General features: G+C 58.0%; 46 protein-coding genes, 2 tRNA genes and 1 other RNA gene (2 of these 49 running past the window's edge). 20 read left to right on the top strand and 29 right to left on the bottom strand.

All coding sequences use genetic code 11. From position 1 onward, the window contains the following. From GNF76_RS16775 to GNF76_RS16730, 10 genes are all read left to right on the top strand, one after another. Positions 1–1,425, top strand: the 3' portion of a protein-coding gene (locus GNF76_RS16775) for a sigma-54-dependent transcriptional regulator (protein WP_155584243.1). It extends 12 nt beyond the left edge of the window; only the last 1,425 of its 1,437 coding nucleotides appear in the window; its start codon lies off the left edge, out of view; it ends in the stop codon at positions 1,423–1,425. 722 nt (positions 1,426–2,147) lie between these two features. After that, positions 2,148–3,554 (top strand): polynucleotide adenylyltransferase PcnB, encoded by a 1,407-nt coding sequence (locus GNF76_RS16770; protein ID WP_155584242.1) that lies wholly within the window; start codon positions 2,148–2,150, stop codon positions 3,552–3,554. A gap of 5 nt (positions 3,555–3,559) precedes the next feature. Further along, the gene (gene folK / locus GNF76_RS16765; protein ID WP_178123372.1) at positions 3,560–4,045 is read left to right on the top strand and encodes a 2-amino-4-hydroxy-6-hydroxymethyldihydropteridine diphosphokinase; all 486 of its coding nucleotides are present in this window, start codon (positions 3,560–3,562) and stop codon (positions 4,043–4,045) included. A 366-nt stretch (positions 4,046–4,411) separates the two neighbouring features. Then, positions 4,412–5,212, top strand: coding sequence for a 3-methyl-2-oxobutanoate hydroxymethyltransferase (gene panB / locus GNF76_RS16760; RefSeq protein ID WP_155584241.1), 801 nt, complete (start codon positions 4,412–4,414; stop codon positions 5,210–5,212). Next, positions 5,209–6,063: a pantoate--beta-alanine ligase gene (gene panC / locus GNF76_RS16755; protein WP_155584240.1), complete on the top strand. Its 855-nt coding sequence runs from the start codon at positions 5,209–5,211 to the stop codon at positions 6,061–6,063. Before panB ends, panC begins: the two co-directional genes overlap by 4 nt. A 238-nt stretch (positions 6,064–6,301) precedes the next feature. Continuing rightward, positions 6,302–7,966: a glucose-6-phosphate isomerase gene (gene pgi / locus GNF76_RS16750; RefSeq protein ID WP_155584239.1), complete on the top strand. Its 1,665-nt coding sequence runs from the start codon at positions 6,302–6,304 to the stop codon at positions 7,964–7,966. A 104-nt stretch (positions 7,967–8,070) separates the two neighbouring features. After that, positions 8,071–10,008: an acetate--CoA ligase gene (acs, locus tag GNF76_RS16745; protein ID WP_155584238.1), complete on the top strand. Its 1,938-nt coding sequence runs from the start codon at positions 8,071–8,073 to the stop codon at positions 10,006–10,008. Positions 10,009–10,024: 16 nt separating this feature from the next. Then, positions 10,025–10,894 (top strand): oxygenase MpaB family protein, encoded by an 870-nt coding sequence (locus GNF76_RS16740; protein ID WP_155584237.1) that lies wholly within the window; start codon positions 10,025–10,027, stop codon positions 10,892–10,894. Between the two features lie 49 nt (positions 10,895–10,943). Then, positions 10,944–11,960: a class I SAM-dependent rRNA methyltransferase gene (locus tag GNF76_RS16735; protein ID WP_155584236.1), complete on the top strand. Its 1,017-nt coding sequence runs from the start codon at positions 10,944–10,946 to the stop codon at positions 11,958–11,960. Between the two features lie 108 nt (positions 11,961–12,068). Next, positions 12,069–14,999, top strand: a complete 2,931-nt coding sequence (locus GNF76_RS16730) for a DUF748 domain-containing protein (protein ID WP_155584235.1) — start codon at positions 12,069–12,071, stop codon at positions 14,997–14,999. Positions 15,000–15,212: 213 nt separating this feature from the next. Here GNF76_RS16730 and GNF76_RS16725 read toward each other — a convergent pair whose 3' ends face one another. The 16 genes from GNF76_RS16725 to rlmE all read right to left on the bottom strand — a co-directional run bounded on the left by GNF76_RS16725 (position 15,213) and on the right by rlmE (position 31,311). After that, positions 15,213–15,560: a BON domain-containing protein gene (locus GNF76_RS16725; protein WP_155584234.1), complete on the bottom strand. Its 348-nt coding sequence runs from the start codon at positions 15,558–15,560 to the stop codon at positions 15,213–15,215. 294 nt (positions 15,561–15,854) lie between these two features. After that, positions 15,855–17,960, bottom strand: coding sequence for a polyribonucleotide nucleotidyltransferase (gene pnp, locus GNF76_RS16720; protein WP_178123371.1), 2,106 nt, complete (start codon positions 17,958–17,960; stop codon positions 15,855–15,857). A gap of 194 nt (positions 17,961–18,154) precedes the next feature. Next, a complete protein-coding gene (gene rpsO / locus GNF76_RS16715; RefSeq protein WP_003177875.1) occupies positions 18,155–18,424 on the bottom strand; it encodes a 30S ribosomal protein S15 in 270 nt (89 codons plus the stop codon). Positions 18,425–18,684: 260 nt separating this feature from the next. Beyond that, positions 18,685–19,602, bottom strand: coding sequence for a tRNA pseudouridine(55) synthase TruB (gene truB / locus GNF76_RS16710; protein ID WP_003176136.1), 918 nt, complete (start codon positions 19,600–19,602; stop codon positions 18,685–18,687). Between the two features lie 3 nt (positions 19,603–19,605). Next, positions 19,606–20,007: a 30S ribosome-binding factor RbfA gene (gene rbfA / locus GNF76_RS16705; RefSeq protein WP_155584233.1), complete on the bottom strand. Its 402-nt coding sequence runs from the start codon at positions 20,005–20,007 to the stop codon at positions 19,606–19,608. Between the two features lie 159 nt (positions 20,008–20,166). Continuing rightward, positions 20,167–22,689, bottom strand: a complete 2,523-nt coding sequence (infB, locus tag GNF76_RS16700) for a translation initiation factor IF-2 (RefSeq protein ID WP_155584232.1) — start codon at positions 22,687–22,689, stop codon at positions 20,167–20,169. A 27-nt stretch (positions 22,690–22,716) separates the two neighbouring features. Beyond that, positions 22,717–24,198, bottom strand: a complete 1,482-nt coding sequence (gene nusA / locus GNF76_RS16695) for a transcription termination factor NusA (RefSeq protein WP_003212187.1) — start codon at positions 24,196–24,198, stop codon at positions 22,717–22,719. A gap of 47 nt (positions 24,199–24,245) precedes the next feature. Then, entirely contained in the window at positions 24,246–24,704 is a 459-nt protein-coding gene (rimP, locus tag GNF76_RS16690; RefSeq protein WP_169352877.1) for a ribosome maturation factor RimP, read from the bottom strand. A gap of 140 nt (positions 24,705–24,844) precedes the next feature. Beyond that, a tRNA-Met gene (locus GNF76_RS16685) sits at positions 24,845–24,921 on the bottom strand. A gap of 96 nt (positions 24,922–25,017) precedes the next feature. Beyond that, a tRNA-Leu gene (locus GNF76_RS16680) sits at positions 25,018–25,103 on the bottom strand. A gap of 22 nt (positions 25,104–25,125) precedes the next feature. Further along, entirely contained in the window at positions 25,126–25,509 is a 384-nt protein-coding gene (secG, locus tag GNF76_RS16675) for a preprotein translocase subunit SecG (RefSeq protein WP_026078118.1), read from the bottom strand. A 4-nt stretch (positions 25,510–25,513) separates the two neighbouring features. Beyond that, positions 25,514–26,269, bottom strand: coding sequence for a triose-phosphate isomerase (gene tpiA, locus GNF76_RS16670; protein ID WP_155584230.1), 756 nt, complete (start codon positions 26,267–26,269; stop codon positions 25,514–25,516). 66 nt (positions 26,270–26,335) lie between these two features. Beyond that, complete coding sequence (gene glmM, locus GNF76_RS16665; RefSeq protein WP_155584229.1) at positions 26,336–27,673, bottom strand: phosphoglucosamine mutase; 1,338 nt, start codon at positions 27,671–27,673, stop codon at positions 26,336–26,338. 16 nt (positions 27,674–27,689) lie between these two features. Next, a complete protein-coding gene (gene folP, locus GNF76_RS16660) occupies positions 27,690–28,541 on the bottom strand; it encodes a dihydropteroate synthase (RefSeq protein ID WP_155584228.1) in 852 nt (283 codons plus the stop codon). Between the two features lie 8 nt (positions 28,542–28,549). Continuing rightward, complete coding sequence (gene ftsH / locus GNF76_RS16655; protein WP_155584227.1) at positions 28,550–30,460, bottom strand: ATP-dependent zinc metalloprotease FtsH; 1,911 nt, start codon at positions 30,458–30,460, stop codon at positions 28,550–28,552. 200 nt (positions 30,461–30,660) lie between these two features. Next, entirely contained in the window at positions 30,661–31,311 is a 651-nt protein-coding gene (gene rlmE / locus GNF76_RS16650; protein WP_178123370.1) for a 23S rRNA (uridine(2552)-2'-O)-methyltransferase RlmE, read from the bottom strand. Between the two features lie 105 nt (positions 31,312–31,416). Here rlmE and GNF76_RS16645 point away from each other — a divergent pair, with 105 nt between their 5' ends. Next, entirely contained in the window at positions 31,417–31,725 is a 309-nt protein-coding gene (locus GNF76_RS16645) for a YhbY family RNA-binding protein (protein ID WP_154742957.1), read from the top strand. Positions 31,726–31,734: 9 nt separating this feature from the next. On the opposite strand, the gene GNF76_RS16640 is transcribed toward GNF76_RS16645, so the two are convergent. The 8 genes from GNF76_RS16640 to grpE all read right to left on the bottom strand — a co-directional run bounded on the left by GNF76_RS16640 (position 31,735) and on the right by grpE (position 42,209). Continuing rightward, positions 31,735–32,139, bottom strand: a complete 405-nt coding sequence (locus tag GNF76_RS16640; protein ID WP_155584226.1) for an MFS transporter — start codon at positions 32,137–32,139, stop codon at positions 31,735–31,737. Positions 32,140–32,167: 28 nt separating this feature from the next. Continuing rightward, positions 32,168–32,644, bottom strand: coding sequence for a transcription elongation factor GreA (gene greA, locus GNF76_RS16635; RefSeq protein ID WP_076013757.1), 477 nt, complete (start codon positions 32,642–32,644; stop codon positions 32,168–32,170). Beyond that, positions 32,641–35,862 (bottom strand): carbamoyl-phosphate synthase large subunit, encoded by a 3,222-nt coding sequence (carB, locus tag GNF76_RS16630; protein WP_155584225.1) that lies wholly within the window; start codon positions 35,860–35,862, stop codon positions 32,641–32,643. The genes greA and carB overlap by 4 nt, the downstream gene beginning before the upstream one ends. A gap of 105 nt (positions 35,863–35,967) precedes the next feature. Continuing rightward, a complete protein-coding gene (gene carA, locus GNF76_RS16625; RefSeq protein ID WP_155584224.1) occupies positions 35,968–37,104 on the bottom strand; it encodes a glutamine-hydrolyzing carbamoyl-phosphate synthase small subunit in 1,137 nt (378 codons plus the stop codon). A gap of 259 nt (positions 37,105–37,363) precedes the next feature. Then, entirely contained in the window at positions 37,364–38,170 is an 807-nt protein-coding gene (gene dapB, locus GNF76_RS16620; protein ID WP_155584223.1) for a 4-hydroxy-tetrahydrodipicolinate reductase, read from the bottom strand. A gap of 10 nt (positions 38,171–38,180) precedes the next feature. Then, positions 38,181–39,305, bottom strand: coding sequence for a molecular chaperone DnaJ (gene dnaJ, locus GNF76_RS16615; RefSeq protein WP_010174305.1), 1,125 nt, complete (start codon positions 39,303–39,305; stop codon positions 38,181–38,183). Positions 39,306–39,621: 316 nt separating this feature from the next. Further along, entirely contained in the window at positions 39,622–41,538 is a 1,917-nt protein-coding gene (gene dnaK / locus GNF76_RS16610; protein ID WP_155584222.1) for a molecular chaperone DnaK, read from the bottom strand. A gap of 101 nt (positions 41,539–41,639) precedes the next feature. Beyond that, positions 41,640–42,209, bottom strand: a complete 570-nt coding sequence (gene grpE, locus GNF76_RS16605; protein WP_155584221.1) for a nucleotide exchange factor GrpE — start codon at positions 42,207–42,209, stop codon at positions 41,640–41,642. 253 nt (positions 42,210–42,462) lie between these two features. Here grpE and recN point away from each other — a divergent pair, with 253 nt between their 5' ends. Beyond that, positions 42,463–44,136, top strand: a complete 1,674-nt coding sequence (gene recN, locus GNF76_RS16600) for a DNA repair protein RecN (RefSeq protein WP_155584220.1) — start codon at positions 42,463–42,465, stop codon at positions 44,134–44,136. A gap of 96 nt (positions 44,137–44,232) precedes the next feature. Here recN and fur read toward each other — a convergent pair whose 3' ends face one another. Next, positions 44,233–44,637 carry a ferric iron uptake transcriptional regulator gene (fur, locus tag GNF76_RS16595; protein WP_010174299.1) on the bottom strand — a complete coding sequence of 135 codons (405 nt, stop codon included), beginning with the start codon at positions 44,635–44,637 and terminating at the stop codon, positions 44,233–44,235. 98 nt (positions 44,638–44,735) lie between these two features. On the opposite strand from fur, the gene GNF76_RS16590 reads away from it, so the two are divergent. Beyond that, positions 44,736–45,263, top strand: a complete 528-nt coding sequence (locus tag GNF76_RS16590; RefSeq protein WP_155584219.1) for an outer membrane protein assembly factor BamE — start codon at positions 44,736–44,738, stop codon at positions 45,261–45,263. Positions 45,264–45,327: 64 nt separating this feature from the next. On the opposite strand, the gene GNF76_RS16585 is transcribed toward GNF76_RS16590, so the two are convergent. From GNF76_RS16585 to GNF76_RS16575, 3 genes are read right to left on the bottom strand one after another with little or no spacing between them, the layout of a single operon-like run. Beyond that, positions 45,328–45,642, bottom strand: a complete 315-nt coding sequence (locus GNF76_RS16585) for an RnfH family protein (RefSeq protein ID WP_155584218.1) — start codon at positions 45,640–45,642, stop codon at positions 45,328–45,330. Further along, on the bottom strand, positions 45,635–46,069 hold the full coding sequence (locus GNF76_RS16580; protein ID WP_155584217.1) for a type II toxin-antitoxin system RatA family toxin: 435 nt from the start codon (positions 46,067–46,069) through the stop codon (positions 45,635–45,637). Before GNF76_RS16580 ends, GNF76_RS16585 begins: the two co-directional genes overlap by 8 nt. Positions 46,070–46,076: 7 nt before the next feature. Beyond that, positions 46,077–47,480: a sodium-dependent transporter gene (locus GNF76_RS16575; RefSeq protein ID WP_155584216.1), complete on the bottom strand. Its 1,404-nt coding sequence runs from the start codon at positions 47,478–47,480 to the stop codon at positions 46,077–46,079. A gap of 118 nt (positions 47,481–47,598) precedes the next feature. On the opposite strand from GNF76_RS16575, the gene smpB reads away from it, so the two are divergent. After that, entirely contained in the window at positions 47,599–48,081 is a 483-nt protein-coding gene (gene smpB / locus GNF76_RS16570) for an SsrA-binding protein SmpB (RefSeq protein ID WP_003235073.1), read from the top strand. A 42-nt stretch (positions 48,082–48,123) separates the two neighbouring features. On the opposite strand, the gene GNF76_RS16565 is transcribed toward smpB, so the two are convergent. Further along, on the bottom strand, positions 48,124–48,891 hold the full coding sequence (locus GNF76_RS16565; RefSeq protein ID WP_155584215.1) for an FCD domain-containing protein: 768 nt from the start codon (positions 48,889–48,891) through the stop codon (positions 48,124–48,126). Positions 48,892–49,151: 260 nt separating this feature from the next. On the opposite strand from GNF76_RS16565, the gene GNF76_RS16560 reads away from it, so the two are divergent. The 6 genes from GNF76_RS16560 to GNF76_RS16535 all read left to right on the top strand — a co-directional run. Next, positions 49,152–50,846, top strand: coding sequence for a lactate permease LctP family transporter (locus GNF76_RS16560; RefSeq protein ID WP_155584214.1), 1,695 nt, complete (start codon positions 49,152–49,154; stop codon positions 50,844–50,846). A gap of 70 nt (positions 50,847–50,916) precedes the next feature. After that, on the top strand, positions 50,917–53,727 hold the full coding sequence (locus GNF76_RS16555; RefSeq protein ID WP_155584213.1) for an FAD-binding and (Fe-S)-binding domain-containing protein: 2,811 nt from the start codon (positions 50,917–50,919) through the stop codon (positions 53,725–53,727). A gap of 136 nt (positions 53,728–53,863) precedes the next feature. Then, positions 53,864–54,148, top strand: coding sequence for a hypothetical protein (locus GNF76_RS16550; protein ID WP_155584212.1), 285 nt, complete (start codon positions 53,864–53,866; stop codon positions 54,146–54,148). A gap of 102 nt (positions 54,149–54,250) precedes the next feature. Further along, positions 54,251–54,648, top strand: a transfer-messenger RNA (tmRNA) gene (ssrA, locus tag GNF76_RS16545). 185 nt (positions 54,649–54,833) lie between these two features. Then, positions 54,834–56,090, top strand: a complete 1,257-nt coding sequence (locus tag GNF76_RS16540) for an integrase domain-containing protein (RefSeq protein ID WP_155584211.1) — start codon at positions 54,834–54,836, stop codon at positions 56,088–56,090. 241 nt (positions 56,091–56,331) lie between these two features. Beyond that, positions 56,332–57,671, top strand: the beginning of a protein-coding gene (locus tag GNF76_RS16535) for an RNA-directed DNA polymerase (RefSeq protein WP_155584210.1). The gene runs 1,675 nt beyond the window's last position; 1,340 of the gene's 3,015 nt are visible here — the first part of the coding sequence; it begins with the start codon at positions 56,332–56,334; the stop codon falls past the right edge of the window.

Raw genomic sequence — 57,671 nt, 5'->3', positions numbered from 1 at the left:
TTGATCGTCGAAGACGAAACCATTATCCGCTCTGCCTTGCGTCGCCTGCTTGAACGTAATCAGTACCAGGTCAGCGAAGCCGGCTCGGTGCAGGAAGCCCAAGAGCGTTTCAGTATTCCCACGTTCGACCTGATCGTCAGTGACCTGCGCCTTCCGGGCGCGCCTGGCACCGAGCTGATCAAGCTCGGCCAAGGCACGCCGGTGCTGATCATGACCAGCTACGCCAGCCTGCGTTCGGCGGTGGACTCGATGAAGATGGGCGCGGTGGACTACATCGCCAAGCCTTTCGACCACGACGAAATGCTCCAGGCCGTGGCCCGCATCCTGCGCGACCGACAGTCGGGCAGCCATGCATCGGCCGAACGCCCTGCCGGCAAAGCGGCCAACGGCGCTGAAAAACCAGGCATCGACAACAGCAACGGCGAAATCGGCATTATTGGTTCCTGCCCACCGATGCAGGACCTGTACAGCAAGATCCGCAAAGTGGCGCCCACGGACTCCAATGTATTGATTCAGGGCGAGTCGGGCACCGGCAAAGAGCTGGTGGCCCGCGCCCTGCACAACCTGTCCAAGCGCGCCAAGGCACCGATGATTTCGGTGAACTGCGCGGCGATCCCCGAATCCCTGATCGAGTCCGAGCTGTTCGGCCACGAAAAGGGCGCCTTTACCGGTGCCAGCGCTGGGCGTGCCGGCCTGGTCGAAGCTGCCGATGGCGGTACCCTGTTTCTGGATGAAATCGGTGAGTTGCCACTGGAAGCCCAGGCACGACTGCTGCGGGTACTGCAAGAAGGCGAGATTCGTCGCGTAGGCTCGGTGCAATCGCAGAAGGTCGATGTACGACTGATCGCGGCCACTCACCGGGACCTGAAAAGCCTGGCGAAGATCGGTCAGTTCCGTGAAGACCTTTATTACCGCCTGCACGTAATCGCTCTCAAACTGCCAGCCCTGCGTGAGCGTGGCGCCGACGTCAACGAGATCGCCAACGCGTTCCTGGTGCGCCAGAGTGCTCGCGTCAACCGGACCGACCTGAAGTTCGCCACCGACGCCGAGCAGGCGATTCGGCATTACTCCTGGCCGGGTAACGTACGGGAACTGGAGAACGCGGTAGAACGCGCGGTGATTCTGTCAGAGAGCCCGGAAATCTCTGCCGAGCTACTGGGCATCGATATCGAACTCAGTGACCTGGACGATGACGACTTCATCGGCTTGGCCCCACAACAGGGCGGCGGCAGTAACACCAGCCACGAACCTACCGAAGATTTGTCACTGGAAGATTACTTCCAGCACTTCGTCCTGGAGCACCAGGATCATATGACCGAGACCGAATTGGCTCGCAAGTTGGGCGTCAGCCGCAAATGCCTGTGGGAACGGCGCCAGCGCCTGGGCATTCCACGGCGCAAGACCGGGGTAGCCAGCGAAAGCTGAAAGGGGTTCCCCCACAGGTAACACCCTCAGATGTGAAAAAACTGTTACCGCAGACAATTCACGTAACAAAAGCCGGGGCTTACGGTAACGAAGCCCCGGCTTTTTTTGGCCCTCAAAAACCCGAAAATGCGTTTGACCCCTTATTTTGTTGGGCCTCACAAAAGTTGGCACGCACCCTGCTATATGCTTAGTACAAAAACAATAACAAGCAAATGTACAAGACAATAAAAATAAGACGTATCGACTCACGCATAACAAAAACAACACGGCGGAGGCGCAGCTAACTGATTCTTTTGGAGAGGCGTTGCATTTGGGGCTTGCCCCGCAACCAGGCCGAGAACAACAAAAACTGCCCTAAGGCAGAGCCTGAACTGGTTGGATCGTAGATCAGCAACACAGCGACCAAAGCAATCCGTTTGCTCTTGGCTCCCGATTGGGAGGGTCATGAAGGTGAAGCTTCATGGCAAGGGCGATCAACAAAAACAAGAAGCCCGAAATCAATAATAAAAATAGAGCACGCAACTACTTCTGGGGGAGCTTCGGCTCCCCTTGTAGTTTCTACAATTTGGCTTCTGGAATTCGACCGTTTCCCCTATCTTTAAGCTTCTGGCTCAAGGCTTGCAGCTAGTTCCTACACCATCCCCTGACTAAATGCTAGAATCCCGGCCCATCATGCGGTCATTCTTCGTTATGGCCGAACATTCCTTCAAACAGTGCATCCCATGCTGAAGAAGTTGTTCCAGTCATTCCGTTCGCCTTTGCGTCGTACGCAACACAAACGCAGCACGCCTGAAGTGCTCAACAGCAGCCAACATTCGCTGCAACGCGCCCAGTTCAGCCGTTATGCGGTGAACATCGTCGAACGCCTGCAGAATGCCGGCTACCAGGCTTACCTGGTCGGGGGTTGCGTGCGCGACATGCTGCTCAATATCACGCCCAAGGATTTCGACGTCGCCACCAGCGCCACGCCGGAACAAGTGCGGGCCGAATTTCGCAATGCGCGAATCATCGGCCGGCGCTTCAAGTTGGTGCATATCCACTTCGGTCGCGAAATCATCGAAGTAGCGACCTTCCGCGCCAATCACCCGCAAAACGATGAAGAGGAAGACAGCAATCAGTCTTCCCGCAACGAAAGCGGGCGCATCCTGCGGGACAACGTCTACGGCACCCTGGAAGAAGACGCGCAGCGCCGCGACTTCACCATCAATGCCCTGTACTACGACCCGGTCAGCGAGCGCATCCTCGATTACGCCAATGGCGTACATGACATCCGCAACAACCTGCTGCGCCTGATCGGCGACCCGACGCAACGCTACCAGGAAGACCCGGTGCGGATGCTGCGGGCCGTGCGTTTTGCCGCAAAGCTGAACTTCGGTATCGAGAAACACACCGCCGCGCCGATTCGCGAACTGGCACCGATGCTGCGGGAAATCCCCTCGGCACGTCTGTTCGAAGAGGTGCTCAAGCTGTTCCTCTCCGGCTACGCCGCCGATACCTTCGAAATGCTCGTGGACCTGCAGTTGTTCGATCCATTGTTCCCGGCCAGCGCCGAAGCACTGGAGCACAACCCGACGTACACCCACACCCTGATCAGCGAGGCGCTGGTCAACACCGACCTGCGCATCAAGCAGAACAAGCCGGTAACCCCGGCCTTCCTGTTTGCCGCCCTGCTGTGGCCTGCGCTGCCAGCACGGGTATTGCGCTTGCAGAATCGTGGCATGCCGCCGATTCCGGCCATGCAGGAGGCGGCTCACGAACTGATCGCCGAACAGTGCCAACGCATTGCTATCCCTAAGCGTTTCACCCTGCCGATCCGCGAGATCTGGGACATGCAGGAGCGCCTGCCACGACGTAGCGGTAAACGCGCCGACATGTTGCTGGACAACCCGCGCTTCCGCGCCGGCTACGACTTCCTGCTGTTGCGTGAAAGCGCCGGCGAGCAGACCGATGGCCTGGGAGAATGGTGGACGGATTATCAGGACGCCAACGACAGCGAACGTCGCGAGATGATTCGTGACCTGAGCGGCAAGGGCGATGGCACCGGCGATGCGCCGAAAAAACGTCGACGCAGCAGCGGCAGCAAACGCAAACGCAGCGCTGCCGATATACCGAGCGCGTCTGGCGAGTAAACACGGTGGAACGCATCTATATCGGCATGGGCAGCAACTTGTCTGCCCCGGAACAACAATTGCGTAACGCCATCGAGGCCTTGGCGCAATTGCCGAACACCACGCTGGCGGGCGTCTCCGCCTTCTATCAAAGTGATTCCTTGTCCCCTGGTCAGCCGCGTTACACCAACGCGGTTGCGGCCCTGGACAGCAACCTCGCGCCGCTGGCGTTGCTGGATGCGCTGCAAACCATCGAGCACGATCAGGGCCGTGAACGCCTTGAGCGTTGGGGCCCACGCACGCTGGACCTGGACATCCTGCTGTTCGGTGATCGACTGATTGATGAGCCTCGGCTCAAGGTACCGCACTACCAGATCCATCTACGGGCATTCGTGCTCTACCCCCTCGCAGAACTGGCCCCAGCCAGCCTGCAATTGGCCGATGGCCGCTTGCTAAGCGACTTGCTGGATGCCTGCCCGTTTGTCGGCCTGGAACGCCTGCCTGCGGCCTGACGCAATCATGTGGGAGCTGGCTTGCCTGCGATGCGGGCGGCCCGGCGCAGCAGGTGTGTCGCGGTGATGCAATCGCAGGCAAGCCAGCTCCCACAGTTGATCTGCGACCCCCTTGAATACACCGTCCTACCTGCTGAATCGCATCAGTAACCGGGGGTAACACCTCAACCGTAACAATGCGGTAACACATCCAATTGACTTCCAGAGTTCTCCTCACGACTATAGGCGTCCCGCTGCCGCCAACCCGGCGCTAAAGGGCGCAATCCAGGCCTTATAAGCACTGATTCTTAAGAAAGTGCGCCTGTATAAACGAAGACTCACGCGCGTTACTCGCTGTTTCCAAGCGCCTGAACGAGGACCCTTTTCATGCCAAACATTACCCTGACCACCTTGCAGAGCCTCAAACTCAAAGGTGAAAAAATCACCATGCTGACCTGCTATGACGCCACCTTCGCCCAGGCTTGCTGCCAGGCCGGAGTTGAAGTGTTACTGGTGGGCGACTCCCTGGGCATGGTTCTACAAGGGAATGACAGCACCCTGCCCGTCACCACCGATGAGCTCGCCTACCACACCGCCAGCGTCAAGCGCGGCAACGATGGGGCATTTATCATCGCCGACCTGCCGTTCATGGGTTACGCCACCGTCGAACAGACCCTGCACAACGCCGGCAAACTGATGCAAGCCGGTGCGCACATGATCAAGGTGGAAGGCGCCGCCTGGCTCGCCGAATCGATTCGCCTGCTGGCTGAGCGTGGCGTTCCGGTGTGCGTACACATGGGCCTGACGCCACAGTCGGTGAACATCCTCGGCGGTTACAAGGTACAAGGCCGCAATGAAGCCCAGGCACGCCAGATGCGCGCCGATGCCATCGCCCTGGAGCAAGCGGGCGCGGCCATGATTCTGTTGGAGTGCGTGCCCAGCGAACTGGCGGCGGAAATCACCCAGGCCGTCAAGGTACCGGTGATCGGCATTGGCGCAGGCTCCGCCACCGACGGCCAGGTCTTGGTGTTACACGACATGCTGGGGCTCTCCATCACCGGCCACGTTCCGAAGTTCGTGAAGAACTTCATGGCCGGCCAGGACAGCATTCATGCCGCTCTGAGCGCCTACGTCACCGAAGTCAAAGCCGTTACCTTCCCAGGCATCGAACACGGATTCTCTGCATGAACACCGTTAAAACCGTACGCGAACTGCGGGCCGCCGTCGCCCGCGCGCGCAGCGAGGGCAAACGCATTGGCTTTGTGCCGACCATGGGCAACCTGCACAGTGGTCACGCGGCACTGGTGAGCAAGGCTGCCCAGCGGGTGGACTTCGTGGTGGCGAGCATTTTCGTCAACCCGCTGCAATTTGGCGCAGGCGAAGATCTGGACAAATACCCGCGCACTCTCGCAGCGGATCAGGAAAAACTGCTCCAGGCCGGCTGCAACTTGCTGTTCACGCCCACCGTTGAAGAAATGTACCCCGACGGTATGGCCGGCCAAACCCGCGTCAGCGTCCCACACCTGTCCGAAGGCCTGTGCGGCGCCAGCCGCCCGGGGCATTTCGAAGGCGTGGCGACCGTGGTCAGCAAACTGTTCAACATGGTTCAACCGGATCTGGCGGTGTTTGGCCAGAAGGACTACCAGCAACTGGCGGTCATTCGTGCCATGGCCCATGACCTGAACATGCCGATCCAGATTATCGGCGAGCCCACCGTGCGCGCGGATGACGGGCTCGCCCTGTCGTCCCGCAACGGTTACCTCTCCCAAGAGCAGCGAGCGATTGCGCCGGTGCTCTACCGCAGCCTGAGCCAGATCGCGACCGCAATCGAAGCCGGAGACCGGGATTTTGCCAAGCTGCGCGCTGAGCAGATCCGACATATCGAAGCCGCCGGCTTGCGCATGGATTACCTGGAGGTTCGCCAGGGCCAACACTTGCGCCCGGCCACCGCCGAGGATCGCGACGTGGTGATCCTGGTAGCGGCCTATCTGGGCGCTACCCGGTTGATCGACAATCTTCATCTGAATTTAAACCCGTAAGCCCCCCGCCTGTTGCACTGCCTGATGTGCCGGTATAAAAAAGTACCGGCCACAGCGCAGACAAAGCCAAGACAGATCGACACGCTAGGTTTAATGTAATTGCCCTACGCTATTTGTTGGCGTTGACACTGCTGGCCAGAACCTGTCTTTTCATCGTTCTCGTCATAGAAAAACCGGACGTTCCGGGCTTTCAAGTGTCCTAAAGGCAGTCCCCGTAATAAAAAGGAAACCCGCAGCGATGGCGTATTACCGCACCCCTCATGACGTTACCGCGCTGCCCGCCTGGCAAGCGCTCAATCAACACCGCCAAGCCATGCAGGATTTCAGCATGCGCGAAGCCTTTAATGCCGATCCCCAGCGTTTTAACCAGTTCACCCTGAGCAGCTGCGGACTGTTCCTGGATTACTCGAAAAACCTGATCACCCGCGAAACCCGCGACCTGCTGGTAGGCCTGGCCAACGAAGTCGACCTCCAAGGTGCAATCAAGGCGCTGTTCAGCGGCGAGCCGGTCAATTCTTCCGAAGGCCGCCCGGCGCTGCACACCGCCCTGCGTCGCCCGGTGGGCGACAAGTTGTCGGTCAATGGTGTGAACATCATGCCCGACGTGCACAAGGTGCTGAACCAAATCACCGACCTGGTAGGCCGCATCCACGACGGCCTGTGGCGCGGTTACACGGAGAAGCCGATCACCGACGTGGTGAACATTGGTATCGGTGGCTCGTTCCTCGGCCCCGAGCTGGTGTCCGAAGCGCTGCTGTCCTACGCCCATAAAGGTGTGCGCTGCCATTACCTGGCGAACATTGACGGCAGCGAATTCCACGAACTGACCATGAAGCTGCGCGCCGAAACCACGCTGTTCATCGTTTCGTCGAAATCCTTCAACACCCTCGAAACCCTGAAAAACGCCCAGGCCGCCCGCGCCTGGTATCTGGCCCAGGGCGGCTCGGAAGCCGAGCTGTATCGCCACTTTATCGCCGTTTCGAGCAACAATGCGGCAGCCGTGGCTTTCGGGATCCGCGAAGAAAACATCTTCCCGATGTGGGACTGGGTCGGCGGCCGTTACTCGCTGTGGTCGGCCATCGGCTTGCCTATTGCCCTGGCTATCGGCATGTCCAACTTCAAGGAACTGCTGTCCGGTGCCTACACCATGGACCAGCATTTCCAGAACGCGCCGTTCGAACAGAACATGCCTGTGCTGCTGGCCTTGCTGGGCGTGTGGTACGGTAATTTCTGGGGTGCGCAAAGCCACGCGATCCTGCCGTACGACCACTACCTGCGTAACATCACCAAGCACTTGCAACAGTTGGACATGGAATCCAACGGCAAAAGCGTGCGCCAGGACGGTACCCCGGTTTCCACCGACACCGGCCCGGTTATCTGGGGTGGCGTAGGTTGCAACGGCCAGCACGCTTACCACCAGTTGCTGCACCAGGGCACCCAACTGATCCCGGCCGACTTTATCGTGCCAATCGTCAGCTTCAATCCGGTGTCCGACCACCATCAGTGGCTGTACGCCAACTGCCTGTCCCAGAGCCAGGCACTGATGTTGGGCAAGACCCTTGGCGAAGCCGAAGCCGAGCTGCGTGAAAAGGGCCTGCCAGAGGCTGAGGTAGAGAAGCTGGCACCGCACAAGGTGATCCCGGGCAACCGTCCGAGCAACACCATTGTGGTGGAGCGCATCAGCCCCCGTCGCTTGGGCGCACTGGTGGCCATGTATGAACACAAAGTGTTCGTGCAGAGCGTCATCTGGGGCATCAACGCCTTCGACCAATGGGGCGTGGAACTGGGCAAGGAACTGGGCAAGGGCGTCTACAACCGCCTGACCGGCACTGAAGAAGAGCCGGCCGACGATGCCTCGACCCAGGGTTTGATCAACTACTTCCGTGGTCGTCACCGCGGCTGATCTGATCCGTGGAGGCCAACGTCCGTTTGGACGTTGGCCTTGAACCCACCCGCCACTGGGTGCATCTTTATCGCTTGTCGCAAAAACAAGAATAAGGATCCCCCATGTTCGATATCAGCACGTTTCCCACCGCCGATGCCGTCCGCCGGGCTGCGCAACTCAGTCAAGAGGACTACCAACGCCTCTACCGCCAATCCATCGAGCAACCCGACACGTTCTGGGCCGAACAGGCCAAGCACTTTCTCGACTGGATCACGCCCTGGCACAGCGTCCAGCAATCGGACATCAAGAGCGGTGCCGCCCAATGGTTTGCCGGCGCTCAACTGAACGTCAGCTACAACTGCATCGACCGTCACCTGGCCAAGCGCGCCGAACAACCGGCCTTCATCTGGGAAGGCGATGATCCGACAAAATCATCCAAAATAACCTACCGCCAACTGCATCAAAACGTCTGCCGCCTGGCCAATGTGCTGAAAAGCCGTGGTGTTAAAAAGGGCGACCGCGTATGCATCTACATGCCAATGATCCCCGAAGCGGCTTACGCGATGCTGGCCTGTACGCGTATTGGCGCGGTGCATTCGGTGGTATTTGGTGGTTTTTCCCCGGATGCCCTGCGCGATCGGATTCTCGACGCTGACTGTCGCACGGTGATTACCGCCGATGAAGGCGTGCGAGGTGGCAAAGCCGTGGCCTTGAAAAAGAACGTCGACAAGGCCCTGGCCAGTTGCCCGGATGTCAGCACCGTGCTGGTAGTGCAACGCACTGGGGCGACAGTCGACTGGGTTGAAGGGCGCGACCTGAAATATCAACAGGCGCTGGATACGGTAAGCGATAACTGCCCTCCCGAGGCCATGGGCGCCGAAGACCCGATGTTTATCCTCTATACCTCCGGCAGCACCGGCAAACCCAAAGGCGTGCTGCACACGACTGGCGGTTACCTGCTGCAAGCAGCGATGACCTTCAAGTACGTGCTCGACTACCGTGAAGGCGAAATATTCTGGTGCACCGCCGATGTCGGCTGGGTCACAGGCCACAGCTATATCGTCTACGGGCCGCTGGCCAATGGTGCCAGCTCACTGATGTTTGAAGGCGTGCCGAGCTACCCGGACAGTTCACGATTCTGGCAGGTGATCGACAAACATCAGGTCAATATCTTCTACACCGCACCGACCGCCTTGCGCGCCTTGATGCGTGAGGGGCCTGGCCCGCTGGCCGGCACTTCCCGCGCCAGCCTGCGGCTACTGGGCAGTGTCGGTGAACCGATCAACCCGGAAGCCTGGGATTGGTACTTCAATGCCGTGGGCGAGCAACGCTGCCCGATTGTCGACACCTGGTGGCAGACTGAAACCGGCGGCATCATGCTCAGCCCGCTGGTCAGCGCCCGGCGGATCAAACCTGGCTGCGCGACCCAACCGATGTTTGGCGTGCAGCCGGTGCTGCTCGATGAACAAGGCAAGGAAATCAGCGGCGCCGGCAGTGGCGTACTCGCGATCAAATCCAGCTGGCCAGGTCAGATCCGTAGCGTGTATGGCGACCCGCAGCGGATGATCGACACCTACTTTAAACCCTATCCCGGCTATTACTTCACCGGCGACGGTGCACGACGGGACGAGGACGGCGACTACTGGATCACCGGGCGCATCGATGATGTGATCAACGTCTCCGGCCATCGTATCGGCACCGCAGAGGTAGAGAGCGCCCTGGTGCTGCACGACAGCGTGGCAGAGGCCGCCGTGGTCGGTTACCCCCATGATGTCAAAGGCCAGGGCATCTACGCCTTCGTTACCCCGATGAACGGCGTGGAGCCGAGCGACGACTTGAAAAAACACCTGCTGGCACTGGTGAGCAAAGAAATCGGCAGCTTCGCCAAGCCGGAGCTGATCCAATGGGCGCCAGCCTTGCCGAAAACCCGCTCAGGCAAGATCATGCGGCGCATTCTGCGCAAGATTGCCTGCAACGAGCTGGACAGCTTGGGTGATACCTCGACCCTGGCGGATCCCAGCGTAGTCGAAGGCTTGATCGACAAGCGCCTGAACCGATAGGAACCCCTGAGTCCCCATGGAATTTATTCGCAGCCGCATCGAAACCCAGCTCATGAGCCTGACCGGAGTGTCCCTGGGCCAGTTCGACCTGGAAAACCCCAAGGGTGATCCAGGCCTGTTCGGACCGGACTCGGTGAGCTGGAAGGTCCATGGTGACTTCAGCAGCATGTTGATCGGCGGCATCAGCGCCTTGATGTTGCAGGCCCTGCACCCGCTGGCACTCGCGGGTGTCTGGGACCATTCGAACTTTCGCGAGGACATGCTCGGGCGCTTGCGGCGCACCTCGCAGTTCATCTCCGGCACCACCTTCGGCTGCCGCCGCGATGCCGAATGGCTGATTGAAAAAGTGCGCACCATTCACCTGCAAGTGGTCGGCCACGCCCCCGACGGCCGTCCCTACGCCGCCAGCGACCCGGAATTGCTGACCTGGGTGCATGTAGCGGAGGTCAGCAACTTCCTCGCCGCCCACCTGCGTTATTGCAATCCGGATTTATCCCCAAGGGATCAGGACCGGTACTACACCGAAATCGCCTTGGTGGCCGAACAGCTTGGCGCCCGCCATGTGCCGCGCTCACGCCAGGAAATCGCCGACTACCTTGAGCGTATTCGCCCGCAGTTGCTGTGTGACAACCGTAGCCACGAGGTGTTGCGCCTGCTGCTCAATGCGCCCTCCCCCAGCACCCTGGCCAAACCTTTCGGTTCGCTGATGATGCAGGCGGGTATCGACCTGCTGCCGGACTGGGCCAGCGACATGCTTGGGCAAAGACAGAGCCCATTGCAACGTCAATTGATCCGGGTCGGCGTCAGGCGCAGTGCACCGATGCTGCGCTGGGCAATGCGCAACGGTTCGGTGCAGCGGGCCCACAGGCGAATGGGCCTGCTGTAGCCATAACTGTTAAACTCCCGCGCCCCAATCACCCAGCAAGGCGCGCTCCATGTCTTCCCTGAATCAGGCGCTGCGCGCCGCCCTCGATCATCGCCAAGACCTGCTTGCCGAGCTGCATCAGCAAGGCACCGACTGCTATCGGTTATTCCATGGCAGCCAGGAAGGCGCCGGCGGCCTGGCGGTCGACCGTTATGGCCCGCAATTGCTGGTGCAAAGCTTCCACCAATCGCTGGACAGCGAGGCCTTGCTGGAACTGCATCAAATCATCAATCAGTACCTGGGCCTGGAATTGTTGCTGGTCTACAACGACCGCTCCCGAGGCAACTCGCGTATCGACCGGGAAGACACGGTCTACCGTGCCGAACCTGCGGCTCTGGAAGACCTGATCGGCCACGAATGGGGCCTCAATTACCGCGTGCGCGGCCGCCATGCCGGGCAAGACCCGCTGCTGTTCCTCGACCTGCGCAACACCCGAGGCTGGGTCAAGGATCATAGCGCCGGCAAAAGCGTACTGAACTTGTTCGCCTATACCTGCGGCGTGGGTTTGAGTGCCGCCGCCGGCGGTGCCCGTGAAGTGTGCAACCTGGACTTTGCCGAAGGCAATCTGGCGGTTGGCCGGGAAAATGGCCTGCTCAACCCACAGTTGCCGGCAATGGCGTTTGTGCAATCCGACTACTTTCCGGCAATTCGCCAGTTGGCCGGTTTGCCGATCACCCAGCGTCGCGGACAGAAACTGCCGAGTTACCCGCGCCTGGAACAGCGCCAATACGACCTGGTACTGCTTGATCCTCCGGCCTGGGCCAAAAGCGCCTTCGGTACGGTTGACCTGCTGCGCGACTACCAAAGCCTGCTCAAGCCGGCACTGCTGGCCACCGCCGATAACGGCGTGCTGATCTGCTGCAACAATCTGGCAAAGGTCAGTATGGATGACTGGCGCGATCAAGTGCTGCGCTGCGCTGAAAAGGCCGGGCGGCCGGTCCGCGACTGGAAAATCATGACGCCTGGTGCAGACTTTCCGTCCCGGGACCTGCAGCCACCACTGAAGACGCTGATACTGCAACTGTAAGACTTGTCCTGAAAGAGTCGACTGGCAGGAATAAAGGCACTGTTCTTCGGAACCGTAAACCCGTGCCATACTCCAAGGCACTTCTGATCGACAAAGATGGCGCCTCACATGCCCAAAGGATTGATACGCGCCGCTGGCGCCTTGCTGACCGCTCTTGCACTGTATAGCTTGCTGGGCTTCCTGATTCTGCCCGGCATTGCCCTTCGCGTGGCCAACCAACAGTTGGCCAATTACGCTACCGTTCCGGCTCACATCGAGCGTATCGAACTCAACCCGTTCAGCCTTGAACTGACCGTATGGGGCCTGAAAATCGGCGAACCCGGCAAGGAACAAGTGGGTTTTGAACGTCTCTACGCCAACCTGCAGATCGACAGTCTCTGGACGCGCGCCCTGCACCTGGCCGACGTGCAACTGGACAAGCCCAAGACCGAGATCCTGTTCGACAAGTCCGGCACACTCAATCTGGCGCAACTGTTCAAGCTGCCTCCCAGTGAGCCGACACCGGTTGATCCCAACAGTAAACCGTTCCCGCTACGCATCGAAAGCATCAAGCTGGCTGGCGGATATGTGCATTTTGAAGACTTGCGCCCCAGCGAACCGATTGAGTTTCTCTACGACAAACTCGACTTCGAGCTGAAAAACCTCAGCACCCTGCCCGAAGACAATGCCGACATGACCTTGGTCGCTGCCGGCCCAGAAGGCGGCCAGATCGACTGGACAGGCAACTTCAGCCTGGTGCCGATTGCGTCCGAAGGTAAATTGAAGGTCACCGACGGCAAGATGAAAGTCTGGTGGCCGTATGTACGTGACGCTCTGCCGCTGGTTCTGGAAGACGGCATCCTCAACTTCAGCACCGATTACAAGCTGAACCTGGCCAAAGAAACCGAACTGAACCTGACCAACGTCTCCGCGAGCATCGCGCCGTTTGCCATCAAGGCGCCAGATGGCCGGCCACTGGCCCGCCTGGAGCGCCTGGACGTCAGCGAAACCACCGTAGACCTGGCCAAGCAGCAAGTCATCGTCGGCAAGATTCGTAGCAACAAGCTCGAAACCTGGGCCGCCCGTGAAGCCGACGGCCAACTGGACTGGCAGAAACTGTTCGCCAGCCAGCCGAGCAAGCCTGCCGCAGCGCCTAAGCCCGCTACCGCGCCGGCCACCGCCGACTCACCAAAACCTGCACCGGCAGCGCCCAGCAAACCCTGGCAAGTTCTGCTCAAGGACGTCCAGTTGCGCAACTACCAGGTGCATCTGGCTGACCGCCAGGTAAAACCTGCGGTAGCCCTGGAGTTGGGCCCGCTGAATCTCGACCTGCAGAATTTCGACAGCCTCAACCAGAGCCCCTTCACCCTCAAGCTCGACACCGGCCTGGGTAAACAGGGCAAGATCCAGGCAACCGGCGAGGTCAACCTGAACCCGGTGAGTGCCAAGCTGAAAGTCGATACCAAGGACATCGACCTGCGGGTCGCCCAGTCCTACATCAGCCCGTTCATCCGCCTGGAACTGCGCAGCGGCATGCTCGGCAGCAACCTGGACGTGAATCTCAAGAGCACCGAGCCCCTGGCCTTCCAGGTCACCGGCCGCGCCCAGGTGGACCAGTTGCATACCCTGGACACCCTCAAGACCCGTGACTTCCTGAAATGGCAGCGCCTGGTGCTGGAAGGGTTGAATTATCAACACGGCAACAGCCTGTCCATCGACAAGGTCAACCTGTTGCAGCCTTACGCGCGCTTCATGATCAATGATGACCGCACCACCAACATCGACGACCTGCTGATTCCCCAGCCTGCCAGCAGCGGCGCCAAGACGGCGGCCAAGCCTGCTGCCAGTAAGGAAAAGCCACTGGGTATCCATATTGGTCAAATTGCGATCAATGATGGCTCGGCCAACTTTGCCGACTTCAGCCTGACCCCGAACTTCGCCACGGCCATCCAACAACTCAACGGCCAGATCGGCACCATTGACAGTCGTGCGGCCAAACCGGCCAGCGTCGACATCAAGGGCAAGGTCGACCGCTACGCGCCAGTGACCATCAAAGGCAGCGTGAATCCGTTTGATCCGATGGCCGCGCTGGACATCGCCACCAGCTTCAAACGTGTGGAACTGACGACATTGACGCCGTACTCCGGCAAATTCGCCGGGTTCCGCATCCGCAAGGGCCGACTCAACCTGGATCTGCACTACGTCATCACCAAGGGCCAGCTGAAAGCCGAGAACAAAGTGGTGGTCGAACAACTGCAACTGGGTGAGAAGGTCGACAGCGCTGACGCCGTGGACCTGCCGATTCGCCTGGCAATTGCCCTGCTCAAGGACTCTGACGGCAAAATCTCGATTGAACTGCCGGTGACCGGCGACTTGAACAACCCGCAATTCAGCGTAATGCCGATTGTCTGGCAGACCCTGCGCAACCTGGTGGTGCGTGCGGCCACGGCGCCCTTCAAGTTTATTGGTGGGCTGATTAGTGGCGGGCCGGAAGACCTGGGCAGCGTGTCATTTGCGGCAGGCTCCAGCGAGTTAAGCAAGGATGCCGAATCGGCACTGAACAGCCTCTCCAAGGCGCTCAAGGAGCGCCCTGCCCTGCGCCTGGAGATTGAGGGTACCGCTGCAGCCAGCAGTGACGGCCCGCTCCTGGCCGCACAGCGACTGGAGCGTGAATACCAGTACAACTACTACAAGATGCTCCAACGCCGAGGCGACAAGGTTCCGGCCCAGGCTTCGCTATTGGACGTACCGGAAAGCGCAAAGGGCCCGCTACTCGAAGGCATCTACCGAACCCGACTGAAACAGCAGCCTCCGGCTGAATGGAAGGACCTGAGCACCGCAGACCGCACAGCGAAGCTACGCGAGGGTGTGATTACCTTCTGGAGCGCCAGCGACGTGCTGCTACGGCAACTGGGTCAGGACCGCGCCAGTGCCATCAAGGACTATCTGGTGGACAAGGGGCAGTTGGAGGATGAGCGGGTTTACTTCATTGATGCCAACCTGGGCCAAGCGGAGAAAGATGGCCGGGTGGTGACTCCCATGCATCTGGAAGCCGAGTAACTCCAGGACCTGCCCAATACCTGTGGCGAGGCGCAAGCCCCCTCGCCACAAGAACTACTTTTCTTACCCACAACAGAACAGGCCCCGACACAAGTGCCGGGGCCTGCAATGACCACATCCGTATGGTCGGTCGCATGAACCTGTCAGGTGCATTGAGTGGATATCTAGCTCACTCGGTGCCACCTTCGCCCAGTTCAGGCGATTCGTTGAGCGTTACTCTGCTTTCAGGCCATCGGCTGATACAGCTTTAACGCCTTTGATTTTCTTGGTGATGGCTACAGCTGTAGTTTTTTGTGCTTCGGTGATTGCAACAGTCGAAGACAGGGAAACGACGCCCTTGTTAGTTTCGACTTTGATGTCGGTGCCAGGAATGCCTTTCTCGGTCACCAGGTCACTTTTCACTTTGGTGGTGATCCAGGTGTCGGAGGTCGCTTCTTTGGCTTTGGTCACTTCACCGGCAGCTACAACCATTGGCGCCTGGGAAGTTTGTGCAAAGGCCACGTTGGCCATGGTCAGGGTCAGAGCGGTGGCAGTTGCAGCAGCGATAGCGAACTTCTTCATACGAGTAACTCCTGTTTTATCGAAAGTCTGCAGCGTGTAAACGTTGATGCTGCAGGGTTACCAGTACTGTTGCAGACGTTGTGCCAAGTTCTCCATCCAACGAAAATCCTTTTAAATCAATAAATTAACTAAATTTCAAATTTCCGAAATCGTGCAACTTGCATGAAGCTGATCGTGCCTGCATGCAAGTTGCGGCTTTTGTACCCGGCCAAACAACTGATTTCACGGCACTTTCCCGCGCCCATAAAAAAAGGACTCCGAAGAGTCCTTTTTCAGCTTGAAGCGCCGGGGTAATTAAACGCCCGAAGCCTTGGCTGCTGCTACGTCCTTGATGGACAGCTTGATACGGCCGCGGTTGTCCACGTCCAGTACCAGCACTTCCACTTCCTGACCTTCTTTCAGAATGTCGGTCACTTTCTCAACGCGAGCGTCGCTCAGCATGGAGATGTGAACCAGACCGTCTTTGCCCGGCAGGATGTTGACGAATGCGCCGAAGTCGACGATGCGCTCAACCTTGCCGACGTAGATCTTGCCGATCTCGGCTTCAGCGGTGATGCCCAGAACGCGCTGACGCGCCGCTTCTGCAGCTTCCTTGGTTTCGCCGAAGATCTTGATCGAGCCGTCATCTTCGATATCGATCGAAGCCTTGGTCTCTTCACAGATCGCACGAATGGTCGCGCCACCTTTACCGATAACATCACGGATTTTGTCGGTGTCGATTTTCATCGCGATCATGGTCGGAGCATTTTCCGACAGTTCGGTGCGAGACTGGCCAATGATCTGGTTCATCTGGCCGAGGATGTTCAGGCGCGCTTCCAGGGCTTGGCCCAGAGCGATTTCCATGATTTCTTCGGTGATGCCCTTGATCTTGATGTCCATCTGCAGCGCGGTAACACCTTTAGCGGTACCGGCTACTTTGAAGTCCATGTCGCCCAGGTGGTCTTCGTCACCCAGGATGTCGGTCAGGATGGCGAACTTCTCGCCTTCTTTAACCAGGCCCATGGCGATACCGGCAACCGGCGCCTTCATCGGCACACCGGCGTCCATCAGAGCCAGGGAAGCACCGCAGACCGAAGCCATGGAGCTGGAACCGTTGGACTCGGTGATTTCCGACACAACACGAATGGTGTACGGGAACACGTCAGCGGCAGGCAGCATGGCCGAAATCGAACGACGGGCCAGACGGCCGTGACCGATTTCGCGACGACCAGCACCACCCATGCGACCACACTCACCTACCGAGAACGGAGGGAAGTTGTAGTGCAGCATGAACGGATCTTTTTTCTCGCCTTCCAGGGTGTCCAGCAGCTGTGCGTCACGGGCAGTACCCAGCGTCGCGACTACCAGGGCCTGGGTTTCGCCACGGGTGAACAGGGCCGAGCCGTGGGTTTTTGGCAGAACGCCGACTTCGATGTTCAGCGGGCGAACGGTGCGGGTGTCGCGACCGTCGATACGTGGCTTGCCGTTAACGATGTTTTCGCGAACGGTGCGGTATTCGATTTCGCCGAAAGCCGCTTTGACTTCGCTGGAAGAAGGCTGGCCTTCTTCACCGGACAGCTTGGCAACAACCTGGTCCTTCAACTCACCCAGGCGAGCGTAACGGTCGGCCTTGATGGTAATGGTGTAGGCGTCGGAGATCGCAGCGCCGAACTCGGAGCGGATAGCGCCCAGCAGTTCAGTGGCTTCAGGCGCGGCAGCCCAGGTCCAGGTTGGCTTGGCAGCTTCAGCGGCCAGTTCTTTAACAGCGTTGATCACAACCTGGAACTCGTCGTGAGCAAACAGTACAGCGCCCAGCATCTGGTCTTCGGTCAGCTCTTTAGCTTCCGATTCAACCATCAACACGGCTTCCGAAGTACCGGCAACGACCATGTCCAGGCTCGAAGCTTTCTGTTGTTCGTAAGTCGGGTTCAGCAGGTAGCCAGTGCTTTCGTGGAACGCAACACGGGCAGCGCCGATCGGGCCATCGAAAGGAATACCGGAGATGGCCAGGGCAGCCGAGGTACCGATCATCGCAGCGATGTCCGGATCGGTCTTTTTGCTGGTGGAAACGACGGTGCAGACAACCTGCACTTCGTTCATGAAGCCTTCTGGAAACAGCGGACGGATCGGACGGTCGATCAGTCGGGAGGTCAGGGTTTCTTTCTCGGAAGGACGGCCTTCGCGCTTGAAGAAACCGCCAGGAATTTTACCGGCAGCGTAGGTCTTTTCCTGATAGTGAACAGAAAGAGGGAAGAAGCCTTTGCTTGAGTCGGCGTGCTTGGCGCCTACAACGGTCACCAATACGGTGACGTCGTCGTCAACGGTAACCAGCACTGCGCCGGAGGCTTGACGGGCGATACGGCCTGTCTCGAGGGTAACGGTCGACTGACCGAACTGGAATTTTTTGATAACCGGGTTCACGGTGTCCTACCTTCTTTGTGGCTCTTGGGGAACTTGTCTTCTTGCGAAATTCTTGGGCAATGTCGGGAATCGGCCCAACGCCTGTCCAGGGTAAAACGTGTATCCAGATAAAACTTGAGGCTGGAAGCCTGCCATGGGCCAGCGGGAAACCCACTGGCACACGACAGCCAACCAACCTCTAGCGCAATCGCTGATTAGCGACGCAGACCCAGGCGACCGATCAGAGTCTGATAACGACCCAGATCCTTGCCTTTCAGGTAGTCCAGCAGCTTACGGCGCTGGTTTACCATGCGGATCAGACCACGACGGGAGTGGTGATCTTTACCGTTGGCCTTGAAGTGACCTTGCAGCTTGTTGATGTTGTGGGTCAGCAGTGCAACTTGCACTTCTGGCGAACCAGTGTCACCAACAGCTTGCTGATAGTCAGCAACGATTTGTGCTTTTTCTTGAACGTCGAGAGCCATGAGGCAATCCTTTTTTCAGGAAACCACCCAAAGGGCAGTTTCAACAGGCCAGGGACAAATCCCTGTATCTAAAAATGAGTAGTGACCATGCCTGCTAACAGCCACCCTCGTTCCAGTTTGCGTAAAAGCTACTGCGCTCGGTAATCCTGCGTCAAAAACAGGCTCGGAATGCTCATTAACAGCAGTTAACTCCGCTTCCTCGCCTGTTTTTTCCTTGTCTTACCTTCGCTCGCTACGCTTTTACCACAAACTGGTTCCGGTCATTCTGACCGAATCAGTCGACGCGGCGCGATGCGCCCGTCTTCGCTCACTTCACCGATACCGATAAAGCGACCGTTATGATCCTGTACTCGCACCATGCCAAACTTCGGGGCATCCGGGGCACGTACCGGCTGGCCGTTAAGCCAGTAGAACGCGCTGTGCTCCGAGAAGTGCAGCAATGGCCAATCCAGCAAACCGCTGTCCGATGGCATCAGGAAGCGATCAACCGCTTCGTTGCCGCCTTCGGCATGCACCGCTTCCAGCTCTTCCAGCGTGACCGTCTGGGCCAGGGTGAAAGGTCCGGCCTGGGTGCGTCGCAGTTCTGCAACGTATGCGCCACAGCCTAGTTGCTCACCAATATCTTCCACCAGGGTACGGATATAGGTGCCTTTGCTGCAGTCCACCGCCAACCGGGCGGTATCACCTTCACAGGCGAGCAATTCCAAGCGCGCAATAGTAACAGAACGCGGTTCGCGCTCCACTACTTCGCCCGCACGTGCCAGCTTGTAAAGAGGCTGACCATCACGCTTGAGAGCCGAGTACATCGGCGGTATCTGACTGATTTGCCCACGAAAAGCGGGTAAAGCAGCTTCGATATCAGCACGACCAACGGTCACGTCCCGAACCTGCAAAACATCACCTTCGGCGTCTGCCGTGGTGGTGGTCTTGCCCAGTTGCATCAGGGTTTCGTAACCCTTGTCGGAATCCAGCAGGTATTGCGAGAACTTGGTGGCCTCACCAAAGCACAGCGGCAAGACACCGGTGGCCAAGGGATCAAGGCTGCCGGTGTGCCCGGCCTTCTCGGCATTGAGCAGCCAGCGGACCTTCTGCAGCGCCGCATTGGAGGTAAAGCCAATGGGCTTGTCGAGCAGAATAATACCGCTGACGTTACGACGGATACGTTTGACCTGAGCCACCGATTACTCCTTGGCGTCTTCAGGCGTGGCGGATTCCGGGTGCTGATTGTCTTCAGCCACGGCCCGCTCGATCAGTGCCGACAGGTGCGCGCCACGCACGACGCTTTCGTCGTAGTGGAAGTGCAACTGAGGAACGCTGCGCAGCTTCATTTCACGGGCCAGCTGCATGCGCAGAAAGCCTGCGGCAGAGTTGAGCACCTTGATGCTTTGCGCGATTTCTTCGGCGCTGTCCTGGCCCATCACGGTAATGAAGATCTTGGCGTGACCCACGTCACGGCTGACCTCAACGGCGGTGATGGTGACCAGGCCAACACGTGGATCTTTTACTTCACGACGGATCAACTGTGCCAGCTCGCGCTGCATCTGATCGCCGATACGTTGGGTACGGCTGTATTCTTTTGCCATGTCTTGTTACCTGTTACTGCCACACGGTGAAACCCGTGGGGTCTGAAAGCGGCAAACGCCCGGCCTGACAAAAGCCAGACCGGGCGTTGCGTTTAGAGTCCGGACGCTGCGCCAGGCATCTGCATGCCCGGGCGCCGCGTGGCCCTTGAAGTGCGCGAGTTAGAGGCTGCGAGCAACCTGAACCTTCTCGTAGACTTCGATCTTGTCACCCGCTTTGACGTCGTTGTAGCTCTTGACGCCGATACCGCATTCCATGCCGGCACGTACTTCAGAAGCGTCATCCTTGAAGCGGCGCAGGGATTCCAGCTCGCCTTCGAAGATAACGATGTCTTCACGCAGTACACGGATTGGACGGTTACGGTGCACAACACCTTCGATAACCATGCAACCGGCGATCGCGCCGAATTTCGGCGAGCGGAACACGTCACGCACCTCGGCCACACCCAGGATGTTCTCCCGGACGTCGCTGCCAAGCATGCCGGTAAGGGCTTTCTTGACGTCTTCGATGATGTCGTAGATGACGTTGTAGTAACGCATGTCCAGGCCTTCCTGCTCGACGATCTTCCGTGCGCCAGCATCGGCACGCACGTTGAAGCCGAACAGTACTGCGTTGGAAGCCAGTGCCAGGTTGGCGTCGGATTCGGTGATACCACCGACACCGCCACCGACAACACGCACTTGCACTTCGTCGTTACCCAGGCCGTTCAAGGCGCCGTTCAACGCTTCGAGGGAACCACGAACGTCAGATTTGAGGACGATGTTGAGCGTCTTCTTCTCTGCCTGGCCCATGTTCTCGAAGATGTTTTCCAGCTTGCCGGCGTGAGCACGGGCCAGTTTGACCTCACGGAACTTGCCTTGACGGAACAAAGCCACTTCACGGGCTTTCTTCTCGTCCGACAGCACGCTCATCTCGTCGCCAGCGTCCGGAGTACCGTCCAGGCCGAGGATCTCGACAGGGATGGAAGGACCGGCTTCTTTGATTGGCTTGCCGTTCTCGTCGAGCATGGCACGTACACGGCCGTAGTTCGAACCGACCAGCACCATGTCGCCTTGGCGCAGGGTACCGTCTTGAACCAGAACGGTTGCAACCGGGCCACGACCTTTGTCGAGACGCGATTCAACCACAACACCACGACCTGGAGCCGACGGAGTTGCTTTCAGCTCGAGTACTTCGGCTTGCAGCAGAACAGCTTCGAGCAGTTCGTCTACACCGGTACCGACTTTCGCCGAGACCGAAACGAACGGCGTATCACCGCCCCACTCTTCGGAAGTCACGCCGTGAACCGACAGTTCGCTACGGATACGATCGAGATCGGCGCCCGGCTTGTCGATTTTGTTCACGGCAACAACCAGTGGCACACCAGCGGCCTTGGCGTGCTGGACAGCTTCAATGGTCTGCGGCATTACGCCGTCGTCCGCTGCAACTACCAGGATCACGATGTCGGTCGCCTTGGCACCACGGGCACGCATGGCGGTAAACGCGGCGTGACCTGGGGTGTCGAGGAAGGTGACCATGCCGCGTTCGGTTTCAACGTGGTACGCACCGATGTGCTGGGTGATGCCGCCGGCTTCGCCTGCAGCTACCTTGGCACGACGGATGTAGTCGAGCAGCGAAGTCTTACCATGGTCAACGTGGCCCATTACGGTCACGACTGGCGCACGGGAGAAGGTCTCGCCTTCAAACTTCAGGGACTCAGCCAGGGAATCTTCCAGGGCGGTGTCGCTGACCAGGGTCACTTTGTGGCCCAGCTCTTCAGCAACCAGTTGGGCAGTTTCCTGGTCCAGTACCTGGTTGATGGTCGCTGGAGTACCCAGTTTGAACATGAACTTGATGATTTCAGCAGCCTTGACCGACATCTGATTGGCGAGATCGCCAACAGTGATGGTCTCGCCGATCTGCACATCACGCACAACAGGGCCGGTTGGGCTCTGGAAACCGTGGGCGTTGCGTTTCTTCAGCTTGGCCTTGCCGCGACCACCACGACGGAAGCCATCGCTTTCTTCGTCGGTAGTACGTGGAGCAACCCGTGGCGCTGGCGCCTTCTCTTTGACCGAAGCACGATGTGGAGCGTTTTTGCGCTCACCATCGCCACTGCCACGACGATTGTTATCGTCGGCACGTGGTTTGTCCGGACGACGAGGCTCTTCGCGTTTGCGAGCGTCGGCTGCGGGAGCAGGCGTGGCGGCAACCGGAGCGGCCTCACGAACAGCTTCTACAGGCGCGCCAGGCGCGGCAACTGCCTCAGCGTTAGCAGGTTGCGCAGCAGCAGGCTGGCGACGCGCTTCTTCTTCGGCGCGACGCTTGGCTTCTTCTTCAGCCTTCTGACGAGCAGCATTTTCTACTGCGCGACGTTCTTCCAGTTCGCGTTTGCGCTCGGCTTCGATTTCTTCCGGGCTGCGCTGTACGAAGACTTTCTTCTTGCGTACTTCAACGCTGATGCTCTTGCTACCAGCAACACGCAGGGTGCTGGTGGTTTTGCGCTGCAATGTAATCTTGCGCGGTTCTTCCACTTTCGCCTTGTGGCTGCTCTTCAAGTGAGTCAGCAAAGACTGCTTCTCACTATCGCTCACACCTTCATCGGCGGCGGTGTGCGGCAGACCTGCCTCACGCATCTGCTGCAACAGGCGCTCTACCGGTGTTTTGACCTCATCGGCCAGTTGTTTCACCGTGACTTGCGTCATGCACTTCTCTCCTCAGGCCGCGCCTAATTACTCGAACCAATGGGCTCGGGCGGCCATGATCAACTTGCCGGCACGATCATCGTCAATGCCGTCGATGTCGAGCAGGTCGTCAATAGACTGCTCGGCCAGGTCTTCGCGGGTAATTACGCCGCGCACCGCCAGTTCCATCGCCAAATCCTTGTCCATACCCTCAAGCGAGAGCAGGTCTTCGGCCGGATGGGCGTCTGCCAGCTTTTCCTCAGTAGCGATGGCTTTAGTCAACAAACGATCCTTGGCCCGAGCGCGAAGCTCGTTGACAGTGTCTTCGTCAAAGCCGTCGATGTTGAGCATTTCTTCCAACGGTACGTAGGCAATCTCTTCCAGGCTGGTAAAGCCTTCATCCACCAGCACCTGCGCAAGGTCTTCGTCGACTTCCAGCTCGTCGATGAAGTTGCGCAGGATGTCACCGGTTTCTGCTTGCTGCTTAGCCTGGATGTCCGATTCGGTCATCACGTTCAGGGTCCAACCAGTCAACTGGCTGGCCAAACGTACGTTCTGACCACCGCGACCGATGGCCTGAGCCAGATTGTCTGCGCCAACGGCGATGTCCATTGCATGGGCATCTTCGTCAACGATAATTGCCGCCACTTCTGCAGGCGACATGGCGTTGATCACGAACTGCGCCGGGTTATCGTCCCACAGGACGATGTCCACACGCTCACCGCCCAATTCGCCCGATACAGCCTGGACGCGCGAACCGCGCATACCAATGCAAGCACCTTGCGGGTCGATGCGTTTGTCCTTGGAGCGGACCGCAATCTTGGCGCGCGAACCCGGATCGCGGGACGCAGCCATGACTTCGATCAGACCTTCGGCAATTTCCGGCACTTCGATACGGAACAGCTCGATCAGCATTTCCGGCGCGGTACGCGACAGGATCAGCTGAGGGCCGCGATTCTCGGTGCGGATTTCCTTGAGCAGCGCACGCAAGCGCACGCCAACCCGGAAAGTTTCGCGGGAAATGATGTCTTCACGGGCCAGCAACGCTTCAGCGTTGTTACCCAGGTCAACGATCACATTGTCGCGGGTCACTTTTTTCACGGTGCCGGAGATAATTTCCCCCAGGCGCTCGCGATAAGCGTCAACGACTTGAGCGCGCTCGGCTTCACGAACCTTTTGCACGATGACTTGCTTGGCAGTCTGTGCAGCAATACGGCCGAACTCGATGGACTCGATCTTTTCTTCGACGACATCACCAACCTGAGCGCCTGGGTGCGTTTCAGCAACCTTGCTCGGCCAGGTTTCGATGGCCGGATCATCAAGATCGGCTTCTTCGACGACCGTCCAGCGACGGAAAGTCTCATAGGCACCGGTGTGGCGATTGATTTCCACACGCAGATCAACTTCGTCTTCAAAACGCTTTTTGGTAGCAGTGGCCAGGGCCAGCTCCAGCGCTTCAAAAATCACGTTTGCCGGTACGCCCTTTTCATTGGATACCGACTCAACAACCAGCAGTACTTCTTTGCTCATCGTACGCCTCGCCTTTCGCAAGCCATTGGATCCGCGGGATCCGCGTCTCAGTCAAAACTGGGAATAATGTTGGCCTTGTCGATCATATCGATCGGCAACAGGAATTCATGGTCTTCAACCTGCACCACGACGTCCTGCTCTTCTACACCGCGCAGAAGGCCCTGAAAGTTGCGTCGCCCTTCAAAGGGAGAGCGCAGCTTGATCTTCACTTGTTCACCGGCAAATTTTGCATACTGCTCAATAGTGAACAGTGGGCGTTCCATGCCAGGCGAGGAAACTTCGAGGGTGTATTCAACGGCGATCGGATCTTCAACATCCAGGACACCGCTGATCTGACGGCTGACAATGGCACAATCGTCCACCAGCACACCGCCCTCTTTATCGATATAAACGCGCAACATTGAGTGGCGACCTTGAGCCGAGAACTCAATACCCCAGCATTCATAGCCTAGGGCCACGACCACCGGGGCCAACAAGGCCTGCAACTCTTCTAGCTTGCTCGACACCTGAACCCCCTCGTGCATGTATGTGCATGCTGTGCAAAATAAAAAAATGGGCGAAACGCCCATCCTTGAAACGCCGTCGAACAGCGGCGTTGAAAGTGTCCAGCTAACAAAAAGCCCCTTAAAAGGGGCTCCGCTAAAACTGGTTGCGGGGGCCGGATTTGAACCGACGACCTTCGGGTTATGAGCCCGACGAGCTACCAGACTGCTCCACCCCGCGACAAAGCTGGGGCGGAAGTATACGACCGATCCCTTACAGGGTCAATGTAACCTTCCACCTACAAGAAAGCCCGCAACAGCGGGCTCTCCTGATAATTGGTACCGAGAAGGGGACTCGAACCCCTACACCCTATGGGCACAACCACCTCAAGGTTGCGTGTCTACCAATTCCACCACCTCGGCAATACTACGTTTGAAACACTTCTTACTTCTGCTCTTGAGCTGGAGGCACGTCAGTCGCTGGAGTAGCCGACTTTTGCTCTTGAAGCACCGGGACATCATCAGAAGCCGGTTTTGCTTTTGGTACTTCCAACACTGCTGGGTTTGGGAGACCTACTTGAGTCAGCACATGAGCTTTCTCTTTAGCAAAGTAACCTAACCCCAAGCTGGTTATGAAGAAACCGGCGGCAAGTATAGCAGTAAACTTACTAAGAAAGGTAGAGGAACCTTGGCTTCCGAACACAGTATTTGAAGCACCTGCCCCGAAAGACGCGCCAGCGTCCGCACCTTTACCCTGTTGCAGCAAAACCAGAGCAACTACGCCCAGTGCACCCAACAGATGAAAAACAACGATGACTGTTTCCAGCATTTTTTCAGTTTCCCGCGGCGCGACAGATCGCACCGAACTCATCTGCATTCAGGGAAGCTCCACCAATGAGCCCCCCATCGATATCCGGCATGCCGAACAGTTCGACCGCATTGGCCGCCTTCACGCTGCCGCCGTATAGAAGCCGCACACCTCGTGCGACCTCAGAATTCTCTGCCGCCAACTGCGCGCGGATGGCTGCATGCACATCCTGCGCCTGTTGCGGCGAAGCAGTCAGCCCGGTACCAATGGCCCAGACCGGCTCGTAAGCAATTACTGCATTTGCAAAGGCACCGACTCCCAGCTCTTCAATGATGCTGCCCAGCTGACGCCCGACAACCTCAAGAGTTTTTCCGGATTCGCGCTGCTCCAGGGTCTCCCCTATGCACAACACCGGAATCAAGCCACAAGCCTGTGCCGCTGCGAATTTTCGATTGAGTGTCCCATCACGCTCGCCCATCATCTGACGACGCTCGGAGTGCCCAACAAGCACCAGGGAACATCCCGCATCAACCAATTGACTCGGTGCAATCTCACCGGTCAATGCACCTTGCATGGCTTCCACCGCAGAGTTCTGCGCGCCGACCTGAATCGACTTACCCTTCAAGACATCAATCACTTGATTGATGTACAAGCAAGGCGGGAATACCGCGACATCCACACCGCTCGGCAAGGCCAAATGACGAAGGCCGTTGATCAGCTCGGCGACACTGGCGCGGGTACCGTGCATTTTCCAGTTACCAGCTACCATAGTGCGACGCATGCTGTACCTCGTCGGTCAAAGTGGGCGCAGATGTTACCCAACCACATCATCACTGGCAAGCCGAATTCAGGCGCAAACTTCAGTTACCAGTTTTGCCAGCTCTTCGGCGTAGCCACGAACCTGCGTTTCGTCCTCGCCTTCGACCATTACGCGAACCAGAGGCTCGGTGCCTGACTTGCGCAACAAGACTCGCCCACGCCCTGCCATCGCAGCAGTAACGCGCTCGCTAGCCTCTTTGACGGCTGGATGTTCGATAGGATTCGCACCGCCCGAAAAACGGACATTGAGCAGCACTTGCGGGCACTTGCGCAGCGCCTGGCGGGCCTCGGCAAGACTTTCCTCACGACGACGCAAGGCCAGTAGCACCTGCAACGCAGCAATGATTGCATCCCCGGTAGTGGTGTGCTGAAAACAGACAACATGCCCCGAATTCTCACCACCCACCTGCCAGTTACGCTCCAGCAACTCAGCGATTACGTAACGGTCGCCGACATTGGCGCGCACGAACGGAATCCCCAGATCTGCCAGTGCCAGCTCCAACCCCAAATTACTCATCAAGGTGCCAACAACGCCACCTTGCAGCTTGTTACGCTCGTGCAAGTCCCGGGCGATGATAAACAGCAGATCATCACCATCGACAATCGCACCCGTGTGATCGACCATCAGCACTCGATCGCCATCACCATCAAAAGCAATACCCAGGTCAGCGTGCTCAGCCAAAACCGCAGCCTGCAGTTGCCCCATATGGGTCGAGCCGCAGTTGTCGTTGATGTTCAAACCGTTAGGCTGGGCCGAAAGCACAGTCACTTGCGCACCCAGCTCCTTGAACACGCTGGGCGCCACCTTGTAGGTAGCACCATGAGCGCAGTCGATGACGACCTTCAGGCCAGCAAAATTGGTACTGCTCGGCACACTGCTTTTGCAAAATTCGATGTAACGACCGGAAGCGTCGTTAATTCGCGAGACCTTGCCCAACTTGCCCGACTCAACGACAGTCATCGGCGCATCCAGCAGCTCTTCAATCATGTGCTCGATCTCGTCCGGCAGCTTGGTACCCTGCCCCGAGAAGAACTTGATGCCGTTGTCATCATGAGGATTGTGCGAGGCGCTGATCACGATACCGGCTTCAGCGTGAAAGGTACGCGTCAGGTAAGCGATCGCCGGCGTAGGCATTGGCCCCAACAGCATCACATCAGCACCAGCAGCAGACAGGCCAGCCTCCAGCGCCGACTCAAACATATAACCCGAGATTCGAGTGTCCTTGCCGACCAGAATCCGGCATGCGCCCATGCTACGAAACGCCATACCCGCAGCCCAGCCCAACTTGAGCATGAAGTCAGGAGTAATCGGGAATTCGCCGACCCGACCACGTATACCGTCGGTGCCAAAGTATTTTTTAGTCATAAGTGCTCCATCATTCTTATTCGGCTGATTCTACAGCTGCGATCATCCGTACCACATCCACCGTCTCGGCCACGTCATGCACACGCAAGATACGCGCACCCTTGACCACTGCAAGCGCAGCGAGGGCCAAGCCACCGTACAACCGCTCGCCCACTGGGCGATTCAATGCCAGACCTATCATGCTCTTGCGCGAAACCCCAACCAACAGGGGCCGACCAAGGGCATGCAAGGCCTCCATATGCTTGAACAAACTTAAATTGTGCTGCAGGGTTTTGGCAAAGCCGAATCCTGGATCGAGGATGATCCGCTCAGGGGCAATTCCCGCCGCGCCGCATTGAACAACACGCTCAGCAAGAAACGCCGTCACCTCACCCACAAGATTGTCGTAATGCGGGTCGTCCTGCATCGTGCCGGGCTCTCCAAGCATATGCATCAGACACACTGGCAATCCAGTGGCAGCAGCAGCATCCAGTGCGCCATCACGCTGCAGGGAGCGTACATCGTTAATCAATCCCGCACCCAGACGCGCAGTTTCGCGCATAACGGCTGGCGTGGACGTATCAACAGAGATGATCACATCCAGCTCGCGATGGATACGCTCGACAATCGGCGCAACACGCTCCAGCTCCTCCAGGGGAGAAACCGCACGGGCGCCAGGACGTGTCGACTCACCACCGACATCGATCAAGGTCGCGCCAGCAGCCACCATTGCTTCGGCATGACGCAGCGCCGCATCAAGCTGGCTAAAGCGGCCGCCGTCGGAAAAGGAGTCGGGGGTTACATTAAGAATGCCCATGACATGTGTATGGGCCAAATCAAGAACCCGGCTGCCGCAAGGCAACCGGGTCGAGGACAACGCAGAAGTCATTTCAAACCTTAATGGTCGGCAGCCGGGCCGCCGATCGGGGTTTCAGGGCGCTCGCTCTCTACCACTGGCGGAGTTCCCGAAGTACCCGAACCACCTTCCCAATCGCGAGGCTCGCGGGGAGTGCGACCCGCCATGATGTCGTCGATCTGTTCGGCATCAATGGTCTCGTACTTCATCAAGGCGTCAGCCATTGCATCGAGCTTGTCGCGGTTATCTGTAAGGATCTGCTTGGCTGTGCCGTAGCATTGATCAATGATGCTGCGCACTTCGGAGTCAATCAGCTTGGCTGTCTCACCGGAGAAGCTGGCACCTTGACCGCCACCACCGCGACCCAGGAATACTTCGCCTTCTTCCTCGGCGTACATCAAAGGACCGAGTTTTTCCGACAACCCCCACTTGGTCACCATGTTTCGTGCAATCTGGCTGGCACGCATGATGTCGTTGGATGCGCCAGTGGTCACGCCATCAAAGCCCAAGGTCATCTCTTCAGCAATACGGCCGCCGTAGAGCGAGCAAATCTGGCTGATCAAGGCACGCTTGGAGAGGCTGTAGCGATCCTCTTCGGGCAGGAACATGGTGACGCCCAGCGCACGACCACGAGGAATGATCGACACCTTGTAAACCGGGTCATGCTCAGGCACAACGCGACCGACAATGGCGTGACCGGCTTCGTGATAGGCGGTGTTCTGTTTCTCTTTCTCGGACATGACCATGGATTTGCGCTCGGCGCCCATCATGATCTTGTCTTTCGCCAGCTCGAATTCTTTCATCTCAACGATGCGCTTGCCCGTACGAGCAGCAAACAGCGACGCCTCGTTCACCAGGTTGGCCAAGTCAGCACCGGAGAAGCCCGGAGTACCACGAGCAATCACTGCCGGAGCCACGTCGTCGCCCATTGGCACTTTGCGCATGTGTACTTTCAGTATTTGCTCACGACCACGGATGTCCGGTAGGCCAACCACAACCTGACGGTCGAAACGGCCTGGACGCAACAACGCCGGGTCAAGTACGTCAGGACGGTTGGTAGCGGCAATCACGATGATGCCGTCGTTCATCTCAAAACCATCCATCTCAACCAGCAGCTGGTTGAGGGTCTGCTCACGCTCATCGTGACCACCGCCCATGCCGGCGCCACGATGGCGACCAACGGCGTCGATTTCATCGATGAAAATGATGCAAGGTGCGTGTTTCTTGGCCTGTTCAAACATATCGCGAACACGGCTGGCACCAACACCGACGAACATCTCGACGAAGTCGGAACCGGAAATGGTGAAGAACGGTACTTTGGCTTCGCCCGCAATGGCCTTGGCCAGCAGGGTTTTACCTGTACCTGGAGGGCCAACCATCAGCACGCCGCGAGGAATACGACCGCCCAGCCGCTGGAATTTGCCCGGATCACGCAGGAATTCAACCAGCTCGCCCACTTCTTCCTTGGCTTCGTCGCAACCTGCAACGTCAGCCAGGGTGGTTTTCACCTGATCTTCGGAGAGCAGGCGAGCCTTGCTCTTGCCAAAGCTCATCGGCCCGCCCTTGCCCCCCGCACCACCTTGCATCTGGCGCATGAAGAACATGAATACGGCGATAATCACCAGAATCGGGAAACTCGCGACCAGGAGCTGAGTCCAGATGCTTTGCTGTTCAGGCTGCTTGCCTTCAACGACCACGTGGTTATCCACCAGGTCACCGATCAGGCCATTGTCCTGAATGGCCGGACGAATGGTCTTGAAGCTGTCGCCATCGTTGCGTTTGCCGGTAATCACATAGCCATCCACGGCTACGCGCTCGACCTTGCCATCCTTAACTTGCTGGATGAAGTCGGAATAGTTGAGGGTCTGCGGCTCGTTAGGGCTGGAGAAGTTGTTCATCACCGTCACCAGGACAGCCGCGATGATCAACCACAGGATCAGATTCTTTGCCATATCGTTCAATTAACTACCCTCTGAAGCAAGCTCCGCTACTGGCGCGTGCTTCGCATGATATTCACCGGCCTAACTTACTACATTACCTACAACTCTGGCAGGCGCCGTCTGTAACCCTTTGTGAAACTTTGACTACACAATATTCGTAAAGCTTCATGACGAAAGCGATATAAAAAAACCTATCGCCCTCGTCAAATTCCTCAAAAACGCTCTTCGCTGGCAGCGCCTTCAATACCGCGGAAACCGCGCCCCAGCAAATACTGCTCTCGGGACCTGTCCCGAGAGGAGTCAGGCTTGCGCGTCTGCACCTTGTCGAACAGCTTGCGGATGTTCTTGTGATACTCATCAAAACCTTCACCCTGGAAGACCTTGACCAGAAAGTCACCACCCGGACGCAAAACCCGTCCCGCCAGATCCAATGCCAATTCGCAAAGAAACATGGCTCGCGGCATATCGACAGCCGGTAATCCACTCATATTGGGGGCCATATCGGAAATCACAAGGTCTACCTGCGATTTTCCGACAGCCTCGAGAATCTGGGCCAGCACTTCATCCCGGGTAAAATCGCCATGAATGAAGGTCACGTCCGGGATGCTGTCCATTTCCAGGATATCGGAAGCGATCAGACGACCTTGCCCACCAATCAGACGACTGGTCACCTGGGACCAGCCACCCGGGGCTGCACCAAGATCGATTACGCTCATGCCTGGACGGATCAACTTGTCCTTTTCCTGGATCTCCAGCAGCTTGTAGCTGGCCCGGGAACGGTAGCCATCCTTTTGCGCCATTTTGACGTAAGGGTCGTTGAAATGCTCTTGCAGCCACTTAAGGCTAGTTTTGGAACGGGCCACGGGCCACCTCGAAAATAAAACGGGTCGTGATTAACTGGGCGGTCCCGGACTCGCTCGGGTAAACTGGCCGCCGCTTTTTACAAGATCAGACGCAGGGGTCAGATTATGCCGCTCACTCAAGAGCAGAAGAAACAGTACAAATCCATTGGCCACCATCTGAAACCAGTTTTGATTGTGGCTGACAACGGTTTGACTGAAGGTGTGTTAGCCGAACTTGAACGCGCATTGGGCGATCACGAACTGATCAAGATCAAGGTCAACATCCTTGATCGTGAGTCGCGCCTGGCGGCCATTGCAGAACTCTGCAAGGTCGGTAAGGCAGACCTGGTTCAGGTCATCGGCAAGATGGCGCTGCTATATCGCAAGAATTTCAGCGTCAACAAGCAACTGTCGAACGTTCATCGCTTCAAATGATAACAAGGGTCACGGGCGTGCTTCGCACGCCCTGCCACTCCATCCTGGCGCTGGCTGCACAACCAACACCAGGCCGGAGAACCCTAGCACAAGATAGCTGAATAGCTGCCAGCGCAACGCCTCAGGCAGCCAGATGCGTACCACGCAGTACATTGCGCAGGCATACAGTGCCATCAACAGCAGTTGCCCACGAATATCCCGCCACAAACTCCCCAAGCCTTCGGCCTTGATCAGCACCAACGCCTGAAGCGTCACGCACGCCGCCGCAAAACCTACCAGCAACGTACTCAATAATCCGTCGATCTCATCGATCAGCAACGGAGCCAGGCCAATCAGGCCCAGCACCGGTAACACACCAATGTGCAACAACCATAGGCCGCCAACCCAGAGCATCTGGGCAAACTGCCAAAGCATGGCGCCCGCACGCAGCGGGCGCCGTCTTTCAGATATGACGAACTTCGACAATCTCGTACTCGATTACGCCGCCAGGCGTCTTGACGGCCACCACATCACCCTCTTCCTTGGCAATCAAGGCACGGGCCAGCGGCGAACCGACGGAGATCTTGCCGAGTTTGAAGTCAGCCTCGTCCTCACCCACGATGTGATAAACCACGCTCTCATCGGTCTCGACGTTGGCGATTTCCACGGTGGTACCGAAAATCACCTTGCCGGTTTTCGGGATGGTCGTGACATCGATGATCACCGCGTTCTGCATACGGCCTTCAATGTCACGGATCCGCGCCTCGACCATACCTTGCTGCTCGCGAGCAGCGTGGTATTCGGCGTTTTCCTTCAAGTCGCCCAACTCGCGGGCCGTACCGATGTCCTGGCTGAGCTTCGGACGGACGACCTTGGTCAGGTGAGCGTGCTCTTCTTCCAGGGCCTTGGCGCCCTGGACGGTCATGGGGTATTTGATCATGCCTTCAATCCTGCGTGTAGATCCTGCAAGCGGCGCACGGTCTTTTCCGGACCGAACTTGAGCGCTTCGCAGATAGCTTCGCCAGCAGCAATAGTGGTGGTGCAGTAGATCTTGTGCTGCAAGGCGTTACGACGAATGGAGTACGAATCCGCGATCGACTGGCGACCTTCGGTGGTGTTGATGATCAGGGTGACTTCGTCATTCTTGATCATGTCGACCACATGCGGACGACCTTCCGTCACTTTGTTTACGCGACGCACTTTCAGGCCGGCAGCCTCGATCAGCTTGGCGGTCCCGGCAGTAGCCACGACTTCGAAGCCCAAGTTGATCAGATCACGGGCCACGCCTGCAACCAGTGGCTTGTCATCATCGCGCACGCTGATGAATGCAGTACCGCCGGTCGGCAACACTTCGCTGGCGCCCATCTGGGCCTTGGCGAACGCTTCACCGAAGGTATCGCCCACGCCCATCACTTCACCGGTGGACTTCATCTCAGGGCCCAGGATCGGGTCCACGCCAGGGAATTTAGCGAATGGGAACACCGCCTCTTTCACGCTGTAGAAGTTCGGAATGATTTCCTTGGTGAAGCCGATTTCCTTCAGGGTCTTACCGGCCATCACACGGGCGGCAATCATCGCCAGGGAAACACCAATGCACTTGGAAACGAACGGTACGGTGCGGGAAGCGCGCGGGTTGACCTCGATGACGTAGATGTCTTCGCCTTGCAGCGCCAACTGTACGTTCATCAGGCCAACCACACCCAACTCCAGGGCCATTTTCTTGACCTGCTCACGCATCTCGTCCTGGATGTGCACCGGCAGCGAGTACGGCGGCAACGAGCAGGCGGAGTCACCGGAGTGAACGCCAGCCTGTTCGATGTGCTGCATGATCGCGCCGATCACGACGTCGGTGCCGTCGCAGACCGCATCCACGTCCATCTCGATGGCGCAGTTGAGGAAGTGGTCCAGCAGCACCGGGCTGTCGTTGGACACTTTCACCGCGTCACGCAGGTAACGCTTGAGTTCTTCTTCTTCGTAGACGATTTCCATCGCCCGGCCGCCCAGTACGTAGGACGGACGCACCACCAACGGGTAACCGATCTTGCTGGCTGCACGGATGGCTTCGTCTTCGCTGCGCACAGTGGCGTTTGGCGGCTGACGCAGGTTCAGGCGCTCAACCATCTGCTGGAAGCGCTCACGGTCTTCGGCACGGTCAATGGCGTCAGGGCTGGTACCGATGATCGGCACGCCAGCGGCCTCGAGTGCGCGAGCCAGTTTCAACGGGGTTTGGCCGCCGTACTGGACGATCACGCCTTTTGGCTTCTCGACGCGACAGATTTCCAATACGTCTTCCAGCGTTACCGGCTCGAAGTACAGACGGTCGGAAGTGTCGTAGTCAGTGGAAACAGTTTCCGGGTTGCAGTTGACCATAATGGTCTCGTACCCGTCTTCGCGCAGGGCGAGAGCGGCGTGTACGCAGCAATAATCGAACTCGATGCCTTGGCCGATACGGTTTGGACCGCCACCCAGGATCATGATTTTGTCGCGGCCCGACGGCGCGGCTTCGCACTCTTCCTCGTAGGTGGAGTACATATACGCGGTGTCGGTGGCGAACTCGGCCGCACAGGTATCAACGCGCTTGTAGACCGGGAAGATATCCAGCTTGTGGCGATGCGTGCGCAGGTTCTTCTCGGTCACACCCAGCAGCTTGGCCAGGCGCATGTCGGAAAAGCCTTTGCGCTTGAGGCGGAACATCAGGTCGCGGTCGATAGAGGACAGACCGAGGGTCTTGACCTTCTCTTCTTCCTTGATCAGATCTTCGATCTGCACCAGGAACCACGGGTCGATCATGTTCATGCCGAAGATGTCTTCGACGGTCATGCCGGCGCGGAAAGCATCGGCCACGTACCAGATACGCTCGGCACCCGGCACGGTCAGCTCGCGCTTGAGCACGCTCATGCTTTCCGGGTTGCTCAGGTCGAGTTTCTCGTCCAGACCGCAAACGCCTACTTCCAGGCCACGCAGGGCTTTCTGCAGGGATTCCTGGAAGGTCCGGCCGATGGCCATGACTTCACCCACCGACTTCATCTGAGTGGTCAGGCGGGCGTCGGCTTTCGGGAATTTCTCGAAAGCGAAGCGTGGCAGCTTGGTGACGACGTAGTCGATCGACGGCTCGAAGGATGCCGGCGTCGCGCCGCCAGTGATTTCGTTCTGCAGCTCGTCCAATGTGTAACCGATCGCCAGCTTGGCAGCGATGCGCGCAATCGGGAAGCCGGTAGCTTTCGATGCCAGCGCCGAAGAACGCGATACACGCGGGTTCATCTCGATCACAACCATGCGGCCAGTGTCCGGGCAGATGCCGAACTGGACGTTGGAGCCGCCGGTTTCCACGCCGATCTCACGCAGTACCGCCAGGGAGGCGTTACGCATGATCTGGTATTCCTTGTCCGTCAGGGTCTGTGCTGGCGCAACAGTGATCGAGTCACCGGTGTGCACACCCATCGGGTCAAAGTTTTCGATGGAGCAAACGATGATGCAGTTGTCCTTCTTATCGCGGACAACCTCCATCTCATATTCTTTCCAGCCGATCAGGGATTCGTCGATCAGCAGCTCTTTGGTCGGAGACAAGTCCAGGCCGCGGGCGCAGATTTCTTCGAACTCTTCACGGTTGTAAGCGATACCACCACCGGTGCCGCCCATGGTGAAGGACGGACGGATGATGCACGGGAAGCCGAGCTTCTCGAGAACCAGATTGGCCTCTTCCATGCTGTGGGCAATACCCGAACGCGGGCAATCCAGGCCGATGGCCTTCATGGCCTTGTCGAAGCGCGAACGGTCTTCAGCCTTGTCGATGGTGTCGGCATTGGCGCCGATCATCTCTACGCCGAACTTCTCCAGAACGCCTTCGCGCTCCAGGTCCAGTGCGCAGTTCAGAGCAGTCTGGCCGCCCATGGTTGGCAGCAGCGCGTCCGGACGCTCTTTCTCGATGATCTTGGCAACGGTCTGCCACTTGATCGGCTCGATGTAGGTGGCGTCGGCCATGTCCGGGTCGGTCATGATGGTGGCCGGGTTGGAGTTCACCAGGATGACGCGGTAGCCCTCTTCGCGCAGGGCTTTACAGGCCTGGGCGCCGGAGTAGTCGAATTCGCAGGCCTGGCCGATCACGATCGGGCCAGCGCCGAGAATCAGGATGCTTTTTATGTCTGTACGTTTTGGCATGGGTTTGTCACTCAAATCCGCAGGTCAGTCGGCAAGCCGTCTTGAACAATCTTTGAAGAGCCTGAGGGGGCCGCCGGTTTCCCGGGCCACCCTCAGGCCGCTCACTTAGCGTCGCTTGGCCATCTCATTGATGAAACGGTCGAACAGCGGCGCTACGTCGTTCGGGCCTGGGCTTGCTTCAGGGTGGCCCTGGAAGCTGAACGCGCTCTTGTCGGTGCGCTCGATGCCTTGCAGGGAGCCGTCGAACAGCGACTTGTGAATCGCCCGGACGTTGCCCGGCAGGGTCGCTTCATCTACCGCAAAACCGTGGTTCTGGCTGGTGATCATCACGACGCCGGTATCCAGGTCCTGCACAGGGTGGTTGGCACCGTGGTGACCGTGGCCCATTTTCAGGGTCTTGGCGCCGGAGGCCAGCGCCAGCAGTTGGTGACCGAGACAGATGCCGAATACCGGAATCTCGGTTTCCAGCACATCCTTGATGGCCTGGATGGCATAGTCGCAAGGCTCAGGATCACCCGGGCCGTTGGACAGGAACACGCCGTCCGGCTGCAGGGCCAGCACGTCGCTGGCTGGGGTTTGTGCCGGCACTACAGTCACACGGCAACCGCGCTCGACCAGCATGCGCAGGATGTTGTACTTGATGCCGTAATCGTAGGCCACGACGTGGTACGGCAGGTCAGCGGCTTCGATGGTCGCGTGGCTGTCGGTCTTCAAGTCCCAGACAGTGGAGCGCCACTCGTACTGCTCCTTGGTGCTGACGACTTTCGCCAGGTCCATGCCTTTCAGGCCAGGAAAACCTTGGGCTGCTGCAATCGCCGCGGCTTCGGAAATGTTGTCACCAGCCATGATGCAGCCGTTCTGCGAGCCCTTTTCACGCAGGATGCGTGTCAGGCGGCGCGTGTCGATACCGGCGATCGCCACCACGTTGTTGGCTTTCAGATAATCGGACAGGGACATCGTGTTACGCCAGTTGCTCGCGACCAGTGGCAGGTCACGAATCACCAGACCCGCGGACCAGACACGATCAGACTCGACGTCTTCCGGCGTAGTACCGGTGTTGCCGATGTGCGGATAGGTCAGGGTAACGATCTGTTGGGCGTAGGAAGGATCGGTAAGGATTTCCTGATAGCCGGTCATGGCGGTGTTGAACACCACCTCTCCAACGGTCTGACCGTCGGCTCCAATGGCTTCGCCGCGAAAAATGCTGCCATCAGCAAGGGCGAGTATGGCTGGCTTAGTCAAGAAGACCTCCCGTAAATAAAGCCTGAAAGGGCGATCGCAGGTTGTAAAAAAGCGGAGTGACGTATGGACACGTCACCCCGCTTCTTCACTGAATTATTCTGCGCGCTTTTAGTGGACACACTAAAGCTGTAGCTTACAGAAAAAGGCTTTTTTGGTCCACCGCTAAAGAGCCTTAAAGGCAGGGGAATGCGACAGGACGTCGCCTAGCGGGTAAAAACAGGGCCCAAGGTTAAAGCCTGGACCCCGTTTTAGCTACTTCTTAATGCAGATCGAGCACGTCGCGCATGTCGTAGAGACCAGGCTCACGGCCATCCAACCACAGCGCCGCACGCACCGCGCCCTTGGCGAAGGTCATGCGACTCGACGCCTTGTGCGTGATTTCAAGACGCTCACCTTCGGTTGCGAACAGCACCGTGTGATCACCCACCACATCACCACCGCGAACGGTGGCAAAACCGATAGTGTCGCGAGCACGGGCACCGGTATGACCTTCACGGCCATACACCGCCACTTTCGAAAGATCGCGCCCAAGGGCATCGGCAATCGCCTCCCCCATACGCAGCGCGGTACCGGACGGCGCATCAATCTTGTGCCGGTGATGAGTCTCGATGATCTCGATATCAGCCTCATCACCCAGGACGCGCGCCGCCATATCGAGCAATTTCAGCGACAGATTGACGCCGACACTGAAGTTGGCCGCGAACACGATCGGAATATCCTTGCCCGCTTCGACCAGCAACTGCTTCTGCTCTGCACTCAAGCCAGTAGTACCGATCACCATGGCCTTGCCCGCCTTGCGGCAGAACGCCAGGTTTTTCAGCATCACTTCGGGCAGCGTGAAGTCGATAAGCACGTCGAACTCGTCGGCGACCTGCTCCAGATTGCCGGACAACGAAACACCAATCCGCCCCAGGGACGCCAACTCACCAGCGTCCGCACCAATCAAGGTGCTGCCAGGACGAACAATCGCCGCCGTCAGCCCGGAGGCCGGCGAACGCTGCTGCACTGCTTCGACCAGGGTCTTGCCCATGCGCCCGGCAGCGCCCATCACCGCGATACGTCGCATACTCACTTCCTTACAGATCGCCGAAGAAGCGCTTCACGCCTTCGAACCAGCCGGTGGTTTTTGGCGAATGAGTGTCATCGCCCGCCAGGGAGCTGCGGAATTCTTCCAGCAGTTCGCGCTGGCGACGACCCAGGTTCACCGGCGTCTCTACCGCCACACGACACATCAAGTCGCCAGCACCGCCACCGCGCACCGGCGCAACGCCTTTGCCACGGATACGGAACTGCTTGCCGGTCTGCGTGCCCTCAGGGATCTTCAGCTTGACCCGACCATCCAGCGTCGGAATTTCAAGCTCGCCACCCAAGGCCGCATCCACAAAGCTGATCGGCACTTCACAGAACAGATGCTTGCCGTCGCGCTGGAAGATCGAGTGCTCGCGCACATTGATCACCACGTACAGGTCGCCCGTAGGGCCGCCCTGAGTACCCGCCTCGCCTTCGCCCGACAGACGAATGCGGTCGCCGGTATCAACACCCGCCGGCACTTTCACCGAGAGGGTCTTGTACTCTTCGACACGCCCTTCGCCGTGGCACGAATCGCACGGGTCGGAAATGATCTTGCCCTGGCCATGGCAGCGCGGGCAGGTTTGCTGCACCGAGAAGAAACCCTGCTGCATGCGCACCTGGCCGATACCGCCGCAAGTCGGGCACGTGATCGGCGAGGAGCCTTTCTTGGCGCCCGAACCATCGCACGGCTTGCAGTTGACCAGCGTCGGAACGCGGATATTGACGCTGGTGCCGCGCACCGCTTCTTCCAGGTTCAGCTCCAGGGTGTAGCGCAGGTCGCTGCCACGCTGGGCACCGCCGCGCTGGCCACCACGGCCGCCGCCAAAGAAGTCGCTGAACACGTCGCCGAAAATATCGGAGAAGTTCTGCCCGCCAAAACCCGCACCGCCGCCACCCATGCTTGGGTCGACGCCGGCATGACCGTACTGGTCGTAAGCGGCACGCTTGTTTGGGTCACACAGGCATTCGTAGGCCTCGTTGGCCTCTTTGAACAGGTCTTCGGATTCTTTGTTATCCGGATTACGGTCCGGGTGATGCTTCATCGCCAGGCGACGGTAAGCCTTTTTCAGGTCCGCCTCGCTGGAGCCGCGCTCCACACCCAACACTTCGTAATAGTCACGCTTTGCCATAAGTCTTTGCACTCTTAAGGACGTTCGGCAAAACCCTCCTGAGTTTTGCCAAACTCGTTGAGCCCCAATACAGGCCCGGACCCAACTCACGTCAATTCAACGATCCTGGTCGTTACCGTTTTCAGCCGAAGACCGGCCAAAAACACGGTGATTATCGCCCGGAAAGCAGGAGCATTCCCGATCACACCGCCAGCATCCGAGCGTTGTCGCATGCTGTAAAAATTCGCGTACCCCAGACACGCCAACGCGGGAGCAAGCTCCCGCGCGGCGACATCCTACCAGTCACCGCTTGATAGCGGTCAACCGGGCGACCAAGTTACTTGTGGTCTTTGACTTCTTCGAACTCGGCATCAACAACGTCGTCGTGCTTGGCTTCTGGTTCTGCCTGGTGGGCAGCGCCTTCAGCTGGCTGGCCTTGTTCGGCATACATTTTCTGAGCCACTGGCGCGGAGACTTTCGACAGTTCTTCAACCTTGGCTTCGATAGCGGCCTTGTCGTCGCCTTTAACCGCGGCTTCCAGGGCAACTACTGCTGCTTCGATTGCAGTTTTCTCTTCGGCAGTCACTTTGTCGCCAGCATCCGCGACCATTTTGCGGGTCGAGTGAACCAGTGCATCACCCTGGTTACGGGCAGCGGCCAGCTCTTCGAACTTGCGATCTTCGTCAGCGTTGGCTTCAGCATCACGGATCATCTGCTGAATTTCTTCCTCGGACAGACCCGAGTTAGCCTTGATCACGATCGACTGAGTCTTGCCAGTAGCCTTGTCTTTGGCGCCTACGTGCAGGATACCGTTGGCGTCGATGTCGAAGGTCACTTCAATTTGTGGCACGCCACGTGGTGCTGGTGGAATCTCGGCCAGGTCGAACTTGCCCAGGGACTTGTTCTGACCGGCTTGCTTACGCTCACCTTGCAGCACGTGAATGGTCACAGCACCCTGGTTGTCGTCAGCCGTCGAGAACACTTGCGATTTCTTGGTAGGAATCGTGGTGTTTTTCTCGATCAGCGCGGTCATCACGCCGCCCATGGTTTCGATACCCAGGGTCAGCGGGCTTACGTCCAGCAGCAGCACGTCCTTCACGTCACCGGCCAATACCGCGCCCTGGATAGCAGCGCCCATGGCAACGGCTTCGTCCGGGTTCACGTCTTTGCGCGCTTCTTTACCGAAGAACTCGGTGACCAACTTCTGAACCAGTGGCATACGGGTCTGACCGCCTACCAGGATCACGTCGTTGATCGCACCAACGTCGATACCCGAGTCTTTCAGCGCAATACGGCAAGGCTCGATGGTGCGTTGAACCAGGTCTTCTACCAGCGCTTCCAGCTTGGCGCGGGAGATTTTCACGTTCAAGTGCTTAGGACCGGTAGCGTCTGCAGTGATGTACGGCAGGTTCACGTCGGTCGAATTGCTCGAAGACAGTTCGATCTTGGCTTTCTCAGCAGCTTCTTTCAGGCGCTGCATCGCCAGCGGGTCACCTTTGAGGTTCATGCCGCTTTCTTTCTTGAATTCGTCAACGAGGTAGTCGATCAGACGAATGTCAAAGTCTTCACCGCCCAGGAAGGTGTCACCGTTGGTGGCCAACACTTCGAACTGGTGCTCGCCATCAACTTCAGCGATTTCGATCACGGAAACGTCGAAAGTACCGCCACCCAGGTCGTAAACGATCACAGTGTGGTCGCCCTTGGCCTTGTCCATACCGTAGGCCAGAGCGGCTGCGGTAGGTTCGTTGATGATACGTTTCACGTCCAGACCAGCAATACGGCCGGCGTCTTTGGTTGCCTGACGCTGGCTGTCGTTGAAGTAGGCCGGAACGGTGATCACCGCCTCGGTCACTGCTTCACCGAGGTAATCTTCGGCCGTTTTCTTCATCTTTTTCAAGATTTCAGCCGAGATTTGCGGCGGCGACATTTTCTGGCCGTTTACTTCAACCCAGGCGTCACCGTTGTCAGCCTTGGCGATTTTGTAAGGGACCATCTTGATGTCTTTCTGTACGACTTCTTCGTCGAACTTACGACCGATCAGACGCTTCACCGCGTACAGGGTGTTATGCGGATTGGTCACAGCTTGACGCTTGGCGGACTGGCCCACCAGGATTTCGCCGTCGTTGGCATAAGCCACGATGGACGGCGTGGTGCGCGCGCCTTCAGCGTTTTCAATAACTTTGGCTACGCCGTTTTCCAGCACGGAGACGCAGGAGTTGGTAGTCCCCAGGTCGATACCGATAATTTTGCCCATGTTAACTCTCCCGAAACTTGGATTTTGTTGCCGCAGTAGTCGTGGCTAACTGCGGTAGCACTTAAACGCTTGACTTATAGATGGGGGCCTTGCGACCGATTTCAAGCCTGCTCGTCAATCGAAGGTGCGACAGCTACAGGAGCCTTGCTCACCACCACCATCGCCGGACGCAACAAGCGACCATTGAGCTGATACCCCTTCTGAAACACTTTCAGCACGCTGTTCGGCTCAAGATCAGCGCTTTCCTGCATCGCCATCGCCTGGTGATGCTCGGCGTTGAACGGCTCGCCGCCTTGTGGATCAATAGCTTCCAACTGATAACGCTTCAGGGTGTCCTGGAACATTTTCAGCGTCAGCTCAATCCCTTCGCGCATTGGGCGGATGTTTTCGTCGTCCGGGTTGGACAACTCAAGGCCACGCTCCAGGCTGTCGATGATCGGTAACAGATCACCGGCAAACTTTTCCAGCGCAAATTTGTGGGCTTTTTCTACATCCTGCTCGGCGCGGCGGCGGACGTTCTGCAGATCGGCGGCAACACGCAAAGCCTGATCCTGCGCGCCGGCCAATTGCTCTTCGAGCACTTGTACACGAGCCACCAGGTCTTCACCTGCTGCTGGCGAGGCCTGATTGGCGTCTGGATTTTGCGTATCCTGCGTCTGTTCGTCAGCCATAGATTTCTCCTTTCAAAATCATGCGCGAACTCGACTCGCGCTTCTGTTCCGGTATATGGGGCCACAATTTTCAGGTTCAAGGGCGCGAGCGTTACCAAAAGTCTTTCACCTGCCTCAGATCAATTCCCATGCTTCATTCCTCTTCGCGCTAAAAAAACAAGCAGATCAAGCAAATCGAGCTAAGCATCAGGATTGTCAGCCTCAAACAAAACACTGTATAAATAACCAGACCTAAAGCCTGGGAGCGGCCGTCATGCTGGTGCACCTGTCCGTACATAACTACGCCATCGTCGAACATCTGGATCTTGAGCTGGATCGCGGGATGAGCGTAATCACAGGCGAAACCGGCGCCGGCAAGTCGATCATGCTCGACGCCCTCGGCCTGACCCTGGGTGATCGCGCCGACAACGGGGTCGTTCGCCCCGGCGCCGACAAGGCCGACATTCTCGCGACCTTCGACCTCGCAGACATCCCTGAAGCCGAGACCTGGCTTGCCGAGCGCGACCTTAATAATGACGGCCCGTGCATCCTGCGCCGCGTCATCACTGCTGAAGGCCGGTCGCGCGGCTATATCAATGGCACACCCTGCCCCCTTGGCGACCTGAAATCCCTGGGCGAGTTGCTGATCGACATCCACAGCCAGCATGAACACCAGTCCCTGCTGAAAACCGACACTCATCGCCGCCTGCTCGATGAATACGCCGGTGCCACCGACCTTGCGCGCCAGGTGCAACTGGCCGCGCAGCGCTGGCGCCAAACCCGCCAGGAGCTGGAGCGCCTTTCCAACTCCGGCGACGAGCAGCGCGCCCGCCACCAACTGCTCAGCTACCAGTTGGAAGAACTGGAAAGCCTGGGGCTGGGCGAGACCGAACTGGAGCAACTGGAGCAGGAACACAAGAACCTGACCAATGCTGAAACCCTGCTGGGTATTTGCCGCCAGGTGGTGGAACAGTGCAGCGAAAGTGATTCCGGCAATGTACTCAACGCCCTGACTGCCAGCCTCAATCGCCTGTCCAGCGTGAATAACGCCTCAGGTTCGCTAAATGAAGCCACTACCCTGCTGACCAGTGCACAGATCCAAGTAGAAGAAGCGGTTGGTGAGCTGAATCGGTTCCTTGACCACTTCGATGCCGATCCGGCGCGCCTGCAAGAGATAGAAGAGCGCCTGGACACCATCTATACCCTGGCACGCAAACACCGTATCCAGCCGACCGAAGTCGCAACAATGCAGCAAAAGCTGCTGGATGAAATCGAAACCCTGAATGCCAACGACGAATCCATCGAACGGCTGGGTGAGGAACTGGCCTCCTTTGCCCGCCATTATCAGGAGAAGGCTCGCCAGCTAAGCGATCTGCGCCAACAAGCAGCGACCGGCCTGGCCAGCGCCGTGGAACAGGAAATCCAGCGGCTGGGCATGCCGGGCGGGCGTTTCACCATCGAGCTGCATCCCAACAGCAGCAATGAACTACTACCCAATGGCCTGGAGCACGTTGAACTGCTGGTCAGCGCCAACCCAGGCCAACCACTCAAGGCATTGGCAAAAGTAGCCTCCGGCGGCGAGCTGTCGCGGATCAGCCTGGCGATCCAGGTCATTACCGCCCAGACCTCACGGGTACCAACGCTGGTATTCGACGAGGTGGACGTAGGCATTGGCGGCCCAACGGCGGAAATTGTGGGTCAACTGTTGCGCCGCCTGGGGGAGCGTGGACAAGTGCTAACCGTCACCCACTTGCCACAGGTGGCCGCACAGGGGCATCAGCACCTGTTTGTGCATAAGGTTCGAGGCAGCGATGCAACCCATACGGCAGTGTCCAAGCTGAACAAGACCGAAAGGATTGAAGAGGTGGCACGCATGCTGGGCGGTATCGACCTGACCAAGGAGTCCTTGGCTCATGCGAAGAAAATGGTGGTTACCGCGAAGGTCTGAGCCACCATTCGCTGACAATTTCCTATCAATAGAAAGCACGAAGGCGACCCTAAGGTCGCCTTCGATCGTTTCGCAGAGCGAATCTGCGTAGCTTTCTTACTTTTTCTTACGTATGTACAGAACCAAATTGTGATCCACCAATTCGACCCCGTGCTCTTCGGCGATAGCCTTCTGCAGCTTCTCGATTTCAGGGCTGACGAATTCAACAACCTCGCCAGTTTCCACGTCGACCATATGGTCGTGGTGGCCGCTATCGGCCAGTTCGAACACTGCATGACCGCCGTCGAAATTATGACGAACCACCAGTCCTGCGGCTTCAAACTGGGTCAGTACACGGTAAACCGTGGCCAGGCCGACGTCCTCGTTAGACTCCATGAGTGCCTTGTATACATCCTCGGCACTCATATGGCGCTGCTCAGCAGAATCGAGCATTTGTAGAATCTTGACTCGTGGCAGAGTCACTTTAAGACCGGCTTTGCGTAGTTCGCTATTTTCAACCATGGTTAGCTTTCTCGCGGATGCTGCTTCGCAGCTTCTCTTAATACGGGTATGATCGGCGTTTACGTTGTCCCAGCCAAGATAGTGGAAGTCGCCCACCGATGCAAAACACCAAGCTCTTGCTAACCAGTTTCACCTTTGTGGGACTGCTCGCACTCGCCGGTTGTTCATTCCCCGGGGTTTACAAAATCGACATCCAGCAGGGCAATGTCGTCACGCAGGACATGATAGACCAGTTACGCCCGGGAATGACCCGACGGCAAGTACGGTTTATCATGGGTAACCCCCTGCTGACCGACACATTCCATGCCGATCGCTGGGATTATCTCTATAGCATCCAGCCTGGTGGCGGTGAACGCCAACAGGAGCGCGTCAGCGTCATCTTCAATGGCAATGACCAGCTCGTCAGTCTGTCGGGTGACTTCATGCCAGGCGTAAGCCGTGATGAAGCCTTGATGGGCAAGGACAACGGCACCAACGTCACTGCGCCTGCGCAGAACGTCGAGAAGCCCAAGTCCGAGGAGCCAGCCAAACCAGGCTCCTTGCTGGACCAGATCCAGAAAGACGTCGACGGCGTACAAACCGTTCCGGTCCCGACTCCAGAACCTCTGGACGCCAGCCCGCGATAAGTTTGCAACGCTCAACAAAAAGCCCGGTAATGCCGGGCTTTTTGTTGTCTGCCGTTTCATGAACTCAAGAGTTCTGCTGTTTCGCCTTGGCGGCCTTGGCAGCACGTAGCCGGCGAACTTCCTTGGGGTCAGCCAGTAATGGCCGGTAAATCTCGATACGATCTCCAGCTTGCACTGCCCGGACATCGGCGTCTGCCACAACCTTACCGAAAATCCCCAAAGGGCAAGCGGCCAAGTCCAGCTCCGGAAACTGTGCAGCAATCGCCGATCCCAGCACTGCAGCCCTCAGGCTGGAGCCCGGCGCAACGGACAGCGCAAGCAGCACCTGACGATCCACAGCGGCATACACCACTTCGATCTCGACCCATGACTCAGCCATGCAATTGCTTGGCCCGCTGACAGAACGCATCCACCAGCGTATTGGCCGCCTGATTGAACAGCGGCCCGAGGGTCGCACGGACAATAGGCCCGGCGTAATCAAACGATAGATCCAGGCTGATCTTGCAGGCTTTGTCATTCAGCCGCTTGAATACCCAAACACCGTGCAGCTGTGTAAACGGCCCCTCCTCCAGATTCATCTCGATCGATTGGCCAGGCACCAAGGTATTTCGCGTGACGAAATGCTGGCTGAGCCCACCCTTGGCCACTGCCAGGCTGGCACGCATGTGCTCATCACTGCTCTCCAGCACCTCGGCAGACGAACACCAAGGCAGGAATTCCGGATAACGCGCCACGTCATTGACCAGGTCATAGAGCGCTTGCGCCGGATAGGGCAGCAGGGCCGAACGTTGAATATGCGTCGTCATGTGAGCGTTATTTCCACAGCTGAGCGGCAAACACTACGAGAATGCCGATGGGCGCTATATAGCGCATCAAGAAGAAAGCCAGGGCGAACATTACCGGGCTGCGAATCGACAGCTCATCCCGAACCGCTTCGCGCCCCATCACCCAACCTGCAAACACCACGAAACACAAACCACCCAAGGGCAACATGATTCGCGAGGTAAAGAAATCAATGACACCAAAGAAATCCAGACCGCTGATGGCACCCCACCGGTAGAGATGAAAGACACCACCCTCGCTCACGAAAAACTTGGCCTGCTGCCAGATGTTAAAGGAAAACACCGTTCCCAAACCAACAAACCAGCAACTGAAGGCCAGCCAAAAGGTAACCCAGGCACGACGAACCTTTGTTCGCTCTACCAGATACGCGACCATCGGCTCCAGCAAAGAGATTGCCGAACTCCAGGCTGCAATGGCTACCAGCACAAAAAACACCACGCCCATCAATTGCCCGAACGCCACATTACCAAAGGCAAATGGCAGGCTGACAAACATCAAGCCGGGACCTTCACTTGGGCTCAACCCAGCGGCGAAGACAATAGGAAACAACGCCATCCCCGCCACCAGTGAAACAAATGTATCCAGCAGCGCCACGCCCACCACGGTTCCGGAGAGCGACGCCCCTTTTGGCATATACGCCCCGTAAATCATGATGGAGCCGACACCGACACTCAGGGAAAAGAACGCATGCCCCATGGCCGGCAACAATCCTTCGAGCAACCGCTCGGAATTGAAGTCGAACATGAAATGCACCCCCTGCATGAAGTGCCCGGTGGTCATGCTGTAGCCCAGCAGCACCAGCAACATCACGAACAACAACGGCATCATGATCCGTAAACTGCGCTCCAACCCGGCCACTACGCCCCGGGCGATCACCACGGCAGAAAGCACCATGAAGAGTGTGTGCCAGAATGTCAGGCGCCAAGGATCCGCTACGACCTTGCCGAAATACGCCCCGACCTGGTCGGACGTTACCCCCTGAAAATCGCCGTGCCCCATATCGATGATGTAGTCCAGGGACCAGCCACCGACCACGCTATAAAAAGACAGGATCAACAACGCCGTGATCATTCCGGCAAAGGCCCACCAGGACCAACGCGCAGAATGCCCCGCTTCCAGGGCGAGTACCTTCAAGGCGTTCGCCGGGCTTTGCCGCGCACGCCGGCCAATCAGGGTCTCGGCCAACATGACTGGCAGGCCGATGAGTGCGATGCACGCCAGAAACACCAGGACAAACGCCCCGCCGCCGTACATTCCCACCATGTAGGGAAACTTCCAGATACTTCCCAACCCTACCGCAGAACCGGTGGCAGCGAGTACGAAGACCCAGCGGCTCGCCCACCCTCCGTGGACAGAAACCTTGTCCGTCGACATCGTTAACACGCCCAACCGATCAAAAAAGAGCGCGCATTGTCCGGGATTCAAACAACACGCTCAAGCACGCAGGTTGACCGTAGCCGACACGCTCGCAACTGCCTATAATGCCGCCCCTATGGCTAAACAAAAGAAACACCCAACAGGGACCATCGCGCAAAACAAGAAGGCGCGACACGACTACTTCATCGAACATCGTTTCGAGGCTGGCTTGGTCCTGGCCGGCTGGGAAGTAAAGAGTCTGCGGGCAAGCAAGCTGCAACTGGTCGACAGCTACGTGCTGCTCAAAGACGGTGAAGCCTGGCTGCTCGGCAGTCACATCACGCCGCTGACCACCGCCAGCACCCACGTCATTGCCGACCCGGTGCGTACGCGCAAGCTGCTGCTCAATGCCCGCGAACTGGAAAAGCTCGCCGCGGCCGTGCAACAAAAAGGGTATGCCTGCATCTGCCTGTCGTGGTACTGGAGCAAGCACCTGGTCAAGTGCGAGATCGCCCTGGGCAAGGGCAAGAAGGAATACGACAAGCGTGACACCGAGCGCGAGCGCGACTCCAATCGGGAACTGCATCGTGCCGTACGCAACAAGGGCAAGGAAGACTGACTTCCTGCCGACGTGTGTGACGAGGGTGCCAGGCGCCCTCGCCTATATCCCCTTGCGCCGCTCCGCCCGGGCCATGCGCTGAACCTCTTGACGCACTTCCTCCAGCACTTCCTGCACATACAACAGGTGACGTGTTGAAACTTCCCGCGCCTGCTCCGCTCGCCCCTCGATAATCGCCAGGTACAAATCCCGGTGCTGATTGATCAGCATGTCCCGGGTCTCGGTACGCTGCTGGTACATCCCGCCAATATTGGTCACCACGTTGCGCTTGAGCAGGTCGAACAAGCCACGAATGGTGTGCAGCAACACGGCGTTATGGCTGGCCTCGGCGATCGCCAGGTGAAACCGGGCATCGGCCGCCCCCTCTTCCACGCGACTGACTTCATCCGCCCGCGCGTAGCAATCCTGCAAGGCTTCAAACGCAGCGGTCAGCCGCTCACGATCCACTTCGGTGGCGCGCATCGCCGCGTAATACGCACACGACGCTTCAAGCGTCTGTCGAAACTCCAGCAGGTCGCGCTGGGCCTCAGGGTTATTTTCCAACAGATGGAGCAGCGGATCACTGAAGGTTGAACCCAACGAGTCCACCACATAGTTGCCACCACCCTGGCGACTGACCAGCAAACCCTTGGCCGCCAATTTCTGAATGGCTTCACGCAACGACGGGCGGGACACACCGAACTGCTCGGCCAGCGCGCGCTCAGCCGGCAAGCGCTCGCCCGACTTCAGCGTGCCCTCAAGGATCATGCCCTCAAGCTGCTCGACAATATCGTCAGACAAACGGCGCTGACGCACCTGATCAAAGCCCATAACTCATTCTCCACAATCCCGACCACTCGCCAGGCCCCCTATTCTGGCCTATTGCCGCGTCGCCAGCACCTATCAGAGCACCTTTGATTTGCCCCATCAGGTCAACCCGCCACCGGCATTCGACCAAAGTTTCGAAAGCGGCAAATTGACACGCCCCCTGCAAGGCTCTTAACCTAGCCAACAGCGATTGTAAATTGGTAATACCAATTATCCAAATCAGCTAAAAGTGCCTGACCAACAACAATTAGGGGCCAACCCATATGCAAACCTGGCAACAACTCTATAGCCCACTCGGCAGCCTCGGCCTGTCCGCACTGGCCGCCGTTATTCCCATCGTATTTTTCTTCCTGGCACTGGCCGTGTTTCGCCTCAAAGGCCACGTGGCGGGCAGCATCACGCTGGTGCTGTCGATCCTGGTGGCGATCTTCGCCTTCAAGATGCCCGTCGACATGGCCCTGGCTGCCGCGGGCTATGGCTTTGCCTACGGCCTGTGGCCCATCGCCTGGATCATTGTCGCCGCCGTATTCCTCTACAAACTGACAGTCAAAAGCGGCCAGTTCGAAATCATCCGCAGCTCCGTATTGTCGATTACCGACGACCAACGTCTTCAGGTGCTGCTGATCGGCTTTTGCTTCGGCGCCTTCCTGGAAGGTGCCGCCGGCTTCGGCGCACCCGTAGCGATTACCGCCGCGCTGCTGGTCGGACTGGGCTTCAACCCGCTGTACGCCGCCGGCCTGTGCCTGATTGCCAACACCGCGCCGGTAGCCTTCGGCGCTCTGGGAATTCCGATCATCGTTGCCGGCCAAGTGACGGGCATCGATGCGTTCAAGATCGGCGCCATGACCGGCCGCCAACTGCCGCTGCTGTCGATGTTCGTGCCCTTCTGGCTGGTGTTCATGATGGATGGCATGCGGGGCGTCAAGGAAACCTGGCCAGCGGCATTGGTGGCGGGCTTCAGCTTTGCCGTGACCCAATACTTCACGTCAAATTTCATCGGACCGGAACTGCCGGACATCACCTCGGCCCTGGCCAGCCTGATTTCCCTGACGCTGTTCCTGAAAGTCTGGCAGCCCAAGCGCAGTGCCGGCGCGCAGATTGCCGGGGCAACCTCCAGTGCGGCGGTCACCGCCAGCGCCGGCGGTTTCGGCCTGCCTCGCAGCACCGTCGCTTCGCCCTACAGCCTGGGGGAAATTTTCAAAGCCTGGTCGCCCTTCCTGATTCTGACGGTGCTGGTCACTATCTGGACCCTCAAGCCATTCAAGGCGATGTTCGCCGCAGGCGGTTCGATGTACAGCTGGGTCTTCAACGTTGCGATCCCGCACCTGGATCAGTTGGTGATCAAGGTCGCGCCCATCGTCACTCACCCGACCGCCATTCCAGCCGTGTTCAAACTGGACCCGATTTCCGCGACCGGTACGGCGATCTTCTTCTCGGCCCTGGTCTCGATGCTGGTGCTGAAGATTGACATTAAAACTGGTCTTACCACTTTAAAGGAGACCTTCTACGAGCTACGTTGGCCGATCCTGTCCATCGGCATGGTGTTGGCGTTCGCATTCGTCACCAACTACTCCGGCATGTCATCGACCATGGCGCTGGTCCTGGCGGGCACTGGTGCAGCCTTTCCGTTTTTCTCGCCGTTCCTGGGTTGGCTGGGGGTGTTTCTGACCGGCTCCGACACCTCGTCCAACGCCCTGTTCAGCTCCTTGCAAGCCACCACCGCCCACCAGATCGGCGTCAACGACACCTTGTTGGTGGCGGCAAACACCAGCGGTGGCGTAACCGGCAAGATGATTTCCCCACAATCGATCGCCGTGGCCTGCGCCGCGACCGGCCTGGTGGGCAAGGAATCCGACCTGTTCCGCTTCACCCTCAAGCACAGCCTGTTTTTCGCGACGATTGTCGGGCTGATCACCTTGGCCCAGGCCTATTGGTTCACCGGCATGCTGGTGCACTGAGACCTACACGTAATAGGGTAAGCAACGACGCCGGACAACTATTCCGGCGTCCGCTATTCCTGGAGGACCCATGAGCCTGCCTGCTGCTTTTCTTGCTGATGTCGCACAGTTGATCCCGAAAAGTCGACGCTTCGACGATCCGCTTTCCACCTTGGCTTTCGGCACCGACGCCAGCTTTTACCGACTGATCCCACAATTGGTGATCCGCGTTGAGTCAGAGGACGAAGTGGTCGCCCTGCTACAACTGGCGCAGCGCGACCGAGTGCCGGTGACCTTTCGCGCCGCCGGTACCAGCCTCTCCGGACAAGCCATCAGCGACTCGGTCCTGATTGTGCTGGGCGACAATTGGAACGCTCGCGAAATTCGCGGCCAGGGTACGCAAATCCGCCTGCAACCCGGCGTGATCGGTGCCCAGGCCAACGCCTGGCTCGCGCCGTTCGGGCGCAAGATTGGCCCGGACCCGGCGTCGATCAATGCCTGCAAGATCGGCGGTATCGTCGCCAACAACGCCAGCGGAATGTGCTGCGGCACCGCGCAAAACACCTATCACACCCTCGCGGGCATTCGCCTGGTACTCGCCGATGGCAGTCGCCTGGACACCGAAGATGCCGCCAGCATCTCGGCCTTCCGCCAACACCACGGCGAGCTGCTGGAACAGTTGGCAACCCTGGGCCGCGAGACCCGGGCCAACACTGAGTTGGCTGCAAAAATCCGCCACAAATACCGTCTGAAAAATACCACCGGTCTGTCACTCAATGCCCTGGTGGATTTCGACGAGCCGCTGGATATCCTCAGCCATTTGCTGGTGGGCTCCGAAGGCACCCTGGGCTTTATCAGTGCAGTGACCTACGACACGGTGATCGATCATCCCAACAAAGCGTCAGCCCTGATTGTGTTCCCCGATGTAGAAACCTGCTGCAACGCAGTGACAGTCCTGAAAACCCAGCCAGTCTCGGCGGTCGAACTGCTGGACCGACGCAGCATGCGTTCGGTGCAGGACAAGCCTGGCATGCCTGCATTCGTACAACACCTGTCGGAAAATGCCTGCGCATTGTTGATCGAGTCCCGCGCTGCGTCGCCCACGTTGCTCCATAAGCAACTGGCGCTGATCATGGCGTCACTGGCCGGTTTCCCGGTGGAGAAGCAAGTCGACTTCACCGAAGACCCCGTGGAAAACGCCCGCCTGTGGGCAATCCGCAAGGACACATTCCCCGCCGTCGGCGCGGTGCGCAAAACCGGCACCACGGTGATCATCGAAGACGTCACCTTCCCGGTCGAACAACTGGCCATCGGCGTTAACCGCTTGATCGAACTGTTCGACAAACATCACTACGACGAAGCCATCCTTTTCGGACATGCCCTGGAAGGCAATCTGCACTTTGTCTTCACCCAAGGCTTCAACAGCGCTGAAGAAGTCGCACGCTACCAGGCGTTCATGGACGACGTCGCACAGTTGGTGGCGGTGGAGTTCGGTGGCTCACTGAAAGCCGAGCACGGCACCGGCCGCAATATGGCGCCTTTCGTCGAGCTGGAATGGGGCAGCGATGCCTACCAATTGATGTGGCAGCTCAAGCGCCTGCTGGACCCCCACGGCATTCTCAACCCGGACGTGGTGCTCAGCGAAGACCCGCAGATCCACCTGAAACACCTCAAGCCCCTGCCCGCCGCCGATGAGCTTGTAGATAAGTGCATCGAGTGCGGCTTTTGTGAGCCGGTCTGCCCGTCAAAAGGCCTGACCTTGAGCCCACGCCAGCGCATCGTGATCTGGCGCGACATCCAGGCCAAAAAACGTACGGGCGTCGACACCACCGAACTGGAAACCGCTTACCACTACCAGGGTATCGAAACCTGCGCCGCAACCGGCTTGTGCGCCCAACGTTGCCCCGTAGGCATCAACACCGGCGACCTGGTGAAAAAACTGCGCAGCCGCGACGCCAACCGCACGAAAACGGCCAACTGGCTGGCGACACACTTCGCTACGGCCCTGCAAGGTGCCCGCTTCACCCTGCACGTCGCCAATGGTGCGCGGATGCTGTTAGGTGCACCAAGACTGGCAAAGCTTTCCGCAACAATGACAAAACTGTCCAAGGGCCAAATCCCCCAATGGACCAACGCCATGCCGCAACCGGAAAAGGCCATTCGCTTCAGCCCTGCCATCAGCGATGAGCGGCCACGCGTCGTGTACCTGGCGGCCTGCGTATCACGGGCGATGGGACCGTCGGCGGGCGACAAAGAACAAATGTCGCTGTACGACAAAACCCGTGGCCTGCTGGAAAAGGCCGGCTATCAAGTCGTCTTCCCCGACAATCAGGACAGCCTGTGCTGCGGCCAACCGTTCGCCTCCAAAGGCTACGTCGAACAAGCCGAACACAAGCGCCAGGAACTGATCGGCGCCCTGCTCCACGCCAGCCGTGGCGGTCTCGACCCGATCTATTGCGACACCAGCCCCTGCACCCTGCGCCTGATGCAAGACCTGGGCGAAACCCGCCTGGATCTCTACGACCCGGTACGGTTTATCCGCACCCACCTGATGGACCGCCTCGACTTCACGCCCCAGGAAGCGCCCATCGCCGTGCATGTCACCTGCAGCACCCAGCACCTGGGAGAAAGCCAGGCCCTGATCGACCTGGCCCGACAATGCAGCCACAACGTGGTAATCCCCGAAGGTATCCACTGCTGTGGTTTTGCCGGTGACAAAGGCTTCACCACGCCGGAGCTGAATGCCCACTCATTGCGCTCGCTGAAAGACGCCGTGCAACACTGCAGCGAAGGCATCTCCACCAGCCGTACCTGTGAGATCGGCCTGAGCCAGCACGGTGGGATTGATTATCACGGGTTGGTGTATCTGGTGGATCGCGTCACCCAGGCTCGCACCCACTAATTCAACCACCCGACAGAACCCCTGCGCGCCGGTGTAGTCATCTGCATAAGCCTTGATGAACCGGGCTGATCGTGACCTCGCCGGCTGCCCGCAACCACCGCGCAGCATCGAGCCCTCTTTGCACAAGGAGATACTCATGAAGCGTTCCGCTCTTGCTGGCTTGTTCATTACCGCTGCGATGCTCGCATCCCCCGCATTTGCAGCCGGAAAAACAGACGATCTGTGCCAAATCAACCTGGACAGAATCAACAACGGGAAAGCCTTGCTCGCGACCGACACCAGCGGCAAAAGCGGCGAAATAGACACCGCCGTCTCCCAAGCCAAGGCAGCCCATGCCGCGGGTGATGACAAGACATGCATCGAGATCACCTCCAAAGCCCTGCAAGACCTGCAGGACAGCGACAAAGGCGGCAACCAATAGCCTGCAACCGCTCAAGGCCAACCTTCGGGTTGGCCTTCTGTGACCGTTTGGCGTACACTGCACAGGCTTGTCGCTCACCTTGAAACACCGAGCAACAAGCACGGGGCCGTTTAGGATTCGACGCCGGTCGCGAAACTTTAGGTGCATGCCGAGTTGGTAACAGAACTCGTAAATCCACTGTTGCAACTTCTTATAGTTGCCAATGACGAAACCTACGGCCAGGAATTCTCTCTCGCTGCGTAAGCAGCTTTAGATCCTGAGCTTCTGGTACCTTCGGGTCCAGCAATCACCAGGGGATGTCTGTAAACCCAAAGTGATTGTCATATAGAACAGAATCGCCGTGCAGTACGTTGTGGACGAAGCGGCTAAAACTTACACAACTCGCCCAAAGCACCCTGCCCTTCGGGTCGCTGAGGGTTAACTTAATAGAAACGGCTACGCATGTAGTACCGACAGCGGAGTACTGGCGGACGGGGGTTCAAATCCCCCCGGCTCCACCAACTTTACATCTAAAGACGTCCACGGACGTCTTTTTTTGTGCCTGAAATCCAGCAAAATCAAGGCCTTAGGGTCTATTAGCGTCCAGAGACGTCCGACACAATCCACGTTGTCGGGTATTCCAGATGGTATTCCAAGCCCTTCGGTGGTAATTTTTGGAATACCAATTGATGTCATGGAACACCTCATGTGCGCCCAAGCCACCCGCCTCTCTGACCGCCAGCTCAAAGCGGTAAAGCCGAAAGACAAGGACTACGTCCTCAGCGATGGAGACGGCTTACAGCTGCGCGTGAGGGTCAATGGCTCTACGCTCTGGAACTTCAACTACCGGCAGCCGATTACAAAAAATCGCATCAATATGGGCCTCGGCACCTATCCAGAACTCTCGCTCGCGCAAGCCAGGAAAAAAACGGTCGAAGCCAGAGAGCTTCTCGCCCAAGGCATCGACCCTAAAGAACAACGTAGCGAGTTGGAGCAGACAAAAAGACAGGCAACTGAGCACACATTCGAGAACGTGGCGTCTGCCTGGTTTGAACTGAAAAAGGATTCTGTCACTCAGGCTTATGCCGAGGACATCTGGCGCTCGCTCACACTGCATGTCTTCCCATCACTGGGAACAACACCTATCTCGCAGATCAATGCCCCTATGGTTATCGAGCTGCTGCGCCCTCTGGAAATGAAGGGCAGTCTGGAGACAGTGAAGCGACTGACCCAACGACTCAACGAGATCATGACCTACGGCGTGAACTCGGGAATGATCTTTGCCAATCCGCTCAGCGGCATCCGAGCTGTTTTCAAAAAGCCGAAAAAGCAGAACATGGCAGCTCTTCGCCCTGAAGAGCTGCCAGAACTGATGGTCGCCATTGCCAATGCGAGCATAAAAAGAACAACGCGCTGCCTGATCGAATGGCAACTTCACACCATGACCCGCCCTGCAGAAGCCGCGACGACTTCCTGGGCTGACATCGACCTCGACAAGAAAACCTGGACGATTCCAGCGGAGCGTATGAAGAAGCGACGCGCTCACGTCATACCGCTGACCGAACACGCACTTGCTCTGCTAGAGACGATCAAGCCCTACAGCGGCCACAGAGAATACGTGTTCCCAGCCGACAGAGACCCACGGGATCATTCCAACAGTCAGACGGCAAATATGGCCCTGAAACGTATGGGATTTGACGGTAGATTGGTGAGTCATGGTTTGCGCTCCATGGCCAGTACTATCCTCAACGAACACGGCTGGGAGCCAGAGCTGATCGAGGTAGCGCTTGCCCACGTCGATAAAGACGAGGTTCGCAGCGCCTATAACCGGGCGGATTACATCGAGCGCCGACGCCCGATGATGGCTTGGTGGAGCAACCATATCCAGGAAGCAGCAACCGGAAACTTGTCTGTATCAGCTATCAGAGAAAATCGAGATAAAAAGGTCGTTTCGATACGATGACCCTAAGGCGACCTCGACCCCAACGCTGTCCTTTACTGAGGGCAACGATCGCCCCTAAGCAGCAGCCAGTGACCGAAGGCTAACAGCCAAAGCGGCCCGTTAAAGTGCCTACTAAAGCGGCCGTTCAGTAGTCCACTCATGACAATCGTGAGTAGAGATAGAGCGCCTTGCAATGCTTTAGCCCACTCATGCTTGCTTTCGGTAATATCCGGGATATCTCAGGATTGCCGAAGGTTTAGAAATGAGTGTCATCCCGATGTCGGTATCGCTGCACGATCTTGGCCTCGCCTATCGCAAGGCCAAGGTTGATCTCTACTACTCAACCAACTCCTCGCTGTTCGACATTGCCAACTATGAAGATGAGCTGAGCAAAAATCTCGCTCGCCTGAAAGAGCAGATCGAAGCCATGAACGAGGACTGGGTGAAAGACCCTGCATTTCTCGGCACTTGGACGCTGGCCCCCAAAGAAATCCAGATTACCAAAGGAAAGCAGGATCCAAGCCTAATCTTCGCCTCACCGGAAGCAGAGTGGGCAAGTGCGACTGAGGCCGACAACCACCCTACCGCCGTATTCCGCCTCATGGCTAGCTGCAGCATCGACTTTCACGTGCTGTCATCGCTATGGATGATGGAAGTCGGCGATCTCTTCGACAAACAGCTAAGCAGCAACGTCTTTGGCAGCCGCCTGCGCCGTAACCGGTACGATGAGATCAGCACGTGGGCCCTTGGATCATTCAAACCCTATCTCAGACCCTTCCGTGAATGGCGCGACGGTGGCATCAAGGCGATGCGCACAGCCCTGAGCGAGAAGAAAAAAGTATTGGCACTGACAGCGGACGTAAGCAGTTTCTATCACGAGCTAAGCCCCGGCTTTATGCTCGACGACGGCTTCCTCAAATTAGCCAAAATTGAACTGAGCGAATCGCAGTCAAAACTGAACCGCCTGTTCATTTCTGCCTTGTTGGCCTGGGCACAAGAAACGCCACTAGGAAAAGGTTTACCCGTAGGGTTGCCTGCGTCTGCAGTGGTCGCAAACGCGGCACTAATCGGGCTCGACCAGTTCATCGAGCAACAAGTAGTGCCACTGTATTACGGCCGTTATGTGGACGACATTCTGCTGGTCATGGAAAACGCCAGCGACATCAAAACCACTGAGCAGTTTTGGGAGTGGATCTTCAGTCGCGACGGCGGCAAGGACCTGCTTAAAAAAAATAACGGCAGCATCCTGTTCAAACCTGGCTATCTCAAAGAAGACCGCATCGCTTTTGAAAACAGCAAAAACAAGCTGTTCATCCTTGCGGGGTCTGCAGGTACCGCTCTGGTCAACGCCATTTCCGAACAGATCAACCAACGTGCAAGCGAATGGCGCGCGTTACCCGACCTGCCGAATTCGCCCAACACCGTGGCTACGGACCTACTCAAAGCTACCAACCTTGCCGGAGAGCAAGCAGACAATCTGCGAAAGACCGATGCACTAACGCTGCACCGCGCTGGTTTTGCCCTCAGCCTTCGCAACTACGAAGCCTTCGAACGCGATATCCCACCGGAGGATTGGCAAGCACACCGCCATGCCTTTTTCGC

The sequence above is a fragment of the Pseudomonas spelaei genome, assembly GCF_009724245.1.
Taxonomy (GTDB): domain Bacteria; phylum Pseudomonadota; class Gammaproteobacteria; order Pseudomonadales; family Pseudomonadaceae; genus Aquipseudomonas; species Aquipseudomonas spelaei.
The sequence above is the reverse complement of the archived record's forward strand: the minus strand, read 5'-3'. Positions and strand labels throughout refer to the sequence as shown.

Bases quoted from the DNA above. Each gene is read 5' to 3' on its own strand.
- dapB (WP_155584223.1), bottom strand. From the start codon at position 38,170: ATGCGACGTATCGCGGTGATGGGCGCTGCCGGGCGCATGGGCAAGACC.
- GNF76_RS16555 (WP_155584213.1), top strand. From the start codon at position 50,917: ATGAGCCTGCCTGCTGCTTTTCTTGCTGATGTCGCACAGTTGATCCCG.
- GNF76_RS16585 (WP_155584218.1), bottom strand. From the start codon at position 45,642: ATGGCTGAGTCATGGGTCGAGATCGAAGTGGTGTATGCCGCTGTGGAT.
- glmM (WP_155584229.1), bottom strand. From the start codon at position 27,673: ATGACTAAAAAATACTTTGGCACCGACGGTATACGTGGTCGGGTCGGC.
- pgi (WP_155584239.1), top strand. From the start codon at position 6,302: ATGGCGTATTACCGCACCCCTCATGACGTTACCGCGCTGCCCGCCTGG.
- greA (WP_076013757.1), bottom strand. From the start codon at position 32,644: ATGATCAAATACCCCATGACCGTCCAGGGCGCCAAGGCCCTGGAAGAA.
- grpE (WP_155584221.1), bottom strand. From the start codon at position 42,209: ATGGCTGACGAACAGACGCAGGATACGCAAAATCCAGACGCCAATCAG.
- GNF76_RS16540 (WP_155584211.1), top strand. From the start codon at position 54,834: ATGTGCGCCCAAGCCACCCGCCTCTCTGACCGCCAGCTCAAAGCGGTA.
- folP (WP_155584228.1), bottom strand. From the start codon at position 28,541: ATGACTTCTGCGTTGTCCTCGACCCGGTTGCCTTGCGGCAGCCGGGTT.
- infB (WP_155584232.1), bottom strand. From the start codon at position 22,689: ATGACGCAAGTCACGGTGAAACAACTGGCCGATGAGGTCAAAACACCG.
- smpB (WP_003235073.1), top strand. From the start codon at position 47,599: ATGGCTAAACAAAAGAAACACCCAACAGGGACCATCGCGCAAAACAAG.
- GNF76_RS16735 (WP_155584236.1), top strand. From the start codon at position 10,944: ATGTCTTCCCTGAATCAGGCGCTGCGCGCCGCCCTCGATCATCGCCAA.
- GNF76_RS16580 (WP_155584217.1), bottom strand. From the start codon at position 46,069: ATGACGACGCATATTCAACGTTCGGCCCTGCTGCCCTATCCGGCGCAA.
- carB (WP_155584225.1), bottom strand. From the start codon at position 35,862: ATGCCAAAACGTACAGACATAAAAAGCATCCTGATTCTCGGCGCTGGC.
- rpsO (WP_003177875.1), bottom strand. From the start codon at position 18,424: ATGGCTCTCGACGTTCAAGAAAAAGCACAAATCGTTGCTGACTATCAG.
- tpiA (WP_155584230.1), bottom strand. From the start codon at position 26,269: ATGCGTCGCACTATGGTAGCTGGTAACTGGAAAATGCACGGTACCCGC.
- GNF76_RS16740 (WP_155584237.1), top strand. From the start codon at position 10,025: ATGGAATTTATTCGCAGCCGCATCGAAACCCAGCTCATGAGCCTGACC.
- GNF76_RS16730 (WP_155584235.1), top strand. From the start codon at position 12,069: ATGCCCAAAGGATTGATACGCGCCGCTGGCGCCTTGCTGACCGCTCTT.
- GNF76_RS16575 (WP_155584216.1), bottom strand. From the start codon at position 47,480: ATGTCGACGGACAAGGTTTCTGTCCACGGAGGGTGGGCGAGCCGCTGG.
- GNF76_RS16560 (WP_155584214.1), top strand. From the start codon at position 49,152: ATGCAAACCTGGCAACAACTCTATAGCCCACTCGGCAGCCTCGGCCTG.
- panB (WP_155584241.1), top strand. From the start codon at position 4,412: ATGCCAAACATTACCCTGACCACCTTGCAGAGCCTCAAACTCAAAGGT.
- ftsH (WP_155584227.1), bottom strand. From the start codon at position 30,460: ATGGCAAAGAATCTGATCCTGTGGTTGATCATCGCGGCTGTCCTGGTG.
- panC (WP_155584240.1), top strand. From the start codon at position 5,209: ATGAACACCGTTAAAACCGTACGCGAACTGCGGGCCGCCGTCGCCCGC.
- secG (WP_026078118.1), bottom strand. From the start codon at position 25,509: ATGCTGGAAACAGTCATCGTTGTTTTTCATCTGTTGGGTGCACTGGGC.
- recN (WP_155584220.1), top strand. From the start codon at position 42,463: ATGCTGGTGCACCTGTCCGTACATAACTACGCCATCGTCGAACATCTG.
- nusA (WP_003212187.1), bottom strand. From the start codon at position 24,198: ATGAGCAAAGAAGTACTGCTGGTTGTTGAGTCGGTATCCAATGAAAAG.
- fur (WP_010174299.1), bottom strand. From the start codon at position 44,637: ATGGTTGAAAATAGCGAACTACGCAAAGCCGGTCTTAAAGTGACTCTG.
- GNF76_RS16770 (WP_155584242.1), top strand. From the start codon at position 2,148: ATGCTGAAGAAGTTGTTCCAGTCATTCCGTTCGCCTTTGCGTCGTACG.
- rbfA (WP_155584233.1), bottom strand. From the start codon at position 20,007: ATGGCAAAAGAATACAGCCGTACCCAACGTATCGGCGATCAGATGCAG.
- GNF76_RS16550 (WP_155584212.1), top strand. From the start codon at position 53,864: ATGAAGCGTTCCGCTCTTGCTGGCTTGTTCATTACCGCTGCGATGCTC.
- dnaJ (WP_010174305.1), bottom strand. From the start codon at position 39,305: ATGGCAAAGCGTGACTATTACGAAGTGTTGGGTGTGGAGCGCGGCTCC.
- GNF76_RS16565 (WP_155584215.1), bottom strand. From the start codon at position 48,891: ATGGGCTTTGATCAGGTGCGTCAGCGCCGTTTGTCTGACGATATTGTC.
- GNF76_RS16640 (WP_155584226.1), bottom strand. From the start codon at position 32,139: ATGCTTTGGCAGTTTGCCCAGATGCTCTGGGTTGGCGGCCTATGGTTG.
- dnaK (WP_155584222.1), bottom strand. From the start codon at position 41,538: ATGGGCAAAATTATCGGTATCGACCTGGGGACTACCAACTCCTGCGTC.
- acs (WP_155584238.1), top strand. From the start codon at position 8,071: ATGTTCGATATCAGCACGTTTCCCACCGCCGATGCCGTCCGCCGGGCT.
- GNF76_RS16645 (WP_154742957.1), top strand. From the start codon at position 31,417: ATGCCGCTCACTCAAGAGCAGAAGAAACAGTACAAATCCATTGGCCAC.
- GNF76_RS16590 (WP_155584219.1), top strand. From the start codon at position 44,736: ATGCAAAACACCAAGCTCTTGCTAACCAGTTTCACCTTTGTGGGACTG.
- GNF76_RS16725 (WP_155584234.1), bottom strand. From the start codon at position 15,560: ATGAAGAAGTTCGCTATCGCTGCTGCAACTGCCACCGCTCTGACCCTG.